The organism is Bacillus sp. ISL-7 (assembly GCF_018613065.1).
The window spans coordinates 1-57,671 of sequence record NZ_JAGGQW010000054.1 but is presented as its reverse complement, the minus strand read 5'-3'; the positions used below and the strand labels follow the sequence as shown (position 1 = coordinate 57,671).

The 57,671-nt window shown below is 36.7% G+C and carries 50 protein-coding genes (1 of these 50 running past the window's edge); 37 read left to right on the top strand and 13 right to left on the bottom strand.

From position 1 onward, the window contains the following. A protein-coding gene (gene nagE / locus J7E66_RS22305) for an N-acetylglucosamine-specific PTS transporter subunit IIBC (protein WP_215003920.1) crosses the window boundary here: on the bottom strand, positions 1–211 show its 5' portion. 1,679 nt of this gene lie to the left of the window's left edge; the window shows 211 of its 1,890 coding nt (coding positions 1–211); it begins with the start codon at positions 209–211; its stop codon lies beyond the left edge, outside the window. A 247-nt stretch (positions 212–458) separates the two neighbouring features. Between nagE and nagA the strand changes: the two genes are divergently transcribed. From nagA to J7E66_RS22280, 5 genes are all read left to right on the top strand, one after another. After that, positions 459–1,658 (top strand): N-acetylglucosamine-6-phosphate deacetylase, encoded by a 1,200-nt coding sequence (nagA, locus tag J7E66_RS22300; protein ID WP_215003918.1) that lies wholly within the window; start codon positions 459–461, stop codon positions 1,656–1,658. Continuing rightward, positions 1,655–2,410 (top strand): glucosamine-6-phosphate deaminase, encoded by a 756-nt coding sequence (gene nagB / locus J7E66_RS22295; protein ID WP_215003916.1) that lies wholly within the window; start codon positions 1,655–1,657, stop codon positions 2,408–2,410. The genes nagA and nagB overlap by 4 nt, the downstream gene beginning before the upstream one ends. A gap of 24 nt (positions 2,411–2,434) precedes the next feature. Further along, positions 2,435–3,157, top strand: a complete 723-nt coding sequence (locus J7E66_RS22290) for a GntR family transcriptional regulator (RefSeq protein WP_215003914.1) — start codon at positions 2,435–2,437, stop codon at positions 3,155–3,157. A gap of 21 nt (positions 3,158–3,178) precedes the next feature. After that, a complete protein-coding gene (locus J7E66_RS22285; RefSeq protein ID WP_215003912.1) occupies positions 3,179–3,916 on the top strand; it encodes an SIS domain-containing protein in 738 nt (245 codons plus the stop codon). Positions 3,917–4,373: 457 nt separating this feature from the next. Next, positions 4,374–5,081: a CAP domain-containing protein gene (locus J7E66_RS22280; RefSeq protein WP_215003942.1), complete on the top strand. Its 708-nt coding sequence runs from the start codon at positions 4,374–4,376 to the stop codon at positions 5,079–5,081. A gap of 43 nt (positions 5,082–5,124) precedes the next feature. On the opposite strand, the gene J7E66_RS22275 is transcribed toward J7E66_RS22280, so the two are convergent. Continuing rightward, positions 5,125–6,171: an ATP-binding protein gene (locus J7E66_RS22275; RefSeq protein WP_308162564.1), complete on the bottom strand. Its 1,047-nt coding sequence runs from the start codon at positions 6,169–6,171 to the stop codon at positions 5,125–5,127. 348 nt (positions 6,172–6,519) lie between these two features. Continuing rightward, the gene (locus J7E66_RS22270) at positions 6,520–8,046 is read right to left on the bottom strand and encodes a diguanylate cyclase domain-containing protein (protein WP_215003909.1); all 1,527 of its coding nucleotides are present in this window, start codon (positions 8,044–8,046) and stop codon (positions 6,520–6,522) included. 485 nt (positions 8,047–8,531) lie between these two features. On the opposite strand from J7E66_RS22270, the gene J7E66_RS22265 reads away from it, so the two are divergent. Both J7E66_RS22265 and J7E66_RS22260 read left to right on the top strand, forming a co-directional pair. Next, the gene (locus J7E66_RS22265; RefSeq protein WP_215003907.1) at positions 8,532–9,941 is read left to right on the top strand and encodes an MFS transporter; all 1,410 of its coding nucleotides are present in this window, start codon (positions 8,532–8,534) and stop codon (positions 9,939–9,941) included. Between the two features lie 379 nt (positions 9,942–10,320). Then, entirely contained in the window at positions 10,321–11,700 is a 1,380-nt protein-coding gene (locus J7E66_RS22260; RefSeq protein ID WP_215003905.1) for a glycoside-pentoside-hexuronide (GPH):cation symporter, read from the top strand. 72 nt (positions 11,701–11,772) lie between these two features. Here the strand turns inward: J7E66_RS22260 and J7E66_RS22255 are convergent, their stop codons facing one another. Next, entirely contained in the window at positions 11,773–12,966 is a 1,194-nt protein-coding gene (locus J7E66_RS22255; protein WP_215003903.1) for an ROK family transcriptional regulator, read from the bottom strand. A gap of 259 nt (positions 12,967–13,225) precedes the next feature. Here J7E66_RS22255 and uxaC point away from each other — a divergent pair, with 259 nt between their 5' ends. The 7 genes from uxaC to J7E66_RS22220 all read left to right on the top strand — a co-directional run bounded on the left by uxaC (position 13,226) and on the right by J7E66_RS22220 (position 21,275). Continuing rightward, the gene (uxaC, locus tag J7E66_RS22250) at positions 13,226–14,629 is read left to right on the top strand and encodes a glucuronate isomerase (RefSeq protein ID WP_215003901.1); all 1,404 of its coding nucleotides are present in this window, start codon (positions 13,226–13,228) and stop codon (positions 14,627–14,629) included. Between the two features lie 73 nt (positions 14,630–14,702). Next, positions 14,703–16,115, top strand: coding sequence for an NADP-dependent phosphogluconate dehydrogenase (gene gndA, locus J7E66_RS22245; RefSeq protein WP_215003899.1), 1,413 nt, complete (start codon positions 14,703–14,705; stop codon positions 16,113–16,115). Between the two features lie 238 nt (positions 16,116–16,353). Beyond that, positions 16,354–17,289 (top strand): AraC family transcriptional regulator, encoded by a 936-nt coding sequence (locus J7E66_RS22240; protein WP_215003897.1) that lies wholly within the window; start codon positions 16,354–16,356, stop codon positions 17,287–17,289. Continuing rightward, entirely contained in the window at positions 17,290–18,177 is an 888-nt protein-coding gene (locus J7E66_RS22235; protein WP_215003895.1) for a sugar phosphate isomerase/epimerase family protein, read from the top strand. Positions 18,178–18,179: 2 nt separating this feature from the next. Further along, complete coding sequence (locus tag J7E66_RS22230; RefSeq protein WP_215003893.1) at positions 18,180–19,340, top strand: Gfo/Idh/MocA family protein; 1,161 nt, start codon at positions 18,180–18,182, stop codon at positions 19,338–19,340. A 67-nt stretch (positions 19,341–19,407) separates the two neighbouring features. After that, positions 19,408–20,412 carry a Gfo/Idh/MocA family protein gene (locus J7E66_RS22225; protein WP_215003891.1) on the top strand — a complete coding sequence of 335 codons (1,005 nt, stop codon included), beginning with the start codon at positions 19,408–19,410 and terminating at the stop codon, positions 20,410–20,412. 2 nt (positions 20,413–20,414) lie between these two features. Further along, on the top strand, positions 20,415–21,275 hold the full coding sequence (locus J7E66_RS22220; RefSeq protein WP_215003889.1) for a sugar phosphate isomerase/epimerase family protein: 861 nt from the start codon (positions 20,415–20,417) through the stop codon (positions 21,273–21,275). Between the two features lie 503 nt (positions 21,276–21,778). Here the strand turns inward: J7E66_RS22220 and J7E66_RS22215 are convergent. Beyond that, positions 21,779–22,960: an ROK family transcriptional regulator gene (locus J7E66_RS22215; RefSeq protein WP_215003887.1), complete on the bottom strand. Its 1,182-nt coding sequence runs from the start codon at positions 22,958–22,960 to the stop codon at positions 21,779–21,781. A 232-nt stretch (positions 22,961–23,192) separates the two neighbouring features. Here J7E66_RS22215 and J7E66_RS22210 point away from each other — a divergent pair, with 232 nt between their 5' ends. The 8 genes from J7E66_RS22210 (at position 23,193) to tkt (ending at position 31,998) form a co-directional block, all read left to right on the top strand. Further along, positions 23,193–24,461, top strand: coding sequence for a nickel pincer cofactor-dependent isomerase, group 22 (locus J7E66_RS22210; protein ID WP_215003885.1), 1,269 nt, complete (start codon positions 23,193–23,195; stop codon positions 24,459–24,461). 22 nt (positions 24,462–24,483) lie between these two features. After that, positions 24,484–25,254 carry an SDR family oxidoreductase gene (locus J7E66_RS22205; RefSeq protein ID WP_215003883.1) on the top strand — a complete coding sequence of 257 codons (771 nt, stop codon included), beginning with the start codon at positions 24,484–24,486 and terminating at the stop codon, positions 25,252–25,254. An 88-nt stretch (positions 25,255–25,342) separates the two neighbouring features. Beyond that, positions 25,343–26,146, top strand: a complete 804-nt coding sequence (larE, locus tag J7E66_RS22200) for an ATP-dependent sacrificial sulfur transferase LarE (RefSeq protein ID WP_215003881.1) — start codon at positions 25,343–25,345, stop codon at positions 26,144–26,146. A 153-nt stretch (positions 26,147–26,299) separates the two neighbouring features. After that, positions 26,300–27,772, top strand: coding sequence for a gluconokinase (locus J7E66_RS22195; RefSeq protein WP_215003879.1), 1,473 nt, complete (start codon positions 26,300–26,302; stop codon positions 27,770–27,772). A gap of 24 nt (positions 27,773–27,796) precedes the next feature. Then, entirely contained in the window at positions 27,797–28,555 is a 759-nt protein-coding gene (gene larB, locus J7E66_RS22190; protein ID WP_215003877.1) for a nickel pincer cofactor biosynthesis protein LarB, read from the top strand. Beyond that, the gene (gene larC / locus J7E66_RS22185) at positions 28,552–29,397 is read left to right on the top strand and encodes a nickel pincer cofactor biosynthesis protein LarC (RefSeq protein ID WP_215003875.1); all 846 of its coding nucleotides are present in this window, start codon (positions 28,552–28,554) and stop codon (positions 29,395–29,397) included. The genes larB and larC overlap by 4 nt, the downstream gene beginning before the upstream one ends. A 46-nt stretch (positions 29,398–29,443) precedes the next feature. Beyond that, the gene (gene larC2, locus J7E66_RS22180; RefSeq protein ID WP_168242344.1) at positions 29,444–29,920 is read left to right on the top strand and encodes a nickel pincer cofactor biosynthesis protein LarC2; all 477 of its coding nucleotides are present in this window, start codon (positions 29,444–29,446) and stop codon (positions 29,918–29,920) included. 65 nt (positions 29,921–29,985) lie between these two features. Beyond that, positions 29,986–31,998, top strand: a complete 2,013-nt coding sequence (gene tkt / locus J7E66_RS22175; RefSeq protein WP_215003873.1) for a transketolase — start codon at positions 29,986–29,988, stop codon at positions 31,996–31,998. 49 nt (positions 31,999–32,047) lie between these two features. Here tkt and J7E66_RS22170 read toward each other — a convergent pair whose 3' ends face one another. The 4 genes from J7E66_RS22170 to J7E66_RS22155 all read right to left on the bottom strand — a co-directional run bounded on the left by J7E66_RS22170 (position 32,048) and on the right by J7E66_RS22155 (position 37,145). Then, positions 32,048–32,326 (bottom strand): hypothetical protein, encoded by a 279-nt coding sequence (locus J7E66_RS22170; RefSeq protein WP_214713303.1) that lies wholly within the window; start codon positions 32,324–32,326, stop codon positions 32,048–32,050. Between the two features lie 10 nt (positions 32,327–32,336). Further along, positions 32,337–33,617, bottom strand: a complete 1,281-nt coding sequence (locus J7E66_RS22165; RefSeq protein ID WP_215003871.1) for an ArsB/NhaD family transporter — start codon at positions 33,615–33,617, stop codon at positions 32,337–32,339. A gap of 155 nt (positions 33,618–33,772) precedes the next feature. After that, on the bottom strand, positions 33,773–34,879 hold the full coding sequence (locus J7E66_RS22160; protein ID WP_215003869.1) for a metallophosphoesterase: 1,107 nt from the start codon (positions 34,877–34,879) through the stop codon (positions 33,773–33,775). A 91-nt stretch (positions 34,880–34,970) separates the two neighbouring features. Next, the gene (locus J7E66_RS22155; protein WP_215003868.1) at positions 34,971–37,145 is read right to left on the bottom strand and encodes an MMPL family transporter; all 2,175 of its coding nucleotides are present in this window, start codon (positions 37,143–37,145) and stop codon (positions 34,971–34,973) included. Positions 37,146–37,429: 284 nt separating this feature from the next. Here J7E66_RS22155 and J7E66_RS22150 point away from each other — a divergent pair, with 284 nt between their 5' ends. The 7 genes from J7E66_RS22150 (at position 37,430) to J7E66_RS22120 (ending at position 43,543) form a co-directional block, all read left to right on the top strand. Continuing rightward, entirely contained in the window at positions 37,430–38,371 is a 942-nt protein-coding gene (locus J7E66_RS22150) for a DNA-binding transcriptional repressor DeoR (protein ID WP_215003866.1), read from the top strand. Positions 38,372–38,499: 128 nt separating this feature from the next. Then, positions 38,500–39,174 (top strand): deoxyribose-phosphate aldolase, encoded by a 675-nt coding sequence (deoC, locus tag J7E66_RS22145; RefSeq protein ID WP_215003864.1) that lies wholly within the window; start codon positions 38,500–38,502, stop codon positions 39,172–39,174. 24 nt (positions 39,175–39,198) lie between these two features. Further along, positions 39,199–39,369, top strand: coding sequence for a DUF1427 family protein (locus J7E66_RS22140; protein WP_215003861.1), 171 nt, complete (start codon positions 39,199–39,201; stop codon positions 39,367–39,369). Between the two features lie 25 nt (positions 39,370–39,394). Continuing rightward, positions 39,395–39,793 carry a cytidine deaminase gene (locus tag J7E66_RS22135; RefSeq protein WP_215003940.1) on the top strand — a complete coding sequence of 133 codons (399 nt, stop codon included), beginning with the start codon at positions 39,395–39,397 and terminating at the stop codon, positions 39,791–39,793. 343 nt (positions 39,794–40,136) lie between these two features. Next, positions 40,137–41,378 (top strand): LOG family protein, encoded by a 1,242-nt coding sequence (locus tag J7E66_RS22130; protein WP_215003859.1) that lies wholly within the window; start codon positions 40,137–40,139, stop codon positions 41,376–41,378. Positions 41,379–41,731: 353 nt separating this feature from the next. Further along, entirely contained in the window at positions 41,732–41,854 is a 123-nt protein-coding gene (locus J7E66_RS22125; protein WP_215003857.1) for a GapA-binding peptide SR1P, read from the top strand. Between the two features lie 678 nt (positions 41,855–42,532). Continuing rightward, complete coding sequence (locus J7E66_RS22120) at positions 42,533–43,543, top strand: sugar ABC transporter substrate-binding protein (RefSeq protein ID WP_215003854.1); 1,011 nt, start codon at positions 42,533–42,535, stop codon at positions 43,541–43,543. A gap of 133 nt (positions 43,544–43,676) precedes the next feature. Here J7E66_RS22120 and J7E66_RS22115 read toward each other — a convergent pair whose 3' ends face one another. From J7E66_RS22115 to J7E66_RS22105, 3 genes are read right to left on the bottom strand one after another with little or no spacing between them, the layout of a single operon-like run. After that, entirely contained in the window at positions 43,677–44,405 is a 729-nt protein-coding gene (locus tag J7E66_RS22115) for an amino acid ABC transporter ATP-binding protein (protein WP_251033081.1), read from the bottom strand. Continuing rightward, positions 44,402–45,046, bottom strand: a complete 645-nt coding sequence (locus J7E66_RS22110) for an amino acid ABC transporter permease (protein ID WP_215003851.1) — start codon at positions 45,044–45,046, stop codon at positions 44,402–44,404. The genes J7E66_RS22115 and J7E66_RS22110 overlap by 4 nt, the downstream gene beginning before the upstream one ends. A 49-nt stretch (positions 45,047–45,095) precedes the next feature. Then, positions 45,096–45,866, bottom strand: coding sequence for a transporter substrate-binding domain-containing protein (locus J7E66_RS22105; protein ID WP_215003849.1), 771 nt, complete (start codon positions 45,864–45,866; stop codon positions 45,096–45,098). Positions 45,867–46,835: 969 nt separating this feature from the next. Here J7E66_RS22105 and J7E66_RS22100 point away from each other — a divergent pair. Both J7E66_RS22100 and J7E66_RS22095 read left to right on the top strand, forming a co-directional pair. Beyond that, positions 46,836–46,970, top strand: a complete 135-nt coding sequence (locus J7E66_RS22100) for a BA3454 family stress response protein (protein WP_215003846.1) — start codon at positions 46,836–46,838, stop codon at positions 46,968–46,970. A 166-nt stretch (positions 46,971–47,136) separates the two neighbouring features. Beyond that, positions 47,137–47,295 carry a hypothetical protein gene (locus J7E66_RS22095; protein WP_215003844.1) on the top strand — a complete coding sequence of 53 codons (159 nt, stop codon included), beginning with the start codon at positions 47,137–47,139 and terminating at the stop codon, positions 47,293–47,295. A gap of 467 nt (positions 47,296–47,762) precedes the next feature. Here J7E66_RS22095 and ystJ read toward each other — a convergent pair whose 3' ends face one another. Then, positions 47,763–49,010: an NADP-dependent malic enzyme gene (gene ystJ, locus J7E66_RS22090; protein WP_215003842.1), complete on the bottom strand. Its 1,248-nt coding sequence runs from the start codon at positions 49,008–49,010 to the stop codon at positions 47,763–47,765. 664 nt (positions 49,011–49,674) lie between these two features. Here ystJ and J7E66_RS22085 point away from each other — a divergent pair. The 6 genes from J7E66_RS22085 (at position 49,675) to J7E66_RS22060 (ending at position 57,382) form a co-directional block, all read left to right on the top strand. After that, positions 49,675–50,187: a DUF3189 family protein gene (locus J7E66_RS22085; RefSeq protein WP_215003840.1), complete on the top strand. Its 513-nt coding sequence runs from the start codon at positions 49,675–49,677 to the stop codon at positions 50,185–50,187. Between the two features lie 13 nt (positions 50,188–50,200). Beyond that, a complete protein-coding gene (gene proC / locus J7E66_RS22080) occupies positions 50,201–51,004 on the top strand; it encodes a pyrroline-5-carboxylate reductase (protein WP_215003838.1) in 804 nt (267 codons plus the stop codon). Positions 51,005–51,250: 246 nt separating this feature from the next. After that, positions 51,251–51,673 carry a response regulator gene (locus J7E66_RS22075; RefSeq protein ID WP_215003836.1) on the top strand — a complete coding sequence of 141 codons (423 nt, stop codon included), beginning with the start codon at positions 51,251–51,253 and terminating at the stop codon, positions 51,671–51,673. 1 nt (position 51,674) lies between these two features. Beyond that, positions 51,675–52,712: a HEAT repeat domain-containing protein gene (locus J7E66_RS22070; protein ID WP_215003834.1), complete on the top strand. Its 1,038-nt coding sequence runs from the start codon at positions 51,675–51,677 to the stop codon at positions 52,710–52,712. A gap of 3 nt (positions 52,713–52,715) precedes the next feature. Further along, positions 52,716–54,128 carry a glycosyltransferase family 2 protein gene (locus J7E66_RS22065; RefSeq protein ID WP_215003831.1) on the top strand — a complete coding sequence of 471 codons (1,413 nt, stop codon included), beginning with the start codon at positions 52,716–52,718 and terminating at the stop codon, positions 54,126–54,128. Further along, on the top strand, positions 54,125–57,382 hold the full coding sequence (locus tag J7E66_RS22060; RefSeq protein ID WP_215003829.1) for a hypothetical protein: 3,258 nt from the start codon (positions 54,125–54,127) through the stop codon (positions 57,380–57,382). The genes J7E66_RS22065 and J7E66_RS22060 overlap by 4 nt, the downstream gene beginning before the upstream one ends. Positions 57,383–57,671 lie beyond the last annotated feature (289 nt).

Here is a 57,671-nt window from a genome sequence, read left to right as displayed (position 1 = left end):
CAGCGGCACCGTTGTTATCCTTTGAAAAACCAATGGCTACTCCTATCGCAAAGATTAATGCTAAGTTTGCAAAAATTGCGTTTCCTGCATTTGCTATAAATGGAATATCTAATAAATCGGGTTGTCCAAACCGAAGCAATAGCCCTGCAGCAGGCAATACTGCTATCGGAAGCATTAATGCTTTACCAATCCGTTGTAAAAATCCTAACATAATAGTCCTCTCCTTTTTAAAAGTCATTCTAGTGAAAGCGCTTTTCCATCAGTAAATATATCACTAAATATTTATAGATGTCTATACCAATTTTTAATCCAATAATAGATATTTAAATTCCTTTACGATAATTGATGACCGAAAGGTGGAAAATTTGAGTAATTCGATTCAATTAAATTGGTATAGACAACTAGAAAAGGGTGATGCTAATATATAGTATAGAAATACCCGAAAGGAAGTAATTTCAATGATTCAAAAAATTAATCATATTTTGCTTAAGCGAATCCAAGTTTATGCAGAAGATATATTAATTGAAAATGGATTTATTAAAATTAATAACGGAAAAATAGTGGAAATCGGATCAATGGAAGAACTTGAAAATGAGAATGAATTTGAAGTTATTGAACTTCCTGGGCACTATAAAGCAATTCCCGGTTTAATCGATGTTCATATTCATGGGGTCAATGGTGCTGATACGATGGACGCCACTAAGGAAGCACTAGACACAATGGTTACAGCTTTACCGAAAGAAGGAACTACGAGTTTTTTAGCCACAACAATGACCCAAGAAGGTAAACAAATTGAAAATGCTTTAATAAATGCAGCGCAATACATTGAAAAGCAGAAACCAAATGGAAAGGCCGAAATACTTGGCCTCCATCTTGAAGGGCCGTTTGTAAACGCAAAAAGAGCAGGGGCACAGCCGATACAGCATATTATTGATCCAGACCTTGCTTTGTTTCAAAAGTGGCAAAATCTTACAAACGGAAATATTAAACTTGTTACACTTGCGCCAGAGCGTCCAGGTGGATTAGAAATGATTCGATATTTAAAGTCAAATGGGATCATTGCATCAATTGGTCACACCGATGCAACCTTTGATGAGGTTGATCAAGCCATTGATGCTGGTGCAAACCACGTAACCCATCTTTTTAATCAAATGAGGGGACTGCATCATCGTGAACCTGGTGTCGTGGGTGCAGCTTTTTTACGAGATGAATTAAAAGCTGAAATTATCGTGGATGGGGTGCATGTTCGTCCGGAAATGGTAAAACTTGCTTTCAAACAAAAGCAAAGTGAAGGGTTAATCTTAATAACCGATTCCATGCGGGCGAAATGTTTGAAAAATGGTAAATATGATCTTGGTGGTCAAGAGGTAACGGTAAGAAATGGAAAAGCAGTCCTTGAGGACGGAACCCTGGCAGGAAGTATTTTAAAATTGGGGCATGCAGTAAAAAATATTATTGCTTACACTAGCTGTCCACTTGAAGACGCCATTGAAATGGCTTCAGTAAATCCAGCAAAGCAGTTGAATATGTATGATCGGAAAGGCAGTATTGCTGTTGGAAAAGATGCAGACATTGTCATTCTAGATGAGCAACTGGAAGTTTATATGACACTTTGCCATGGGGCAATTGCATTTAATAGGGAGGAAAACTCAAAATGAGAATTATCGAAGTAAAAGATTATCAACAAATGAGTAACAGAGCGGCTGAATTTATCATTGAAAAGGTAGTTCAGAATCCAAGTATTAAACTTGGATTAGCAACAGGTGGGACACCAATCGGAACCTATAAAAGTCTAATCGAGGATCACAAAATGAATGGGACGTCTTATCAGAAAGTAACCACATTTAATTTGGATGAGTACACGGGACTATCAGGTGATAATAAGAACAGCTACCGGTATTTTATGAATAACCAACTTTTTAATTATATTGATATGAATAAAGCTAAAACAAATATTCCAAGCGGTATTGCTGCTGATTTTCAAGAAGAATGCAATCGTTATGAAGATTTAATTGCAAAGCATGGCGGCGTTGATTTACAAATTCTCGGAATTGGCAGTAATGGGCATATTGGATTCAATGAACCAGGAACTTCCTTTGGTTCCAAAACGCATATTGTAAAGTTAGCACCTTCAACCATTCAAGCAAATGCAAGATTTTTTAACCGAATTGATGAGGTTCCTACAAATGCGATTACGATGGGGATTGCAACCATTATGAAAAGCAAAGAAATTCTTCTTCTCGTTTCAGGTGAAAAGAAAAAAGAAGCACTGTTTAGACTTTTGAACGGCGAAATTAATGAAAGTTTTCCTGCATCCGTGTTGAAAAATCATCCCTGTGTTACAATTATTGCAGATAAAGCGGCAATAGCAGATCTAAAGATTCACTATAGCGCAAAGGTGCCAATGTAAAGGAAAGGGTGCAGTTGGAGGAAAATGATTAATAAGAATTCTCCCATTCCAATTTATTATCAACTTGAAGGATATATCAAAGAGTTAATTGAAAACGGCGAATTGCGACCTGGTGATTCTCTCCCTCCTGAGAGAGAATATGCGGAGAAATATCAAATTAGCCGGATGACCGTTAGACAGGCCTTTACACAGTTAGTAAATGAGGGCTATTTATATCGTTTGCAAGGAAAAGGAACATTTGTTGCAGAAAGAAAAATCGAACAGCCCCTTCAGGGATTAACAAGCTTCACAGAAGATATGAAGGCAAGAGGATTGGAACCAGGGAGCCAATTAATCCACTTTGAAATTATACCCGCGACAAAACAAATAGCAGGTCAGCTTTTGATTTCAGAATATGGACCCGTTTATGAAATCAAACGGATTCGTATGGCAGATAGTGTCCCAATGGCCTTAGAAACAAATTATATTTCAGCAAATCTCGTTAAAGGACTTACGGAACAAATTGTAAATAAATCCCTATACGCACATATTGAAGGACAGTTAGACTTAAAAATTGATAGCGCTTCTCAGATTATTGAATCATCAGTTGCCAGCCAAAGTGAGGCAAATTATTTAAAGATTAGCAAAGGGTCACCAGTTATGTTAATCCAAAGAAATACTTTTCTTAAAGATACTACCCCGGTTGAATTTGTTAAATCTGTATATCGTGCGGATCGTTACAAGTTTATGATTCAGATGAAACGCTGAAAACAAAGGAGATTATTTATCTTGTTCAATCTTTATTTTTCTAAGCTTAAAGAATTATTAAGCTTAATCGAAAAAGATGAAAATGAAAACCTAAAAAAAGCTGCAAAGAAAGTGGCCAAGTGCATCCAAAAGGATGGGATTGTTCATGTTTTTGGTTGCGGACATTCCCATATGCTTGGGGAAGAACTATTTTACCGAGCTGGTGGACTGGTTCCAATTAATCCAATCCTAATAGAAGATTTAATGCTGCATAAAGGGGCGGTTCGCTCCTCTCAATTAGAAAAAGAAAATGATTTTGCAGAACAATTCATGAAAAATGTTAAGATTCAACCTCAAGATGTTGTTATTGTCGCATCAACCTCTGGCAGGAATCCTGTGCCAATTGATGTGGCCGAGATTGCTAAAAATAAAGGTGCATTTGTCATTAGCGTCACATCGTATGTTTATACAAAAACCGTGAAGTCAAGACATAAAAATGGTAAATATTTGTATCATACGGCTGACCTTTCCATTGATAATCATATTAAAGTGGGTGATGCATTAATGGAGCACGAGTCAATTGGTGTAAACTTTGGTTCAGGTTCAACGGTTGTAGGGACAGCAATTGTTAACGGAATAATGGTTGAAGCCATCCGCATAATGATTGAAAATAATTTTGAACCGCCAATCTTTAAAAGTGGCAATGCAGATGGTGCCGAAGAACATAATCGAGACCTTATTAACAAATATAAAGGCCGAATTCCGATTCTGGAAAATTGACCCTTAAAAACAAGCCGACAGTTTCAATAGTTGGTTTTTTTTTGTGGAAAATTGTTATTATACCCGATTATTAAATACGTTTATTTTCCATCAATACTTTCTTTGAAAAACATTAACACTATAAAGGCAACATGAATTTCAAAAGGAGGTATTTCGATTGATAAAAAAACCAGTTGGGTTACTGTTAACAGCGGTCTTAACAATGGGCCTTGCTGCTTGTAATAACAATGATAATAAAGAGATAAATGATCAAGGGTCAAATCGTATAGGAATGAACACGAATAACAGAAACAATACCCCTTATATGGATGTACGTAATGGGAGAGATGATGGGATCGACCACAATGGTCCTTTAACTGAGGATTATACGAACAATAATAACAGCGAATCTGATTCTGATGTAAATTTTTATAACAATAAACGAAAAAATAAGAAAAATTACAACAACAATGATGATATGATTTCTGCATATCAAACAAATTTGAACAGTAATCAATACCCTCATACAAGGGCGGTATTAATCCAAGATGCAAAGTACCAGTTTATTCGTCTCGATCCTAGACTAGGTAATTTGGCACTCCAACAGATCCAACCTTATATTCAGCAGCAAAGACCGAATGGACAAGCACCAGTCCAACAACAACCGGCACCAATTCAACAACAACCAGCACCAGCACCTATCCAACAACAGCCAGCACCGAAGCAACAACGGCCAGCTCCACCACAAGCCCAACCTGCACCAAAACAGCCATCTACTACACAAAATAATGCACCGGCTACTGGGACAGTTAGTCAATACGTACAACAAGTAATTGACCTAACAAATGCCCAACGCAGTAAAAACGGACTTCCTGCTCTAAAGGCGGACACACAGTTAAACAGTGTTGCACAGAAAAAATCGTTGGATATGCAGCAAAAAAATTATTTTTCACATACAAGCCCTACCTATGGATCACCATTTGACATGATGAGAGATTTTGGCGTGACTTATAAATCTGCAGGTGAAAATATCGCACAAGGACAACGAACGCCACAAGAAGTAGTAACTGCTTGGATGAACAGTGAAGGGCATCGTAGAAATATCTTAAGTTCAAATTTTACTCATATTGGGGTAGGATTTGAAGCGACAGGCAAACATTGGACCCAAATGTTTATTGGTAAATAAAGCGAACAAACCGACAAAAGTTAATCTTCTGTCGGTTTGTTTTTTAAATGATAATATTTTCTTTTTTCATTATCGACGAAATCGTTGGAAATTTAAAATGAAAAGTGGTTCCCATTCCCACTTCACTTTCAGCCCAAACCGTGCCATCCATTGCACGTGCTATGCTGTAAACCACCATCATACCTAAGCCTGTTCCATTTTTTCCTTTTGTAGAATAAAATGGTTCTCCTAATCGCTCTAGTTGTTCTATGTTCATTCCTACACCAGTGTCCTTCACACTAATGGTTACATTGTTTTTACTATACTCCGTTGTGACAGTTAAATAACCTCCATTAGGCATTGCTTCAATCGCATTTTTGAGGACATTCACAAAGCATTGACGGAACTTTTGCCCATCCCCTTTTATAAACCCAATCACTGAAAAGTCTGTGTTAATCTCGACTGAATTTTGATGGGCTAAGGGCTGAAGAATATTAATTATTTGCCGTAATTCACTTTTTACATTTATTTCCTCAAATGACTCAATCGATGGTTTTGCAAAGGTTAAATAATCTTGTATAACCCGTTCAGCCGAAATTAATTCCTCTTTTACAATCGATAAATATTCTTTCCGTTTATGCCTTGAAAGATAATCATCTTGCAGGAGCTGAACAAACCCGCTAGCTGCAGTTAGTGGATTTCGAATCTCATGGGAAATGGCAGCTCCCATTTGTTCAACTGCTTTTAACTTTTCAGCTTTAATCAGCTGCTGCTGCATTTCATTATTTCTTCTGACAAATTCAATCCCATATGAAATGATCCCAATCCCGAGAGAGGGAATGAATAAGAACGCAGTCCACGCATCCAGCCAATAGGAATGAGTATTGGCGAAACTCATCCCGATAACTGTAATAACGCCGAGGATTATTCCCAAACATACTGTAATGAAAATACGGCGTACTGGAATTTGCTTTAAAAACCAAGGATATAATCTCCAGAATATTATCGAGAGAGGTGCATAAAGCATAATGGTTTGAAAAAAGCCTAAATCAAAACCATAGAAACCCCGAATAATAATAATTACTCCTATAAGAATCGGGCCAATTCCCAAATAAAGGGCCCCCAAAACCAAAGGAATAATCCTTAAATCATATCGAACATATGAAATCGGATTGTATGAAAATTGAATACATAACCATAACATGGCAATAAAAAAAATTGTAAGTGAGGGTTTGGATAGGGTGAATTTTTTATAATCGAAAAAAATTAAACAAAAAAACAATAAAACGATATATATTGAGAGGTTTAAGAAAAGATGTTTCGTAATTTCCATTGTCTCACCATCCAAAAAGGGCTGATAGGAAAATTTTACATGTATTTTCCGCATTATACAACAAAATTTGCATAATATTTAGAAAAATATGTTTTGAATTGATAAAAAAAGGAAGGCTTGTATTATTTACAAGCCTTCCATGCTTAAAGGAGAAGATGAAATTGTATTTCTACCTTTTGTCTTAGATAAATATAATGCCGAATCAGCCATTTGAATTAATGCTTGCGGTTTTTCTAAAGTTGTTGGAACCATTGTGGCAAATCCAATACTTAACGTAACAATATCAGCAATGTCAGAACTAATATGAGGAATTTTAAGTAACTTAATTGTCTTCTGAATTTGATAAGCAATTTTCATCCCTTCCTCCATGGTTGTAGAGGGAGAGATGAGAGCAAATTCCTCACCTCCATAACGGCAAAAAGTATAATGAGAGTTAACAGTCATTTGATTGTTAATAGCTTGTGCAATTGATTGTAAGCAAAAGTCTCCAGTTAGATGGCCGTATGTATCATTGTATTTTTTAAAGTAATCAATATCAAACATAATTAATGTGATTGGTGTATGACTTATAGAAGAATTAGCCCATGCTTTATTAAGTGTTTCGTCAAAATATCTTCTGTTGGCGATCCCTGTTAGTCCATCTAAGTAGGATAGTTGATTGAGTAATTGATTTGCCTCTTGTAGTTTTTGTTCGGTAAGTTTTCGATCAGTAATATTTCTTGATACAATAATGACTTTCTTACTTCCATCTTCTTCGAAATGAACGCTTTTTAAAGTAGATTCAATCCAAACATAATCTCCTTTATTCGTACGGTACCTGTAAGTTGATTCAGCCCCACCCTCATGAAGTGCTTTTTTAAACATGTCTTTTGTTTGTACAACATCATCTGGATGAATAAAAACCTCCATTTTTTTTCCGAGAAGTTCAGGATACTCAAAATGAATAATTTCTTTTACAGCGGGTGAAATATAAATATATTCGGCTTTTTCGTTGTGCATTGTAATCATGTCACTTGAATATTCAGCTATGAGGCGAAAACGTTCTTCTGTTTCCTTCAATTTCATGACATTATGCTTTAATTGATTTTGTACTTCGTATGACTTCACCACGAAAACAAAAAAATGATAAGCAAAAAAACCACCAATGAGAGAAATTAAATAATGTATGGTTAAAACACTTTTGAGCATTTGGAAGTTGTCAATTCTGATAATGAAAATGATTGAAACAATTAATAAACCAATCAGATTCATTATGAAAGCCTTTAAAGTTCTGGAATAGTTTAATGTTGCGATTCCACCACAGAGGATGCCTGTTAATACAGCCCCGATTGCTCCCAATAAGGAAGATTCATTCATACCAAAAAGAAGGATTCTTCCTGCTGCAATAAGAACAGCAGCCAATAATGCTGGGATATACCCACCGAAAGTTGCTGCGATCACTATTGCCAAATGGCGTAGATCAGCAATCGTGTTTACGTTAATTTGAATGCTAAACGACATTAAAATATTCCCTAGAACTCCAAAACAAAATCCCCAATATAATTTTAAGGATAGCGGAGAGGAAGGATTAATTGGCTTATCTTTAAATAACACTCCCATAATAGAAAAGGAAGCAATTAATAGTGAGGCATTTGAAACAAAATCTTTTAACATGCATACTCTCCTGGAATAGTGAATAAAGTTCTTAGAGCTATTGTGCAATATTATTTCATAAATTATTTGCATCTTTCCAATTATACTATGAATTAGATATTTATAACAAAGTAAGATTAAAAAAGGCTCCCTTGTGACGTTCTTGAACAGTTAGTGTCAATTTTTTTTTAATTACATCAATATACTACTTCTGACTACAAACTATCTTAAGCACTTAATCACGTAAGAGAAGGGACCTTAATATTTGGAAAATTTTTTTATTAAACGCTTACAAAAAATCTGTTGACTGAGTAAATAGTCGATGATAAGATACAACTATACTAATTAATTAGTTCAATAAACTAATTAAAAGAAATGCACTAATATTTTTTTAATAATCTTTGAAAGGGATTTCAAAGTACTGAAGGTTCAAAAAGTTTTAAGGATTTAAAGGAATAGGTAATCGGGTTAGATTAAAAACTAAATGCATAATGGAGGGGTCAAAAATGAGTCAAACTGCAAAAAAAGCCGCTGTAGTACAAGGTTCTGCAAATGAATTTAGAAAGTTTGGAATGAAAGACAAACTTGGTTATATGTTTGGTGATTGGGGGAACGATTTCTTCTTTGTTCTAGTTGCCGCATTCTTAATGGTTTTTTATACAGATGTCTTTCATATTAATCCTGCAGCAGTCGGTGGATTATTCTTACTTGCCCGTTTGTGGGATGCAGTAGCAGACGTATCATGGGGCCGTTTTATTGATACAAGAAAAGCAGGGAAAAATGGCAAATTCAGGCCTTGGATTTTTAGAATGTCTTTCCCGCTTGTTATTTGTGGTGTTTTAATGTTTGTTCACATTCCAGGAATGTCAGATGGATTTTATCTTGCTTATGCTTACGTAACATATATTATTTGGGGAACACTATATAGTACAGTTAATATTCCTTACGGATCAATGGCTTCAGTTATCACAGGCGATCCTGTTGAACGTACAGCACTATCAAGCTGGAGAACATTAGGTGGAAACTTGGCTGGTTTAATTATTAACGTGGTTGGCCCTATGATTTTGTTTGTTAACAACAAACCAGATGCTAATCGCTTCATATTAGCTGCATTAATTTTCGGTGGACTTGCACTTGCTTGTTATATGGCTTGTTATAAATTATCGGTTGAACGAATTGTAATGGATGAAACAACTAAACCAAAAGTGAATTTGGGACAAACAATGAAAGGTCTTGGAAAAAACAAACCATTAATTTGGTTCCTCATTGCTTCATTATTGTTCTTGGTTTGCTTTATGCTAATTGGTGCAGTAAACGTTTATCTATTTAAAGATTACTTCGGAAATGCGAAAGCACTAAGTATGGTTGGTCTTCTTCAAGCTATTGCAGTATTTGTAGGTATGCCATTTGTTAAACCATTAGTTGCGAAATTTGGTAAAAAAGAAGTGGCTTCTGGTGGTTTATTAATAGCAGCAGTTATATATACGATTTTGTACTTCCTTCCAAATTTAACTGGAACACAATTTATTGGTGTATTAACAATTGGGATGTTTGGTTATGGAATTTTCAACCTTGTCATTTGGGCTTTCGTTACTGACGTTATTGATTATCATGAGTATTTAACTGGTTTACGTGAAGATGGAACCGTTTACTCGATTTATTCAATGGCACGTAAAGTTGGTCAAGCAGTAGCTGGCGGCGTTGGTGGTGCAGCAATCGCAGCTGTTGGTTATAATCCAACTCTTAAAGCACAAACAGCTGATACGCTTCAAGGAATTCATACACTTGGAACTCTAGTACCTGCAATCATACTTGCTGTTGTGTTCCTAATTATTGTATTCTTTTATCCATTAAACAAAAAACGTACAGCGCAACTTACAGCTGATTTAGCTGAAAGGAGAAAAGGCAAACATTAATTCAATATTACCCGAAGGAAGATAGCTAACATCTAGCTATCTTTTTTCATCATGTCTTAAGTGATATTTTAAATTAGGAAAATATCGGCTCCGATTTCATACGAATTGGAGCCTTTTCTGTTATGTTATGAACTCCATTATTGATCTCTGCTGGATAAATGTTTATAAATGGGTAGGACAGGATGATATACGCTTACAAATTATTATTGACGAAATTTGTCGACGGTGGTATTCTATCAATGAAGTTAATTTGTTAGTTTATTAAACAAATTAAAAAAACTTTTTTAAGCGTAATATTCAAACCATATAATCTTTGTAGTTTTGAAAAGGGTTACAGGTAAAACTCATTTAATTAATATAAAAGGAAGAGGGAGACATAATGGAGAATAGTGCCCAAAAAAAATTAACCTTAAAAGAAAAAATCTCCTACGGTTTAGGTGATGTGGGTAACGGATTTATGTTTGATATGGGGCAAATTTTTTTGCTTAAGTTCTATACAGATATTTTAGGAATTTCGGCTTATTGGGGCGGTCTCGTATTTTTAGTATCGAAGATTTTTGATGCATTTGCAGATTCATCAGTAGGTGCTTTTGTGGATAAACGAAAGGTAGGTAAACGAGGCAAGTTCCGGCCGTTCATCTTATTTGGATCGATTCCGCTTGCCATTATGACTATCATTTCTTTCATGGCACCTGACTTTTCAGTTACAGGAAAAATTGTCTTTGCTTTTATAACCTATATGGCCTTTGGGTTGTCGTATTCCATTGTTAATATTCCTTATGGATCACTCGCAGCTTCCATGACCCAAGATTCTGTGGATCGGGCATCTCTTGGATCCTTCAGAGCTATTGGCAGCCAATTTGCAATGCTTATTTCTGGGATGGTTGTTATCCCAATTGTTTTATATTTTCCAGATCAAAAATTAGGATATACCGTGGGAATCGGTTCGATGGCGTTAATTGGGGTCATATTCCATTATATTTGCTATCGTAATACAAATGAAAATGTGATTAGGGTCCCTAAAAAAGAAGAAGAAAAGCTTCCAATGTCAAAACTCTTCAAATTATTGCTAAGTAATAGACCGCTAATTGCTCTATGTTTCGTTTGTTTGTTTATGGTTGCTGGGAGTAACCTACGCACGGCAGTTCAGTTATATTACCTACAATATAATTTAGGAAATCCAGGTCTTATGTCTTTGCTTTCATTTACTAGTATTGGAATCGCTGTCATTGGTTCATTTTTTATTCCAGCACTTGTTAAAAGACTTGGAAAAAAGAAAACATTTATTATCGGTCTTTTTATTGGAGTTGCCGCGGATGTTGCGAACTTTGTTCTACCAGCTAACGTACCAACTTTCCTTATATTACTTACCATTGGAAGCTTAGGTCTTAGCTTTGCACTAGGTTTACCATGGGTAATGGTTGCGGATGCAGTGGATTATCACGAATGGAAAACAGGACAACGGACAGAAGGGATTGTATATTCAAGTTACAGTTTCTTCCGTAAACTAGCACAGGCGTTAGCTGGTTTTATTCCTGGCGTTGCCCTTGGATTAATCGGTTATGTTCCAAATGCAGAGCAAACTGCTGGCGCACTCCTTGGTATAAAAGGGCTAATGTTCCTCGTTCCAGCCGGACTAAACTTAATTGCTGCGGTTATCTTAATTGTTCTGTATAATTTAACAGAGGATCTTTATAAAAAGATTGTTGATGAACTTAAAGAAAAACAAAAGTTGAACGATAGTTTAAAAAGTGCGTAATGAACATCGATAAAAACCCCTTTTAGCACTAGCTAAAAGGGGTTTTTCCTTGAAAGAAGGGGTAATCAAGTTCTAAATGAGTACGCTTCCAATTCGGTTGGATTTTATCTCATAAGGTAAATTTAACATCGGGACATCAAGAAAATGTTTGATAGCAAGTGCACATGCCCCAAGGACACAAGATTCTTTCCCGATAGTAGAGATCATTAATTCCCGGTAATGACTAATTGAAGAATTTAGATTTCCACTAATTTTATCGAGAGAGTCCGGATACATACGCAGCAGTTCACTATCAAGCACGAGTACGTCTGGATTATACATGTTAATCATATTATTCAATCCAATGGAAAGATAGAAAAGGAATTGTTCCATCAATTCGTGCACTTCCACATCGCCTTCATTAAGCCACTTTTGAATATGTTCGTAAGTTAGATTCTTTATTTGTCGTTTTTCAGATAAATGTTCAAAAATGACCGATTCCGAAGCATATTTTTCCCAGCAACCCTTATTTCCACAATTGCACGGTTTTCCTTGTGGAACAACAATCATATGACCTATTTCACCAGCATATCCGTCATTCCCTCGGAAAAACTCATTGTTCATCATCATACCTAGGCCGATCCCAGAATAGAGGGTCGCACATAACAAGTTGTCTGTTTCATGGTGCGCAAAAACCCTTTCGGCAAAAGAACTTAGATTTGCATTATTTTCAAGGTAGATAGACGTATCAAATTCTCTTTCTAAATCACGCTTGAGATTAATATCATGCCAATTAAATCGTGGAACATAGTGGATCTCTTCGTCTTTTGTGACCAGACCATGGATGGCAATAACAATTCCTACAATACCATAGCGGCTCGTAATGCAATCTGCTTTGAACTTTTTGATTTGTTGAATTAAAAGATGAAGTATCTCTGCATAATTAGAAGTATTTATTTCGATAATATTAGATGAAACAGGACAGCCAAGAAGGTCTGATAATGTAAATGATATTTGACCATAATCAAGGTCAATACCAAGTGCATAGCCAACTTGTCCGTTCAATGAGAGCATAATCGGCTTTCTTCCAACCGAAAAATGCTCAAGCTGTGTCTCTATAATAAGCCCTTCTTCTAATAAGTCTGCAACTTGTGCTGAGATGGTTGCTCTTGTTAAGTTAGTGGCTTTGGATAGATCTGCTCTCGAAATCATTCCTTCTTTAACAATTTCTCTAAGGATTAAAGAGCGATTAATTTTTTTTATATATGCCGCATCACCCGTAACCATTTTTATCCTCCATTTCGTGCATTCCTTTGTTTATATTCTTATTATATCAGTTCTTTCATTAAAAGGTCGTTATTATTCTATTAATTCCTAAATAGTTAATTGACTAAACATATTAAACATGATAAATTAGGAATGTAATTAATTTGTTTAATAAACAAATTAAAAGAGAATGATCTGATAACAAATACTTATATATTTCTGTAAGGGGTTACAGATGTGCATTTACCGTATGAATTTCTATCTAAAGGAGAGGTATTCGATGAAAAAATTTATGGATCAACACTTTTTGTTAAATACAGATACTGCAGTTAAACTGTATGAAAATGCCGCAGCATCTTCACCAATTTTTGATTTTCACTGTCACTTAGATCCAAAGGAAGTTTGGGAAAATAAGTCTTACGAAAATATTACTCAAATCTGGCTTGGTGGGGACCATTATAAATGGCGAACAATGCGCATGCATGGTATCGGAGAGCAATACATTACTGGAGATGCGGGTGATTGGGAAAAATTCTCAGCATGGGCAGAGACAGTTCCACATTTAATTGGAAACCCAGTATACCATTGGACGCACTTAGAATTAAAAATGGTCTTTGGTATTGATAAAGTATTAAGTCCTGAGACAGCTCGTGAAATTTGGGAAGAATGTAATGAAAAGTTACAGACGCCTGAATTCAGTGCAAGAGCTTTAATTGAGAGATCAAATGTAAAGTTTATCGGAACAACGGATGATCCAATCTCTACATTAGAATTCCATCAATTACTGAAAAATGATGAGACCTTTAAAACAATTATTGCTCCAACATTCCGTCCGGATGGTGCGCTTTTTATTGAACGTCCAACTTTCAAAAGCTGGATTGAAAAATTGGCGGATGTGTCAGGTATAAAAACGGATTCCTTAGATGGATTTTTAACAGCTTTGAAACAAAGAGTAGAGTATTTTCATGAAAATGGGGGCCGTGCCTCAGACCATGATATTCAAAAAATGGAATATGTAGAAACAACCAAACAAGAGGTTGAAGCGATTTTCAATAAACGTATTAGCGGTGAACAACTTACAAATGATGAAATGATTGCCTATCGTATTTTCCTCTTAAAAGAACTTGGAAAAATGTATGCAGAAAAGCAGTGGGTCATGCAGCTTCACATGGGAGCAATGCGAAACAACAACACAAGGATGAAGGAATTGCTTGGAACAGATGTAGGGTTTGACTCCGTTGGAGAAGCTAATATGGCTGAGGGGTTATCCCGATTCCTTGATGCCCTTGATCAGGAAAATGCACTTCCTAGAACTGTATTATTTAACTTGAACCAAAAAGATAATGTAGTCTTAGCTGGAATGATGGGTAACTTCTATGAAGAAGGGATTCAAGGAAAAGTTCAATTAGGCTCTGGCTGGTGGTTTTTAGACCATATCGATGGTATGGAGAGACAAATGAAGGATTTTGCAAATGTCGGATTACTCAGTCACTTTATCGGCATGCTGACAGACTCTCGCAGTTTTCTATCCTATGCACGTCATGATTACTTCCGCCGAATTCTATGTAACCTCCTTGGCGAATGGGTTGAAAAAGGGTTAGCGCCGAATGACATGAAGCAAATGGAGCAAATGGTAAAGAATATTTGTTTTGATAATGCCGAAAAATATTTTTTAAGACGCTAAAAAGCACTTTTTAATTGTATTAATGAAAGAAATATGGTTATCTAAGTAGTATTAATAATGAAAGAGGGATAGTATGTCTAAACAACAAATTGGTGTAGTTGGTTTAGCTGTTATGGGTAAAAACCTTGCCCTAAATATCGAAAGCCGTGGTTATTCTGTCGCTGTATTTAATCGTTCATACGATAAAACAGAAGAGTTTTTAAAGAATGAAGCAGAGGGAAAAAACTTTGAAGGTGCACGTACTGTTGAAGAATTCGTTAATTCTTTAGAAAAGCCTCGCAAAATTTTATTAATGGTTAAAGCTGGTACTGCAACAGATGCAACCATCGACTCTTTAAAGCCATTTCTTGAAGAAGGCGATATTCTAATTGATGGTGGGAATACATTCTTCCAAGATACAATCAGACGTAATAAGGAACTACAGACAGCAGGATTCCATTTCATCGGAACTGGCGTTTCAGGTGGAGAAGAAGGCGCATTAAAAGGTCCTTCTATCATGCCAGGCGGTAAAGAAGAGGCTTATAACCTTGTTAAACCAATCTTAGAAGCCATTTCTGCAAAAGTAGAGGGCGATCCTTGCTGTACGTATATTGGTCCAAATGGTGCTGGTCACTATGTGAAAATGGTTCATAACGGAATTGAATATGGAGATATGCAGTTAATCTGTGAAGCTTATTTTATTTTGAAAAATGTCCTTGGTTTAGATGCAAAAGAGCTTCATAAGGTCTTTGCTGAATGGAATAAAGGCGAATTAGACAGCTATTTGATTGAAATTACGGCTGATATCTTTACAAAAGTGGATGAAGAAACTGGTAAACCAATGGTTGACTTAATCCTCGATACAGCTGGTCAAAAGGGTACTGGTAAATGGACAAGCCAAAATGCTTTAGACTTAGGTGTTCCACTTCCAATTATCACTGAATCTGTATTTGCCCGCTTTATTTCAGCAATGAAGGATGAGCGTGTTAAGGCAAGTCAGGTTCTTAATGGACCAGAAGTTAAGGCGTTTGAAGGCAATAAAGAAGAATTAATCGAAGCAGTTCGTAAAGCATTATATATGAGTAAAATTGTTTCTTATGCACAAGGTTTTGCACAAATGCGTGCTGCCTCTGAAGAATACGATTGGAATCTTCAATACGGTAATATCGCGATGATTTTCCGCGGAGGCTGTATCATTCGTGCACAATTCTTACAAAAGATTAAAGATGCGTATGATCGCGACCCTGAATTAAGAAACTTATTGTTAGATCCATACTTCAAAGAAATTGTTGAAAACTATCAACAGCCATTACGTCAAGTACTTGCTGTGGCAATTGAGCGTGGTATTCCTGTACCGTCATTCGCTAGCGCGATTGCCTATTATGACAGCTACCGTACAGAAACTTTACCAGCTAATCTGTTACAAGCACAACGTGATTACTTTGGTGCTCACACCTATCAACGTGTTGATAAAGAAGGAGTATTCCATACACACTGGATGGAATAAGCAGTTTGATTTGGACCACTTTCAAAAGAGACAAAACTAGCTCAACAGGGGCTGGTTTTGTCTCTTTTTTTTATAGTCGGTTGTCTAAAATTCATTATGAAAAAGCAACGTGAGTCAAAAACCAACTATTTTTTAAGCAGTTTTAGAGAATGATTTTGGTTTCTAAGTGCAATATAATAATAGTATGTTCAGTTAACAAATTAATTTGTTAACGCTTACCTATAAGGGTGTGAGAGTAATGGATGAGTGGAATACATCTCCGAACCAAAAGAAAATAATGGATGAATGGATAAACGCATTCTACCGAGCACAAGGTATGGAGTCCAACATATTTAATTTTCACTCACATCAAGAATATGAGATCTATTTTTTTCATTCGGGTGATTGTAAGTATTTAATTAATAATAGGATTTATGAATTACAGCCTGGTGATATCATTCTTTTGGATGGTATGACATTGCATAAACCGAACCCGAGGACCGGCAGCACATATACAAGGAGTATGCTTCATTTTTCACCTACGTGGCTGCAAGAGTTATTGACAGCTCTTGGAATCCCAAATTTGTTAGATCCTTTTAAAAAACTTAACAATTGTTTGCTGCGAACACGATATGATGAAGCGGGACAATTTGTTGATGGACGGATAAAGGAAATCGCCGCATCGTTGGAACAGATTAATGAAGAAATGCAACGAACCGGTAAGAAAAATGAACTATTAGAAGCCGAAGTGAAACTTGAGTTAGTTCAATTATTGATAGGAATTTTTAAAATGAGTCAAAAAGAGTTATCTCAAGTAACAAGTAAAAAGACTGAAAAGGAACATCATGCAGAGGCCATTGCGTCTTGGATTAATGAACACTATAGCGAAAAAATAAGTTTAGATCGAGTGGCTGCAGAGTTGAATCTGAGTAAGTATTATGCTTCGCATGTGTTTAAGGAAGTCACTGGCTTTACGGTAATGGAATATGTGATGGGATGCCGGCTCAATCAGGTGAAATATTTGTTGGAAATGGAGCCTGATCGAACGCTAACAGAGGTGTCACGGGTAACTGGCTTTGAGAGTGTGGCCCATTTTAGTCGGTATTTTAAGGAGAAGGTGGGCACCACACCGTCACGTTATCGTAAAAATAAAATTACTAGCAACATTACTGTGAAAAAGGGGGAACAGTCCTAAATGAATAAAGACTTAATGATCTCAGGCTTTTCAGATGAAATCTCTTCTGATTTTGATACTCAGCTTGAAGTTGTCTCAAATCTTGGTATGCATTATCTTTCTTTACGCGGTATTGATGGGAAAAATATTGGTGATTATACTGTTGATGAGATTAAAGAAAATGTACAACCACGGCTTCAAAAGGCAGGTATCGGTGTTTCTTCAATAGGGTCGCCTATTGGCAAGGTGTTCATTAACGATGAAGATGGATTTGCCAATCAAAAGATCATGTTGGACACGCTTTGTCAAATTTCCAACCTATTAAATTGTCAATATATCCGTATATTTAGCTTTTATATTCCTAAGGGCGACAATGCCGACCAATACCGTGAGGAAGTCGTTAGTAAGCTTAAGGAATATGCGGCCATTGCAGAAAAATACGATGTGATTTTGCTGCATGAAAATGAAAAGGATATCTTTGGTGATATCGCGAGACGCTGTCATGAGATTTTAACAGAAGTAGATTCTCCTAACTTTAAAGGGATTTTTGACTTTGCTAATTTCGTACAGTGCGGTGAGGACACACAAGAGTGTTACGATCTCTTAAAAGATGAGATTGTTTATATACACATTAAGGATGCTGTAACATCAGATAGTCAAAACGTTGTCTGTGGAACTGGCGAAGGTAAAATACCTGAGCTATTAGCTCAATTTATTAAGAGCGGCTACAAAGGCTTTTTAACTCTTGAGCCACACCTCGTTCTCTTTGATTCACTAAAGGATTTAGAACTTGAGGATGCAACTAAGATTATAAAAGACAACAAGGGGCTGGATGGTGCCGGCGGCTACAAGCTTCAATATGAAGCACTTTTAGAAATTCTTAAAACAATTGAAAGCGAGGAGAAGTAATAATGGAACAAGTTAGATTAGGGATTATTGGTTTAGGTGCCGAAGGCGGTATGTACGCTAATTTCATTTCTGAAGGCAAAGTTAAAAACATGGTGATTGGTGCGATTTGTGATAATGATCCTGCTAAAAAACAAGTAGCGCAAGAGAAGTATCCTGGTGTTCCTTTCTACGACAATTATATCGATATGATGGAAAGCGGTGACGTTAATTCGGTCGTTACAACTGTTCCGCATTATCTCCATCCTGAAATGGGAATCGAAGCACTAAAACGAAACCTCCATGCATTAGTGGAAAAACCAGCTGGTGTTTATACAAAACAAGTTAAAGAGTTAAACGACTTTGCAGCAACAAAGCCTGAAGTTAAGTTTGCCATCTTCTTTAACCAGCGTACAAATCCACTTTATAAAAAAGTAAAAGAAATTATTGATAATGGTGAGATTGGCAGCATTCGCAGTACCAACTGGATTATTACTACTTGGTGGAGACCTCAAGGGTACTACAATCAAAGTGAATGGAGAGCAACTTGGGGCGGAGAAGGCGGAGGTGTCCTTGTAAACCAAGCGCCACACCAAATTGACTTGCTTCAATGGATTTGCGGCATGCCGAAAAAGGTTTATGCAAAAGTAAACTTTGGCTCTCAAAGAGATATTGTTGTTGAAGACGATGTGACAGCAGTATTTGATTATGGAAATGGTGCTACTGGTGTATTTGTAACTCGTACACACGATGTAGTGGGGACTGACCGTCTAGAAATCCTGGGCGATAAAGGAAAAATTGTGGTAGACGATAGTAAGAAAGTAACCATCAAGCGCCTGAAGAAATCTGAAAATGAAATGAGCAATTCCATGGATATGTCAGATGTTATGAAGCTGTTTATGGGCGGCGGTGCAGGTGATATTTTCACTGAGGAAGTACTTGATTTTGGCAATGTTTGGGGCGAACAGCACATTGCTGTATTAGATGACTTTGCTTCTGCGATTGTAGAAGGTACTCCATTATTAGCACCTGGCAGCGACGGCATTAATGGTGTTAGACTTGCAAATGCTATGCACCTGTCAGCCTGGTTAGGCAAGGAAGTGGAAATACCATTTGATGAAGATTTATTCCTAGAAGAATTAAATAAACGGATTGCAGAAGAAGGTAAATATCCGGTTAGAAAGTAATCAAACACATGAAACGAACTCATCGCTAATACAGCTTTGAGTTCGTTTCAAAAAAGGGGAGAAGCTCATGCTAAAAGTAGCAGTAATAGGGCTTGGAGATATTTCAAAAATTCATATTCCAGCTATACAAGCGAACCCAAATGCTGAGTTAGTCGCAGTTTGTGATCTTGATGAATCATTAAAAGATAACGTACCTGGGGTAAATTTTTATCGAGATTATCACGAGATGCTTGAAAAAGAAAACCTTGATGTTGTCCATAATTGCCTGCCTCACTATCTACACTATCCTATAACAAAAGCTTGTGTAGAAAAGGGTGTTCATGTTTTTCAAGAAAAGCCGTTGGGCTTGAACACGGAAGAGGGACAGGCACTCGTAAAACTAGAGGAAGATCACCGTGATGTTAAAATCGGTGTGTGTTTACAAAACCGTTATAATGAGTCGTTTGAAATGCTTATGGAGATTGTCAAAGGCGGCGAATATGGCAAGGTCACAGGAGTTAAAGGATTGGTGGCTTGGTATAGACCAAAAGCTTATTATGATGTGAAACCTTGGCGTGGAAAAATGGCGTATGCCGGGGGCGGTTCCATGATCAATCAATCCCTTCATACACTGGATTTAATCCAGCTAGTCGGCGGAAAAATAGAATCAATAAGAGGTTCAGTGGACCAATTATTGGATTACGGGATTGAAGTGGAAGATACTGCTTCCGCACATATACTCTTCGAAAACGGTGCAAGAGGATTATTTTTTTCAACCAATGCCAATCCAGAGAACTCCAGTGTAGAGCTTGAAGTATATCTTGAAAAGGGTAAATTCATCATTAAAGACAGCATTCTCACAAGAATAAATGAAGAGGGAAAAAAGGAAGAATTGGTAGAAGATGCTAAGCTGCCTGGCTCAAAATTCTATTATGGTGCCAGCCATGCGAAAACGATCAATCAATTCTATAACTGTATTTTACAGGGTACTCATGATTATGTTCATGCAAAGGATGCGGTCGTATCTATTCAAATGATTGATGCCATTCGACTTTCTTCAGAGACAAAACAAAGTATTAAGATGGAGGGATAACCATGAAAAAAGGTAAAATCGGGGTACAAATGATGATGCTTAAAGGCAAAGTGGAAGAACTAGGTGCTTATGAAACAATGAGAAAAGTTAGTGAGCTTGGATATCACGCTGTTGAAGTATCTCAAATACCTATGACTCCAGAAAACGTAGCGGAATTAAAAAGGGCGAGTGTAGATTTTGATATCAAGATTGCGGCTCTTTCTGCCGCTGTAGAGCCAATGTTGCCTGGAATGCCTGGCGAAACATTGACAAGTGATTTTGAAAAAATAGTTAATGATTGTAAGACACTTGATTGTAATTTCTTACGTATTGGTATGCTTCCGTTAACATGTATGGGCCATAAAGATAAAATCATGGAATTTATTGAAAAGGCAGAAGTAATGGCTCACAGATTAGCTGAGCATGGAATTGAATTGTATTACCATACTCATCATTTAGAATTTCAAAAATATGATGGTGAATATTTGTTAGACATTATTAAAAATAACACCACTAAGCTTGGATTTGAATTAGATGTTCACTGGATTCAAAGAGCAGGCGAAAATCCTGTGGAGTTTGTTAAGGAATATACAGGTCGTATTTCACTCTTACATTTGAAGGATTATCGAATTGGACAAATGGATTTAAGTGAAGTTGACTTCAAAGATATGGCTAAATTCTTTGACAAATTCACGAATACGATTGAATTTGCAGAACTCGGTGAAGGAAACCTTGATATCAAAGCGATTACTGAAGCCGGTCTTGAAAGCGGTGCACAATATTTCTTGGTAGAACAAGATGATACGTATGGTCGCGATCCATTTGAATGTCTAGAAATTTCAGCTAATCACCTGAGAAAACTAGGATTTGGCGAATGGTTTTAAGATTAAAATGACCGTAAAAAGATATGAAGTAAATTGGGTGTCAGGCACTATGGTGTCAGGCACTTTCTTTTTTTTTAAAGGCTGTGTTATAGGACATTGTTGATTTTATAGCCAAGTTGATTGGAGCGGAACTCAACAGCCAAGTTTACAAGCAAAAAAAAACCAAATCACATTTTATTTACGTGAATTGGTTCTGATAGGTTCAGATAGATGAAATGGAATGTATTCACCATGTTTTTCAATTTGTTTAACTAGTAAATTAATTAGATATTTCATTACAATTCCTCCTAGTAATTTGATACTCTTATTATCATTAATTATCAAAATTTAAACAAACTCACTGAAAACGGAAACAAACGCGATGAAAACGGGAACATTGGTTATGAAAGTGTTCACATCATCTTTTTTCTTATAATTACGCTGATTTTCTCGCTATTTCATCATTCCAAATGAAAAAGAAAAAGCCCTCTGGAATGAAGGCTTATAGTTACTTTTTGCTTATTCTATTTATCGAGAAAGTTCTCCTCACACAAAGTTAAACAAAGCTCTGAAACCCCTAAAAAGTTTTGAATGGTCAAAGCACAAGCACCCATGATACATGCCCTTTTTCCAAATTCTGAGATCAACAATTCCGAATAATGGCTAATAGAAGAAGAGAGATGGGCTTTAATTTCTTCAGCTGCATTAGGATATAAACGAAGGATTTCACTATTTACCACTAAGATTTCAGGATTATAAAGGTTAATTAAATTATTTAATCCAATAGAAAGATACATAATAAATCGATCTATCTCTTTTAGGAAAACAGGGTCATGTTCATTGATCCGATTTTGAAAATCTTCAAGGTTGAAAGCTATTCCTTTTTGATTTTCAGCAAATTGGGTAATAAAACTCAATTCGGAAGCGTATTGTTCCCAGCATCCCAAATTTCCGCAACGGCAGGGGAGTCCATTTGGAACGACAATCATATGCCCAATCTCACCTGCGTAACCGTGGAATCCTTTGAATAATCCGCCATTGATAATAAATCCAAGACCAATTCCAGAATACAAACTGACAGATAATAGGTTGTTACTTTGGTGGTGTTTATACACTTTTTCTGCAATGGAGCATAAGTTGGCATTATTTTCGATGTAAACATTGACTCCTATTTCATTTTCTAAGTCTTTTTTTAAGGTTTTGTTTCGCCAACCGTGTTGAGGGACAAAATCAATTATTTCATCTTTATTCACAATTCCATGTATTCCAATGGTAATACCAACAAGACCGTAACGAGTATGGGAGGATTTAAATTTATAAGAAGTAATCTGTTCTATTAATAACTTAAGAATGACATCATATTCAGATACTTGCATTTCAATTATATCTGTCTGAATAGAAGTACCAATTAAATCTGATATGGTAAAAGTAATTGAATTTTTATCTAGGTCAATTCCCAGGGCAAAACCTGCCTCTCGGTTAACTGAGAGCATGATTGGCCTTCTCCCCAAACTTTTGTGTTCCTGTTGTGTTTCAATAATTAATTCTTTGTCCAATAAATCTGATACCTGTACAGAGATCGTTGCTTTATTTAATCCTGTAATTTTTGCAAGCTCTGCTCTAGATATCATTTTATGCTCAACAATTTTACTTAAGATTAAAGACTTGTTCATTTTTTTGATAAATGCTGCATCTCCTGTGAGCATAAAGAACCTCCTTGCATTTTTAAAAGGAAATAACTTATTAATATTGACGTAATTTAGTCATAATGATATTATACAGGTAATTAGTTTGTTTGGTAAACAAATTAATAAATAATACTTTTTTTAGTTTCTTTTGTAAGGGATTACAGGGGGATTTCATTATAGCCTCATCAATACATGGAATGTAATTGAATGAGGAAAACTTTAATAGGTAAAAAAAAGGAGTGATACAAACATGGGTATCCTACAAGAATTATTAAAAGATATTCCAGTTCCTAAAATGGCAAAGGTTAAAGTTCACTTTGATAACACAAAGATTGATGACCTTGGTACTACGCTGAAGGAACAATTACAGCATGTACATATTCAGAAAAAAGTCCAGCCTGGGATGGAAATTGCGGTTGCTGTTGGCAGCCGCGGACTTGATCGCCTCGTTGAAATTACTGAGGTAACAGTCAAGTTTCTTAAAGATTTAGGAGCTAAACCTTTCATTGTACCAAGCATGGGGAGTCACGGGGGGGCGACTGCAGAGGGTCAACGCGAAGTTTTAGCGCATCTTGGTGTAACCGAAGAAAGTGTCGGTTGCGAGATTCGATCTTCAATGGATGTAGTAAAGATTAGTGAGCTGCCGAATGGATTACCAGTTTATGTGGATAAATTTGCTTCTGAAGCGGACGGAATCGTTGTTATTAATCGTGTGAAACCACACACAGCTTTTCGTGGACCAGTAGAAAGTGGAATTATGAAGATGATTAGCATTGGATTAGGAAAGCAAAAAGGGGCAGAGGCCTGTCATCAAATGGGATTTAAATATATGGCAGAAAATGTCCCAGCCATGGCAAAGATCATCATGGAAGAGACCCCCATACTTTTCGGAGTTGCAACAGTTGAAAATGCATTTGATAAAGTTGCAATTATTGATGTACTTACTCCAGAAGAGATTATTAATAGAGAACATGAACTTCAAAAACAAGCAAAAGAATTATTACCAAAGCTTTTCTTTGATCAATTGGATGTCCTTGTAATTGATGAAATAGGTAAAAATATTAGTGGGGATGGTATGGATCCGAATATTACGGGCCGTTATCCAACACCATATGCATCTGGTGGACCCGAAGTTAACAAAATGGCGGTGCTCGATGTAACACATCAATCAGAGGGGAATGCCAATGGCGTAGGAACGGCTGATTTTACAACACAACGGCTAATAGACAAGATGGACAAAGAAGGAACTTATGCAAATGGTTTAACTTCAACCGTTGTTGCTCCTACAAAAATTGCTACGACATTACCAAACGATAAACAAGCGATCCAAGCGGCTATTAAAACATGCAATATTCTAGATTTTAGAAACGTCAAATTAGTCCGCATTAAAAATACATTAGTGTTAAGTGAAATTGAAGTATCTGAGCCTTTACTTGAATATGTAAAACAGCATCCAAATATGGAACTAAGTTCAGATCTTTATGATATTCCTTTTAATGAAAATGGAAATTTATTTTAACAGAACAAAGGAGAGAAGAATGATGTCAAATTTATTTGATTTAAGTGGAAAAGTTGCAGTCGCAATTGGTGGAAATGGTGTGTTGGGTTCAGCAATGGCAAAAGGCTTGGCTTCTCAAGGGGCAAAAGTTGCGATTGTAGGACGTAATCTTGAAAAAGCTGAGGAAGTTGTCAAGGAGATTGAAGAGACCGGCGGGGAAGCAAAGGCGTTTTCTGCAGATGTTAGTTCAAAGAATTCTTTAGTTAACGTTGCGAATGAAATTGAACAATGGTCCGGTGGCTGGGACATTCTTTTAAATGCACCAGGTACAAATAGTGCTACACCATTTTTTGAACTTGGTATGGACGAATGGGACAAAATTATGGATATAAATTTAAAAGGAATTGTGTTAACCTGCCAGATTTTTGCGAAGAAAATGATTGAGCAGGATAGAAAAGGAAGCATCATTAATATCTCATCCGTTTCCTCAACAACACCACTTTCAAGAGTGTTTACTTATTCCGTATCAAAAGCAGGCCTTAACAGCGTTACCCAGTTTCTAGCACGTGAATTTGCTCCAAATGGGATTCGTGTTAATGCAATTATTCCAGGATTTTTCCCTGCTGAACAAAACCGAAAAATTTTAGATAAAGAACGCATTGAATCAATCATGCGACATACCCCAATGAATCGTTTTGGTGAGGCGGAAGAGTTACAAGGTGCTACTGTCTGGCTTGCCTCTGAGAAAGCGTCAAGTTTCGTAACAGGAACCCTCGTTCGTGTTGATGGCGGCTTTGGCAGCATGACTATATAATCCAAGGTACACATAAATCTACAGCTCAATAAATAAATTAACAATGGCGGACTTTAAATTGGATGAGGGATAGGGGGAGAAAAGGACCATGCTAACAGAGAAATACGAAAAATTAACGTCTATTCTCCGAGAAATGGAATCCGTGGTTGTAGCATTTTCAGGAGGAGTGGACAGTACATTTCTATTAAAGGCTGCTGTGAACGCATTGGGTGCTGAACAGGTTCTCGCCATTACAGCAGACTCTGAAAGCTACCCTTCTAGTGAGCTTGAAGAGGCAAAAGTACTTGCAAATCAAATTGGTGTCAGGCACCAAGTGATTGAAACATCTGAACTCGCAATCCCAGGATACGCGGAAAACAATAAAAATCGTTGCTATTTTTGTAAAAGCAGTTTATTTGAACACATAATTCCAGTTATGGAAGAAAAGGGCTTTCAAAATGTAGTTTATGGTGTCATTGCTGATGATATGAATGAATTCCGACCAGGTATGCAAGCCGCTAAAGAAAAGGGGATACGCGGTCCACTCCTAGAAGCTAATCTTTTTAAACAGGAGATCAGAGAACTCTCTCGGGAATTTAGTTTGCCGACATGGGATAAACCATCTTTAGCTTGTCTTTCTTCAAGAATTGCCTACGGTGAATATATTACAAAAGAAAAGCTGACGAAGGTTGAAAAAGCCGAAGCTTATTTAAAAACATTCAATATCCATCAGGTACGGGTCCGAACACATCAGGATATTGCAAGGATCGAAGTAGAACCTAATGATATGAAGGAGATTCTTGAAAATCATGACTCGATCGTGAAAGCTCTTCAAGGCTATGGCTACAAATATATCACGTTAGATTTAATTGGATATCAGAGTGGAAGCATGAATAAGGTGTTATCTGAATAGCTTTCTGCTCGGCAAATTAGCTTAGGAGTGTACACTGAAAAAATGGCTTTGGATCATCCAAAGCCTCTTATTTTAACGATAATATAAAATAGCAATAAAGGATCAAAATAAACTCCAATATTACTTATTGTTATGTGAAAAGGAAGAGGAAGTATGTCAAGAGAAGTTGTAATTGGACTTGATATCGGAACTACAAGTGTTAAAGCATGCGTATTTGACTTAAAAGGTAAATTAATTGCAGAAGCCGAGAGAATGAACACATTCACTTATCCACAGCAAGGATGGGTAGAACAAGACCCCATTGAGATTGAACAATCAGCTGTAAAAGCAATCAAAGAGGCGATCCAAAAAGCTGGTATTGAGAAAAATGAATTAATTTCAATCGGGTTTTCAGCTGCAATGCATTCACTGATTTGTGTAGATGAGAATGGCTGTCCAATATCTCCGGCCTTAATTTGGGCTGATGGAAGAAGTTATCTACAAGCAGAATCAGTGATAGAAACAATGGGTAACGAGGTTTATTCAAACACAGGAACACCGGTTCATCCAATGACACCATTCGTTAAGTTGTTATGGATGAAAGAAACAAAATATGAACCCTACCTCCAAGCAAAGTACTTTATGTCGATTAAAGAGTATTTACTACAATGCTGGTTTAATCAGCGGGTTATTGATTATTCGATGGCATCTGCGACGGGTTTATTTAACCCTGCCACACATACTTGGAATCAAACATTATTATCTCTAACGGATATTCATGATGGTCAGCTTTCAAGAATTGTCCCTCCAACTGAGATATTAACAGGGATTAATCCACAAATTGCGGAAGAAATGGGAATTGACCCGGAACTTCCTTTTGTGATTGGTGCTGCCGATGGCCAATTGGCTAACTTGGGAATTGGAGCGATTCTCCCTGGTGAAGTTGCGGTTTCAGTAGGTACTAGCGGGGCCATCAGACAAATTACAAAAGGCGTTAAGATAAGTGAAAATCAAGAAACCTTTTGTTATTCCTTTACTGAAGATTTTTCTATCATTGGAGGTCCAACCAATAATGGCGGGATTGCCTTACAATGGTTAAAAGACCTTTTGAACGACCAAAGAGACTTCTCCGAATTCCTTGCCGATGCAGAAAAGGTTCCGCTTGGCGCAGACGGAATCATCTTTCACCCTTATTTAAATGGCGAAAGAGCGCCGATTTGGAATCAACGGGCAAAAGGGAATTTCTTTGGATTATCTGTAACACATAAAAGAGAACATTTTATCCGAGCTGTTCTAGAAGGAATCACTTTTAACCTCTTTCAAATTGGCAAGGCATTAGAGAGGTTAGCTGGGAAACATCAAAAGATATATGCTAACGGTGGTTTATCCAGGTCACCATTGTGGCTGCAAATGATGGCAGATGTATTCGATGCGGAAATTTATGTGCCTGAGAGCTATCACAGTGCAGCATGGGGAGCAGCTTGGACAGCTTTAGTGGCTACTGGTAAAGTAAATTCATTTGAAGAGATTAAAAAGAATATTCCAATGGGTAAAGCAATCGTTCCTATTAAGGAAAATAGTGAAAAATATAGAATTATATATGAGAACTATGAAAAATTGGCAAGTGGAATGGCAAAACATTTTTGAAGTGTATATTAAGGGGGAGAACGAATGCTTGAAGAAATTTTAGAGCAGGTTCAAAGAGGTACCCTAAGTGTTAAAGAAGCTAAAGAGCAATTAGCAACATTTGAAAATTTGGGATTTGCTAAAGTGGACCATCATCGTAAGAAACGTCAAGGATTCCCAGAGGTCGTGTACGGAGAAGGGAAGACGACTGAACAAATCGTTTCAATTATTCAAGTGTTACGAGCTCGAAACAACCAAGTACTTGTCACACGTATTTCCAAAGAAAAGGCAGAAATTGTCCAACGTTCTTGCCCTGATTTTATCTACAAAGAAGAAGCACACATTCTTTTTTGGAAAGAGGACCATGCGAATGAGGCGGATCCACAAGGGTATATTGCTGTGATTTGTGCAGGAACCTCGGATTTAAGGGTTGCAGAAGAAGCTGCAGTGACGGCTGAAGTATTAGGAAGCAAGGTCCATCGTATCTATGATGTCGGTGTTGCTGGAATTCATCGCCTGTTAAGCCATGCTGAGGAAATTCAAAATGCCACGGTTTCCGTTGTAGTTGCAGGTATGGAAGGGGCACTTCCAAGCGTAGTGGGCGGACTTGTATCACATCCTGTAATTGCAGTCCCAACAAGTATTGGGTATGGGGCAAATTTTAATGGACTCTCTGCCTTGTTAACCATGTTAAATTCATGTGCTTCCGGGATTAGTGTCGTGAATATTGATAATGGGTTTGGCGGGGGATATAACGCAGTATTAATTGATCAGCTTGCACAAAAAGGGGCCAGAAAAAATTGAAAACACTTTATTTTGATTGTTTTTCAGGTATCAGCGGAGATATGGTCATTGGAGCCCTTATCGATGCCGGAGCAGATCCCAATCGGTTAGTAGAAGAATTAAAAAAACTTCATATTGATGATGAGTATAAGTTGACATGGACAAAGTTAGTAAAGAATGGGATTACAAGTACCAAATTTGACGTGGTGTTATTGAATAATTCTCATGACCATACACACGACCATGACCATGACCATGACCACGAGCACGAGCATGACCATGACCATGACCACAATCATGATCATAACCACCATCATCACAGTCATAGCCACGAACATGAGCACCATCATCATGAGCACCGTGCATATAAGGATATTGTTGGATTAATTGAGAGTGCTGGTTTTGCTGAGCCAGTGAAAGAAATGTCTTTAAAAATTTTTAAAAGAATCGGTGAAGCAGAAGGACATATCCATGGAATTCCACTAGAGAAGGTCCATTTTCATGAAGTAGGGGCAGTAGATTCGATTATTGACATTATCGGAGCTGCTATCTTAATTCATCAATTAGAAATAGACGTAATCAAGTCATCACCCATCCCAGTAGGAACTGGACGTATCCATATTGACCATGGTATTTATCCTGTCCCTGCACCGGCCACTCTTGAAATTTTGAAAGGTGTACCAATTGAACAATCGGACATTCGCTTCGAGCTCACTACTCCAACGGGGGCAGCGATTGTCGCTGTACTGGCAGAAGAATATTGCCCCATACCATCCATGAAGGTTACATCCATTGGTTATGGTGCTGGAACGAAGACCTTTATAAACCATCCCAATGTGCTCCGTGTCATCATTGGGGAATAGAAAAGTAGCTTTTAAATCCTTTTTATGAAAGAAAGGAAATGATTTAATGGTCTCTCATCATCCTCCCAGCAATGAGCATCTTGATGATCAGATGGTCAAAATGGAAGTTAATCTCGATGATATTCCTGGAGAATGGCTAGGCTATGTGATGGACTTGCTGTTTGAGGCTGGCGCTAATGATGTCTTCTATACCCCGATTTATATGAAAAAAAATAGACCAGGCGTATTGCTTCAATTGCTTTGCTCGATGAAACATATAAATACAATGAAGGAAATTCTTTTTAAGGAAACCACCACACTAGGAATACGCTATTATCCGTTAACAGTACACCGGTTAGAAAGAATGTTTAGGAAGGTTACAACTGAGTGGGGTGAAGTGACAGTAAAAGAAGGAATTTATGAGGGACATGTTGTGCAAAGAGCTCCGGAGTTTGAGGAATGCAAAAGCATTGCACAACTACATAACATTCCCTTGAAAAAGGTTTACGAAATGGTTTGGAAGGCTTTGGGTAATGAAAACTAAGCCTTTCAAACTGCTCTATAACAAGGTTGATATACAATATTAATAGATTTGGAGTGTAATAGCACATGACAACATTACTTAATGAAACAAAGCTTGATCAATTAGCCATAAATACGATTCGTACTTTATCGATTGATGGGATCGAAAAGGCCAACTCCGGTCATCCCGGCATGCCAATGGGTTCAGCCCCAATGGCTTATACGCTTTGGGCAAAAGAAATGAATCATAACCCAGTGAATCCTAAATGGTTTAACAGAGACAGGTTTGTTTTATCAGCAGGTCATGGATCAATGCTTCTATATAGTTTATTACATTTATTCGGTTACGACGTAACCATTGACGATTTGAAAAACTTCCGTCAATGGGGAAGCAGAACTCCTGGTCACCCTGAATTTGGTCATACTCCTGGGATAGAAGCAACTACAGGGCCATTAGGACAAGGGGTTGCTATGGCTGTGGGGATGGCAATGGCGGAAAGACATCTTGCAGCTACATACAATCAAGAGGGATATACAATAGTTAATCATTATACTTATGGTATTTGTGGAGATGGTGATTTAATGGAAGGTGTATCTGCTGAAGCAGCATCCCTGGCAGGTCATCTTAAACTTGGAAGACTAATTGTTATGTATGATTCAAATGACATTTCATTAGACGGAGATTTGCATTTATCCTTCTCTGAAAGTGTGGAGGATAGATTTAAAGCCTATGGATGGCAAGTGATTCGTGTAGAAGATGGAAATGATACTGATGCTATTCAAAAAGCATTACAAGAAGCAAAAACAGAGTTGAATCGCCCTACTTTAATTGAGGTTAAAACCGTTATCGGTTATGGTTCTCCAAATAAAGCTGGTAAGTCTGCTTCCCATGGGTCTCCACTTGGGAAAGAAGAAATTAAGTTAACAAAAGCTGCATATAATTGGGACAATGAAGAGCCATTTTTCGTTCCCGAAGAAGTAAAAGAGCATTTCAAGCAATTTACGCTAGATGGCCAACTCAAAGAAAATGCATGGAATGAATTATATGCGAGTTATAAGAAGGAATACGCAGAGCTTGCTAAGCAATTTGAAGCCGCGATCATTGGAGAGCTTCCGGCAAATTGGGAAGAAGCATTACCTGTTTTTACAGAAGGAGAAAAAATCGCAACTCGCGTATCATCGGGGAAAACACTAAATGCGGCAGCCAACGTTGTCCCACATTTTATCGGGGGGTCTGCTGATTTAGCAGGATCGAACAAGACACTTATTACATCTGAAAAGAATTACTATATTGATAGCTATGCAGGTCGCAATATTTGGTTCGGAGTTCGTGAATTCGCAATGGGTGCCGCACTAAATGGGATGGCTCTTCATGGCGGCGTTAAAGTATATGGTTCTACTTTCTTCGTATTCTCTGATTACTTACGTCCAGCAATTCGTCTAGCTGCCTTAATGAAGCTTCCTGTTACTTATGTGTTTACACATGATAGCATCGCTGTAGGTGAAGACGGACCTACACATGAACCAGTTGAACAGCTAGCAGCATTACGTGCAATGCCGGGAATTTCCATTCTTCGCCCCGCGGATGCGAAGGAGACTGTTGCCGCTTGGAGATTAGCAATGGAAAGCACAGATACGCCAACAGCCCTTGTTTTAACACGTCAGGACTTACTGACATTAGCGCTTTCACAACAAACGGTTTATGAAGGTGTTAAAAAAGGTGCATATGTTGTTTCAGAAGCAAACGGCAATGCTAGCGGTTTATTGCTTGCAACAGGATCCGAAGTGTCCTTAGCGATGGCAGCTCAAAAAGAGCTTGAAAGTGAAGGGATTTTTGTATCAGTTGTAAGTATGCCAAGCTGGGATCGTTTTGAGAAACAATCGCTTGAATATAAAGAATCAATCCTTCCTAAAAATATTAAAGCACGTCTTGCTATTGAAATGGGTTCGTCAATTGGATGGAGAGAATATATGGGGGACAATGGCAGCGTCATTGCCATCAATCAGTTCGGGGCATCTGCGCCTGAGAGTATATTACTTGAGAAGTATGGTTTCACAGTTGAAAATGTCGTTAAATGCTTTAAGGAGCTTAAAAATTAAGACGTTAAACGATAATAGAAATGGCTGCCAGATGGATGGCAGCCATTTTTTAGATCCATTTAATCTCTTTCACTATTTGTTGTCTAAACAACTGGATAATAAATTCATTATAAAAGTCTTTTCTAACGATTATTTGAAACCTATTATTCGGGTGTATATAAAAATGGATATCAGTTAGGATATTATTTGAATCAAAATACCCACGAATTTCTTCGATTTTTTTCTTCCATTTATTTTCAACAAAAGTAAGGGTGAATTCAAAATCATCGCCGTTAGCAGTTTCCTTTAAGTCGAGAAGCTGTTCGTTATATTTATACTCCACTTTCATCATACTCCCCCTAAATTAAATATCTTAGATAAATGTATACAGTACAGATTATGATCGATAAAATCATTAATGGGAAGGAAATTAACAAGAATTTACCAAAAGTAATCGGATGCCCTTCCTTCGCTGCTAGCCCGGCGACAATCACATTGGCACTTGCACCAATTAATGTACCGTTTCCGCCAAGACATGCCCCTAACGATAGACTCCACCAAAGTGGCTCTAAATTATTTATTCCTAGTTCTCCCATATCTTTAATCATAGGAATCATTGTAGCGACAAACGGGATATTATCAATAAAGGCAGATGCGATGGCGCTTACCCAGAGAATTAATATCGATGTAGAAGTAACATCACCCCCGGTAAGGTGTACAGAGTAATCTGCTAATAACGAAATCACCCCTGTTTCTATCAAACCTGATACCAATACGAACAGTCCAATAAAGAAGAAAATAGTTGTCCATTCTACTTTTGAAAATGCTTTATCTAAATATTTTTCCCCTGTTAAGAGAAGAAGCAGAAAGGCACCGGCCAATGCGACAGTTGCTGATTCAATGTGAAGCAGTTGATGCAGGAAGAATCCGACAATCGTCAGCAAAAGGGCAATTAATGATTTGATTAATAACTTTTTATCCGTTATTTCTTCCTTTTCATCCAGGTCCATTAGATTGGCTTTTAATTCTTCTGATGTTCGAAGCTGTTTCCGATAAATGAATGCTAATATTCCAATATTAACGAATAGGATAAAGAATGATATGGCTGTAAGATTATTAATAAATGCCATAAAGGTAAGTTCCTTCACGGCGCTACCTAGCATAATATTCGGAGGGTCACCAATCAGTGTGGATGTTCCTCCAATATTTGATGCGATAATTTCCGTTATTAAAAAGGGAATCGGATTTACTCGAAGCTGTCTTGTAATACTGAATGTAACTGGAACCATTAAAAGTACCGTTGTCACATTATCTAAAAACGCAGAACCCAATGCAGTTATGGTACCGAGCGCCAGCAAGATTTTTAAAGGATCCCCTTTCACTTTTTTAGCAGCCCAAATAGCTATGTATTTGAACAGACCAGTCTCAGAAGTAATAGCAACGATGATCATCATACCGGTTAGCAATCCGAGTGTATTAAAATCGATATGATGAAGTGCCTTTTCCTGCCCAACAATTCCCAGTAATACCATCATAATTCCGCCTGTCATGGCAATGATCGTGCGATGGATCTTTTCTGTGACAATAAAGGCATATGTAATTAAAAATACACCAATTGCGATTAGTGCTTGAGTTGACATGTAGCGACCTCTTCTCCCAAATATTTTATCCAGTACAATAGTAAAAAATGACAAAAAGGAGCCTGTTTGACAGACTCCCCCTAATAAAAACACCAATTATATTCTACATTATTTTATAAAATTATACTTTGGATGTAAAGAAAATCTTTTAACTATTAAAGCCCCAATTTTTTAATAAAATCTACCGTTTCCTGGTGCTCAGGTTTAACTAACTTATATAGTCCTTTATCCTTCCTTACAAGAGGAGTTCCTGACTCATCAGCAATGGGTCTTGTTAAAGATGTCCCTTTTACTACCCTCCACGTACTATTGATTTTTTGGATTCTGAGATCAATAATCCCAAGTCTGCTTCCAAAAGCCCCTGCCATTACAACAGGCTTTCCATTTATTTGCCCCATTTTTATGTTGGTATTGGGAGAATTTTCATAAACAGGTCCTGGAAAGACACTATGTGAATGTCCAGCTAACACGGCATCAATTCCAGGGATTTTTGTTAAATAATAGACAGCATTTTCTGATTCAGCATTATATGGCTCGTAGCTGATTCCTGTATGGGCAAGGGCGACAATGATATCCGCTCCTTTAGACTTCATGATTGGTATAAATTCTTTCGCTGTATCAACAATCGGTTTTGCAGTAATCTTCCCTTCAAGATTCGCCTTATCCCATTTCATTATTTGTGTTGGCATAAATGAGATGACCCCAATCTTTAGTTCATGTTTTCTTCCTGTTTGGTCAACCACATTCCTTTTTAAAATAACATAGGGGGTAAAATAGGGTTTATTCTTTTTAACAGAGAAAACATTTGCATTGATGACTGGCATCTTGGCACCCTTTATGGCGGCATTTAAGAAATCTAGTCCATAATTAAATTCGTGATTACCAATGGCAATCGCATCATAGTCCAAAAAATTAAAGGCACGATAAACTGGATGTATTTTTCCCCTATGAATTCCCCGAATTCTAGCTAAATACTCTCCAAGGGGATTTCCCTTAAGGTGATCCCCATCATCAAACAATAAAGAATTTTGGACTTCATTCCTTGCAGTACGGATAAGTGTTGCAGTCTTTACAAGTCCAATTCGGTTGTCTGCTTTTGTTTGATAATAATCATAATTGATTAAAGATGCATGCAAATCGGTTGTTTCTAGGATACGTAAATCAACTACTCCTTGTTGATTTGGCGTACTCTCTGCAATAGACAAAAAGGAAGTTTGCGAAAGACATATAAGAAAAAGGATAAGAAGAGTTTTTTTATGCAAATAGAATACCTCCTTCAGAATCTGGCTTTAAAGGTATTCTTAGTATTCATACTTCTAATTGAATTATGATTCTTTTTGACAATCAAGGAAATTAGGCTGGCTTTTTACTTGATCTATGTAGTCTTTTATTTTTTTTGCCAAAAAACCACCAGTTCCAATCACCAAGCAGCTTCATCAAGGCTGGCACCAAGACCATTCTTACAATCGTCGCATCAATGAAAATTGCTATGGCAATTCCCACCCCTAATTGCTTAACTGGCATAACCCCAGTAAAAGCAAACGCACCAGTAACGACAATCATAATGGCAGCGGCTGAGGTAATAATTTTACTGGTATAAGTCAAACCAGAAATTGTAGCCTCACTATTATCTCCTGTTTTTAAATAGAATTCCTGTATTCTCGAGATAAGAAATACTTCGTAATCCATTGAAAGACCAAAAACAAGTGTAAAAACAAACACAGGTAAAATTAAGGCAATATCAACTGGTGTGATTCCTAAATGACCTTTCTGGAAAATCCAGACAACAATTCCGAAGGTGCAGCCCAGGCTTAACACATTCATAAGGATGGCTTTCAATGGAATAAGAATTGAGCGGAAAGCTGCCATTAATATTACAAACGTAGAAATGACAATCAATAAGAATCCATAGGGAGCTTTTTGGAATATTTCTGAAAAAATTTCTTGCTCAAATTTTATGGGTCCGCCAAATGAAGCTTTTAAGCCTAAATCTTTATTCGACCAATCAGCTACCCATTGTCTTGCTTTAGAAGAATGTTCGCCTGTTTTTAAATACACCTCTATAAGCAGTTTATTATCTCTAATATAGTAATCATAAATAGGAGCCATCTTGGCATTTTTTCCAATGGTGAGGACTTGATAAAGTTGGTCCACATCCTGTAATCCTGTGGCTGAAAATGGTGAGTTTATAGAATTTACGAGCTTGTCGTTATCAAGTTTTTTTATCACTTCACTTACTTTTTCAAGATTGTTTTTTTCAATAATGCTGCCTTTTGTTTCTAGGATCATCGTCACTTTTTTCTCATCGCGCTGTTCTTTTGGTACGAAGTGATCCTTAAATACTTCCATGGCAGTTCGTGACGGGTAATTTGGCGGCAGAGATTCAGTACCAGGAATTGCTAAAACCATTTGTTTAAGAGGTATCAATCCTGCCAAAAGAATAACAAGGGCTGCAACTGTCATAAGAATAGGGCGCCTCATCACAATTTTAGCAAATCGGTACCATATGCTTGTTTTCTCGTCTGCCATGGGCAGTATACTTAATTTGTTGATCTTGGTTCCCAATATGGCAAGCAATGCAGGAAGAAAGGTTAATGCACAAACAGCAGAAATTAACACTACGGTCATCCCGCCTAGCGCAACATTTTGAAATATATCAATTTTGATAAACCAAAGAGCCGATAAGCCAATAAAAACACAAAGGCCAGAAAAGATGATGGATCGTCCCGCGGTTGATACTGTTATTTCAAGTGCAGACTGAATGGATTTGGTTTTTAGTTCTTCTTTATATCGATTGATAAACAATAAAGCAAAATCAATACTTAGTGCCAACCCGATCATTGGAACAATATTTAATATAAAAATGGTTAAATCAGCACCATAACTAAAAAAGTAAACGGTTCCCATTGTACATAATATCGAAACAACACCGATAACAATCGGAAGAGAGGCAGCAACAAGACCTCCGAACGCTAGGATAAGAACGATTAAGGCAATCGGCAAACCGATCATTTCCGCTTTTGCTAAATCTTCCTGACTCGCAGTATTTAGGTCTTGAACAATAATGGGTTCACCAGTCATTGTGACCTTTAAGCCCTTTTTATTTTCAAGTACATCTTTTAATTGGTTAATTTCTTTTCCAAGACTCTCCGCTTTCTTGTTAAAAGTAAGAAGTCCATAGGCATAATTATCCTTTACCATCCCGTCCTGCTCGAATGGAAGAATCATTTGTTGCCTATCATGAATAGCCGTTATTTTATCAAATATGTCTTGAATGAACTTCCTGAAATTCTCATCACTAACCGATTTATCTTTTTCGAACACAAGGATAATGGAAGATTTAGAATGTCCAAATTCTTGTTCGAGGAGTTTACGTGTATGATTGTATTCGCCTTTATACTCAAAACCATTTCCGCTAAGAACTGTCGGTAATTTTAATGCAAAAAATCCTAATAATAGGATCACTAAAATCCAAAATACCAGTACCCATTTACGTTTAAGGTATATATATCCGCCTAATTTCTGCAATGTATCGCCTCCTTAAAAGGAATCATTTTCCTTATTTCAGTATACAGAAGAACTGATGATTAGCGGATGACTTTTACATGTCTTTTTGTATTGTCAACAACTCAGATAAATATCTTAATAAATGTTCCCCATATTAGAAGATGAAAATTCACCGTCCTATTAAAGCCCACTTTTAAATATATTGAAATTAAATTCAAAATGTTGTTTACAAATGTAAACTATGAATGAAATCATTTGTTTTTTTTGTTACAATTAAGAAAATATTAAAACATAGGGTGATAGCAGTGGATCGTGAAAAATTAGCGAAAGTCATTGAAGCAGCAAAGTTATATTATCTATTGGATTATAATCAAAATGAAATTGCCAAGAAGCTCGGAGTTTCCCGCCCTACTGTATCCCGTCTATTACAGCAGGCGAAAAGTGATGGTATTGTCCAAATCAATATTTTGGATCCTACAGAAGATGTTGAGAATCTTGCGATGCAGCTTGAACAAAAGTTCAACCTTAAAAAGGCGGTTGTCGCTTCGATTCCACAATATGAAGATCACATCATAAAGAATTATCTGGGTGAAAAAGCTGCCGTTTATCTTGATGAAATTGTCAAGGATGACGACATAATTGGGGTGACTTGGGGAACAACTTTATACCATGTTGCGGTTGAACTCAAGCAGAAATTTGTAAAAGGGGTAAAGGTTGTTCAATTAAAGGGCGGTGTTAGCCACGCTGAAACAAATACGTATGCATCGGAGATTTTATATCTTTTTGGCAAGGCCTTTCATACAACCCCCCATAACCTACCGCTTCCTGCAATTGTCGATCATGTCGTTGTAAAACAGGCAATGGAGGCTGATCGTCATATTCGAAAAATCCTCGAGCTAGGAAGTCAGGCCAATATTGCTCTCTTTACGATTGGTCCAATTAAAACCGACTCTTTATTATTTCAGCTAGGTTATTTTACAGAAAGTGACTTGAAGTCTCTTTATGGAAAGGCAGTCGGTGATATTTGCTCGCGTTTTTTTGATGAATCTGGAGAAGTATGCAACGAGAGCCTAAATGAAAGGACACTGGGAGTAAATCTTAATGAATTAAAGAAAAAGGACCATTCCATTCTTGTAGCCGGAGGTCCGAATAAAATTGAGGGAATATACGGAGCATTAAAAGGCGGGTACGCCAATGTGCTCGTAACGGATCAATATACAGCACAATTCTTGCTTGATAAGAATTAAAAAAATCATTTTTTACATTTGTTCATAAATGTATTTACAAATGTTCAATGTGTTTGATATAGTTACATTGTGATAAATGCCATAAAATCTTTATATAAATTTACAGGGAACAGGGAGGAAGATTGGTTATGACTCAAAATGTTGTTAGGATGATTGATCATACATTATTAAAAGCAGATGCAACAAAAGAAGAAATTGGTAAATTGGTTGAAGAAGCGAAAAAATATTTATTTGCATCGGTATGTGTAAATCCTACTTGGGTAAATTTTGCAGCTAAAATGCTTGCAGATACCCCAGAAGTAAAAGTATGTACAGTCATTGGTTTCCCGCTTGGGGCAACTACATCAGAAACAAAAGCATTTGAAACAAAAAATGCCATTGAAAACGGTGCAAATGAGATAGATATGGTGATTAACGTCGCTGCGCTTAAAGATAAGCAGGATGATTTGGTTGAAAGAGATATCGCTGCAGTTGTGGGTGCTGCAAAGGGAAAAGCATTGGTAAAGGTAATCATCGAAACTTGCTTGTTAACTAAAGAAGAAAAAATAAGAGCATGTGAAATTTCTGTAAAAGCTGGGGCAGACTATGTAAAAACTTCTACTGGTTTTTCAACAGGCGGTGCAACAGTCGAGGATATTCGCTTAATGCGTCAAACAGTCGGACCTGAAATTGGCGTAAAGGCTTCTGGTGGGGTTCGCAGTCGTGAAGATGCAATTGCAATGGTAGAAGCTGGAGCAACTCGCATTGGTGCAAGTTCTGGTGTTTCAATCAGTAAAGGTGAGCAATCTTTAAGCAATTACTAAAAATACTATTGTGAGGTTCATTTGATGAGAGACGTAATAATGGCATTAATTGCCGGATTAATAGTTGGTATGTTGTTTAAATTTTTAAAGCTTCCGTTACCTGCACCTCCAGTATTTTCGGCTGTCGTTGGTGTTTTCGGGGTGTACTTTGGCGGCGTCCTGATTGAATGGATTACAAAAATAGTTCAGCATTAAATTTCCTTGGCGGAGTGTGAACATGATGGAAAAAAACGACTTAATCGTTGAAGCGAATAAAGCGAGAGAGTTTGCTTATGCACCATATTCAAAATTCAAAGTTGGTGCAGCCCTATTATCAAAAGATGGTCAAGTTTATCATGGTTGTAACATTGAAAATGCTGCATACAGCATGACGAACTGTGCTGAACGAACTGCTTTATTTAAGGCATACTCTGAGGGTGTCACACAATTTGATTCGCTCGTTGTTGTAGCGGATACTGAGGGGCCAGTTTCACCTTGTGGGGCTTGCCGTCAGGTAATTTCAGAACTTTGTGATGCAGAAATGGAAGTAGTGCTAACAAACTTAAAGGGTGATATTTTAAAACTCAAAGTAAAAGACTTACTTCCAGGAGCATTTTCACCTAAGGATTTAAATAAATAAATAAAAGAAGTTTATCCTTTTCTGATAAACTTCTCAGACTATCGAAAAACTTTCGATAGTCTTTTATTTTATTCTCTTTCGTTAAAATTAATTCAAAGAGTTAAATTGTTAAAAAATATTAACAAGAAACCTCGTGTTTTCTATCTACTTAAGGCGTTTGGAATTGAAGGGAAACGTCTCTCCAGGTCTCATATATTCTATACTTTCAATTTGTGCCCAATACTGAATAATAATAAAAAGCTTAGTTAAACTAACAAAAGGAAAATACTGGACAAATCCAATGTGACATGCAAGCCCTTAATCCGTAAAAGAAATGAATTGAGTAAAGGAAGGTTGTTCCTAGATGAATGAAATTGAATTGTATGGCACGATCTTTTATGACCCCGCTACAAACCAATGGAAGGGATCAGGTACGGGGTGGTGGATTGAGAAGACGGATGAGAATGTGGCAAAGATTACGTTTGAGGAGCCAATTACATTTGATCCGAGGTTACCATCAAAAACAAATAACTATAGTCTTTCCATCAGTAATATCAATGAAAATGGTGATGTGGATACCTATAATGTAGACGAAGACGGCTTTATTATGATTTGGAAGGATTATTCAAATGAAACTTGCATGGCTTCCTTTCATGTGGTCGGAACCAAAGTCTGCTTTGTACCGAATGACAGGGCTCTCGTTACGGAAGAAAGCGTGGCTGACATCTATGCAGCAGAGCTTTTATTTAGCTATGAAGCAAAGTATGGAGTTATTACACTGATGGGTTCCGGAACTATATCATGCAAAAAAATCGCAGAGGAAAAGTTAGATATCCTAAGTACCCATGAAAAGAAAATTAAGGATCAGCTGGAGAATCAAGAGGACTCATTCTGCAGGAAGCTGCTTCAGCACAAATTGGACATGACAAAGCTCAGGATGGACCGCCATAAAAGAATCATCGAAAAAAGTACAAAGTATTGGGATTCTGCTTTTAAGTTCGGGGAGTTATGGGGACATTATTCTGCAAATCAACAGGAAAAGGCACTAGGCGGATGTTATGTACCACTTTGTACAGGCGGAGGCCCTGGAATCATGCGGGCAGCAGCCCAAGGAGCAAGAAACCAGGATGCCCATGTCATTGGGATTGACTGTCAATTTGGTATTGACAACTTTTTCAATTTAAAGGATACATACTCTGTCACCTCGAATCAGCGGCTAAGAATGAATAATTTCTCAATCAGGGAGGGTGTTCTCATTAATTATTCCCATGTCATCCTGTTCTGGCCTGGAGGATTTGGTACGGCATGGGAAGTTTACGAAACCCTATCAAAAATTCAAACCAATCACCTTCGAAGACATCGAACCAAGGCCATTTTTGTCCATGCTGAGTATTGGCAGCCCCTTTTCAATTGTATCAACCATATGCGTGAGCATGGTGCCATTAACAGCTATGGGGACCGTATTAAGATACCTGGTATAGACGATCAATTACCAGATGAGGCCTATCTTGCAGAAGTCGCCAATGGTCCGGAGGAAGCCTTCGAAAAAGCACGTGCGTTTGTCGAAGAGCTATATCGAAAAAATCAATTAACATTAAAGGCATAGATTCCAAAAAGCTTCATTTACTAATTATGAATAAAGTAGGGAAGCCTCGAGAAAGGTTTCCCTACTTTAATCAATTCCCTATATATTGTAGCAGGCGAAACCCAGGTAGGTTCTTCACTTTTCTTAAAAGTCATTCTTTAAGAATGATAGCAGCAATTGCCTAACTTAATTTTTGCCGATTAACATTGGGTCTTCCACATTTACGACATTATCTCTTTAAATGTGTTATACAATTTATTATTGACAAACAAAATGTGACATACTATTATAATATTAACAAATAAAAAACGCTTACATTTTAAGAAATTAGAATTGTCTATCTTATAAAATTCAAACAAAAGGGAGTTTTTCTAATGGGAACTATCATTTGCCAAATTTGCAATAACACAATTGATCATTTTGAGAATGAGAAAGTATCAACTTTGTACGGACAATGCACTTGCTGTGATAAAAAACAAAAGAAGACTTCTAAATAATTCAAGGATAAATCAATACTATAAAAGCCGTTCTCAAATGTTGAGAACGGCTTTTATAGTTAATAAATCATCAAATATATGGTATTTTTTCTCAGGATAATAACCAAATATTTAACTAAAAAAGAAACAAAACCCCTTTTTCTTCAGATAACTTTTTGAAAAAGGGGTTTGTCTACACTCTGAACCCATCAGATTTATCTGATGGGCTTTTAATTGCTGAGAATAAGTATTATGCAACTAGAAATATTCATTATCTTAAATAACTTCTTTTTTTCATTCCGATCATAGACCTTTTCTGGAGTAATAAATGTTTAAAATCGCCAATCGGGTTCCATTAAAGGGCCATATTTCTTGAATAAGAGAAGGAATTATTAGAAAGTGAAACGAAGCTCTAAGTTGTTCAATTAATGGCAGGATTGTGGAGGAACAAATTTGAATAAATTCTTCATTTCAGTAAGGGGAGCAAGTGGAAGAAGTGTCTTGTTTAGGCTTTTTGGATATTATCGGTTTAACCAACAATTTCAACTTGTTTTGTATTTTTCCGTAGGATTATGTAGTTCTTATTATAAATTAAACCTAAAGTATTATTAAAGGGAATGTGAAAGCGCTTAATATTTAAATTTCTGGTTTATAGTTTATGACACGTATAAAATCCCGATCGTCCATGGAGGGAGAATATTGAAAAAAAGGATCGTTTCATTAGTATGTTTTACAGTTTTAATAAGCTTTATCGTTCATTTTTTGAAAGAAGATGAGAAGCTTAAAGTGGTAGTTGTTGCGAAAAGTTTAGACTTAGAGTATTGGAGAATTTTTGAATCAGGAGCTAAAAAAGCGTTTAATGATTTTGATATAGATGGTCAAGTGATTGCACCTGATTCTATCTATCCTATTAGAAATGAAGCTAATATATTGAAAAAAGTTTTAAGACAACATCCGGATGCACTGATCGTGACTCCCATGCACCCCTCCGTTACCATTCCAGTATTGATGGAATATAAGAAAAATAACATTCCCGTATTATTTGCTGGTAGAGACGCTGACTGGAAAGACAAAGTCACTTATATAGGAACGGATCACTTTAAATTGGGCATAATGGCAGGAGAGCTGCTAGGATCCATGCTGCAGCCAGGGGATCAAGTATTAATTATTCATGGAACTTTAAAAGATTATGCTGAGGTGGAGCGGTTAAAGGGAGCGAAGGAGGTTTTAGGAAAAGCCGGAATCGAGATTGCCACAGAACAGTTAGGAGAAGATCGATTTGGAAAGACAATATCTGTAATAGAAAATATTTTGAAGAATCATCCAGATATCCAAGGTGTATTTGCTACTGACGATTTAATTGCCCTAAATGTATTAAAAACAGCAGAAAAAGAAGGTTTGATAATTCCTATAGTTGGAGCGGATGGCATTACAGAAATGTTGGAAGCTGTTGATGCAGGAAAACTGAGCGCTACAGTGACGCAGAATCCTTATGATATGGGGTATTTAAGCGTAAAACAAGCAATAAAAGCAGTTAAGGGGGAATATGTCCCAAAAAGGATTGATAGCGGGGTTGATATTTTAACCCAAGACAGCGCAAAAGACAGATTAGCGTTTCTAAACAATAGATTATATAGCAGAATTGAGAAATTCAAACATTTTTTATATGAACTGTACAAGAAGTTAAAGGGTGATACATATTATACATGATAATATGCATCACCCTTTATTTTTTATGACTTTTTACGAATTAGGTCTAGATAACTGATGCAACCTTTTAAAAGTTGAATCGGAGAATAGTCTTGACGGTTCTCATTTTATTGAAGTAGCTACTACTATTATTTTATAGTACCTTACTTAAGAAAGCTTTAGTTCGCTCATGCTGAGGTTTACCAAATAACTCGTTTGGCTTATTTTCTTCTACAATATATCCTCCATCCATGAAAATAACACGGTCTCCAACTTCACGAGCGAAGCCCATTTCATGGGTAACAACGACCATGGTCATCCCTTCTTTAGCTAGTTGCTTCATTACCTCTAAAACATCTCCGACCATTTCAGGGTCAAGTGCCGATGTGGGCTCGTCAAAAAGCATGATTTTTGGATTCATTGCAAGTGCCCTTGCAATGGCAACCCGTTGTTTTTGTCCTCCGGATAGTTCTCCCGGATAACTGTTTGCTTTTTCTCGCAGTCCTACTTTATCAAGTAATTCAAGCGCTATTTTTTCCGCTTCGGCTTTCTCCATTCTGTGAATTTTAATAGGGCCCATCGTGATATTTTCTAAAACCGTTTTATGTGGGAATAAATTAAATTGTTGAAATACCATCCCAACTTCTTGCCTAACTTTGTTTATATTGATCTTCGGGTTAGTAATATCATGTCCATTAATGACAACCTCTCCGCCTGAAATTTCCTCCAGGCGAGTTAAGCACCGGAGAAATGTACTCTTACCAGATCCAGATGGACCTATTACACAAACAACCTCTTTTTCTTGTATTTCTGCGTTAATGTCTTTTAATACTTCTATGTTTCCAAAAGATTTTCTTAAGTTTTTAACAGAAATAATACTCATCGAAGCTGAATTCTCCTTTCGACGAAATTAGCAAGCACGGTTAATAAATAAATAACGATAAAGTAAATGACTCCTACTGTCAGCCAAATCTTGAATGCTTCAAAGGTTGCCGAAGCTTGAATTTGTCCTTGCTGCGTTAAGTCTGCTATTCCAATAACGGATAACAGAGAAGTATCTTTTAAGCTAATAATAGACTGGTTTGTAATAGTAGGAAGCATTCTTCTAAATGCCTGAGGAAGCACTACATATCTCATCGTTTGTGCACTTGTAAAACCGATAGATCTTGCTGCTTCTGTTTGCCCTTTATCAATGGATTGAATTCCTGCTCTTATGATCTCTGCAAAATATGCCCCTGTATTGATAGCAACGGTGATTATTCCCGCTGTTGTACTATTTAAAGAAATCAACTGGAATGAATTTATACCAAAATAAATAAAAAACAATTGAACAATAAAAGGTGTTCCTCGAATCGCATCAACATACACCTTTGCCACCCAATTCAGGATCTTGATTGGTGAAAGTCTTAACAAAGCAACTACTAAACCAATTAAAAATCCTAAAATAATAGCGATAACAAAGATATAAAGTGTGACTTGAAGTCCTTTTAATAACATAGGTAAAGCTGCAGCAATTATGTCCATCCTTTTCATCCCCTTTCAAAAAGAAAGCGCGCCTTATAATCTTGTTTTTTTATTCACCAAGATAAGATTTTACGATTTTATCATATGTTCCATCTTTTTTAAGCTCTTCTATACCTTTGTTAATTTTTTTCAAAAGATCCTGGTTTTGTCCTTTTAATACAGCAATTCCATATTGGTCTCCATTTAAACGGTCACCCACGATTTTTAAACCAAGGTCTTTTTGGGCAATTGCGTAAGAGATTACAGGATAATCTTCAATAAGTGCATCTGCATTTCCGTTTGCTACTTCCTGGAACATTGCAGGACTATCGTTAAATTGAACAACTTTTATTCCTAGTTTAGCAGCATTATCCTGTGCATATTTTGCACCAGTTGTCCCTTTTTTTACTGCTACAGTTTTTCCTTTAAGGTCATCCGCTGATTTAATATTAGAATTATCATTTTTTACAATGACTGTTAATCCTGCATCGAAATAAGGTGTTGAAAAATCTACAATTTTCTTTCGTTCATCCGTAATACTCATTCCTGCAATAGCAACGTCCAACTGATTAGCTTGCATGGCAGGGATAATTCCGCCGAAATCCATTGGAGAAAGTTCGATTTTAAAACCTTGGTTTTTTGCAATGGCATTGATTAAATCGATATCGATACCTTTATACTGATCTCCTTCTTTAAATTCAAACGGAGGATAAGTGGTATCTACACCAACTTTATACACCTTATCATTGTTTTCTTTGTCGCCTTCTGTCTCTTTACTGCCACAAGCTGCGATAAAGATGGTAAGGATTAAAAATAACATAAAAAAACCTAATTTCTTCATTTAATCCACTCCTAAATTTTTAATTATTCTTTTTATTTGAATATAAAGCGTTTACATTTTTTAAATATAGGATTTTTTGAAGGTTGCCCTTCGGATTCGATAAGAGGTGCGGACTCTCCATTTAATTGTGTACCACTCCTTTCATGGCCGCATACGTATTTGTTAAAGCAGTAGATGAATAAAGTTCATCAGAAAGCAATTCTTGAAAGGGACTTGATGGGCACCGGCAATGGTTAATGAAACGAGACTGTAATCAATTCTACTGATAACCTCATCACAGGTAGGTTTAGAAATTAGAAACTTACAAATATTGTTAAGTGCTTACATTTCTTCTCTCTAAACGTAGTTTTAATTTATAATAGGAACTACATAATCATACAGAAAACTACAAAAATCTACAGAAATAATTTTAAATTTTCAAAAAAGTAAGTCTATTTTACAAATTTTGGTGTATATACGAATACAGTTCATAGAATCTGCCGAGAGAATTAATTATCTAAATGATTTAATACTTGAAAAGAAGGGGGAAAAGGTGGCGATAACTTCAAAGACTTACCAATCTGTATTAATAAATAAGTAAGAAATCCATCTTATCAAAGGTGGCTTTTTTACTTTAGGGAAATTTAGTTTGAAGGATAGTCGGCCTTTTTTAGTTTTTATATTTCGACATTTTTCTGCATTCTAAGAAGTGTAACAAAATACATAAGAGATTAGAATCATAAAAAGTTTGTTGATTTTATTGACTTTGCCAGTCATTACCGTTGCTAGTGAGTATAATAATTTTTGTTAAGTTCAGAATTTGTCAAATCTTGACCTTTTTTTTAGCTTTAATCACTTTCATTTTATTTGTAAAATAAAAAAAAGTTAAAAAACATTTATAGGGATAACTAAATGAAATTGGATTTATAAGAGAAGTGGAATGAACAAAGAGTGAGAATTATTAGAATTATATAAAGGAGATAGAACAAAATGTATAAGTATACAATCTATGTAACACATAAAGGTAAAGTTTATCAAACCAACGTAATAGCTGCCAAAAATCAAACAGAACATGAAGTTTATCGTATAGCAAAAGAACAAGTTATGAAACAATGGGCAAATTAAATACGGGATCCTGGGATTAAAAGGATTTCGAATGGAACTTCCACTTGAGGAATATATTTTGGATAGCTTCCTTTACTTGAATATCCCGCTGCCAATAGCGGCTTTGAAGGATTTTATGAAGAATATTAATTATATATAAATTATAATAAGAGGAGATGGTGGGTTTATGAAGAATACTAATAACCTTACTATAGAGGAGTTGGAAAGACGTATTGCTCATTTTGAGGATCGTCTTACGGATTTTATTATTACCGAGGAACAAAGAGAGTTAATCAAAGAAAGGTTAAGGGAACTAAAGAACGCTAAAGAGTGCAAGGCTTCCTAAACTTTTTAAATAAAATAATACATATAAATTAAAGAGCATTATCTTTTTAAGATAGATGCTCTTTTTTGTAACCGCATTTTATTAACCTAGTCTATACCTCTCACCGACACCAAGGGAATACAACATAGTTGACATTATGTTGCAAAATTCCAATTGGAAGGTATTGTCATGGTAAATATTTTTGTGTGGTTCGCGGGGGAAGCCATCATTTTAGACTTCCGGCAGCTTGGAAGCATAGTCATCCTTTTACAATCCCCTCTTCAACAATCTGGCCCTTTTAATGGAATAACATGACTGGCGTTTTTAAACAACTTTATTGTCATTCAACATTAAGGCTAATTAACATGATACTGATTTTAAGAAGCAAAAAAGCCTGATCCTAATTGGATTCAGGCTTTTTACCTGTTCGTCAATATGTACCCTTACGAATAATATGAGATCTTAGTTGATCGTTAATTAGGACTGGATTATACTAAAGCAGGTCGTTTTTCATCTGCCAACGCTAATAAGCGCTCTTTCACTTTTTCCGCATTAACAAGCTTTTGCGAAACACCTGTTTCCATTGCTGCGTTAGCAACGGCTTCTGCTACATGAGCCGCCACTCTACGGTCAAATGGATCTGGAATCACATAATTAGCGTGAAGATCTTCATCTGCAATTAATCCGGCAATCGCATAAACGGCTGCCAGTTTCATTTCTTCGTTGATTTCTTTGGCGAAAACGTCCAAAGCACCGCGGAAAATACCAGGGAATGCTAATACGTTATTGACCTGATTTGGAAAATCAGAACGACCTGTTCCGACGACGAGTGCTCCAGCTTCAATTGCAATTTCAGGCATGATTTCAGGCACCGGATTTGCCATAGCAAAAATGATTGAACTATGATTCATTGAACGAACCATTTCTTTCGTGACGACACCTGGGGCCGATACTCCCACAAACACATCTGCTCCCACAAGAGCATCTGCCAATGTACCTTGTTTTTTTTCTTTATTGGTGATACGAGCCATTTCCTCTTTAAATGGATTCATTCCGAACGGGCGTCCTTCATAAATGATTCCTTTTGTATCACATAAAATGACGTCTTTTACACCCATATGCAGCAGTAACTTGACAATCGCCACGCCGGCAGATCCGGCACCGTTTGCGACAACGCGAATCTCTTCTAACCTTTTGTTTGCTAGTTTCAAAGCATTGATTAACCCAGCCGCTGTTACAATTGCTGTACCGTGCTGATCATCATGGAAAACTGGAATATTACAAATCTTTCGTAGCCGATCTTCAATTTCAAAGCATTGTGGTGCTGCGATGTCTTCTAAGTTCACTCCGCCAAAAGTCGGTTCCAATAATTTAACGACCTCCACAATCTTGTCCGGATCTGTTGTATCTAAGCAAATCGGGAATGCATCCACATCTGCAAACGATTTGAATAACAATGCTTTACCTTCCATGACCGGCATGGCAGCTTTCGGGCCGATATTCCCAAGACCGAGTACGGCTGTTCCATCTGAAACAACGGCAACAAGATTCCCCTTCATGGTGTATTCATACGCTTTGCTTTCATCTTCATAAATTTCCAAGCATGGATCCGCTACACCTGGAGAATAAGCGAGACTTAAATCTTTCGCATTACGTACTGGAACTTTTGAATGAACACCAAGCTTTCCTCTATTTTCCTTGTGCATCTTTAATGCTTCTTCACGTAAAGTTGACATACAATGTCTCTCCTTTTGTTTAATTTAATAGATATTTGTTTTAGTAAACAAAGAGTTAAAAAATTCTCAGACCTCTTGGTAAAGATCTTAAACAGTAGCTAAGCAACATAATGATCATTAAAGTAAACAACCTCGGAAAGAATCCCGTTAATTCCGGATAAATCTTATTGAGCGCTTTCATATTTGTTCTAAAAAAGGATAATTTTAATTTATAATAAGAACTACTAAAAACTACAAAAACTCACCAAAAAATAAGAATTTAAAAAAATGATTGTTTTAATACCAGTTAGTTCTTTGGGTTTAAGGACGGGAATTGATAATTCATTTGTAATAATCATAAAAACCACGAAATACATTCCAGGATAAAATGCCAGTCAATGAAATCTAAAACAGAATGGAAATCGATATGTTTTGGAAAAAAGTTTTCTGTAAAACCTTCTCTTATCACGCTCATTCGATGGGTAATGGAGCGGAAATCAACAGCCCAGTTAGCAGGGACAATCAATTAATAAAAATCGGATTTTGAATCAGACAAAATGAAAAATTGCCGAGAAAATGAACCTTTTCTCCACAATCTGAGAAGTTTATCCTTTTGTGACTGTAACAAGAATTGGCAGTTGCATATTTGTGCATAATAAACATAGTAAAAATAAAGGATGATACCATGATTTATATCTATAACGATTTTGGCGGGACACATACAACTTCTATAGCAGCGGCCTATCATTTAAAACGATTACCACAATCTGAACGGAAACTTACGAAAGAAGAAATATTAAATGTGAAATATTTTAATAAATTAACAAAAGACGATTTTGGGAAAATTATTTTCCATGGGATCGATGAAGATGGACATTCTGTATACACTATTGGACGGAAAAGGAACAAATATGTGGTTCCTGCATTAAAAGAAATGTGTTTATTGCTGCAAGAGAAGTTTAAATTTGATGAGAAAATTGTCTTCTCCAATACTTCACCAACGGTGCCTTTTGCAATGTCTATGGGGGGATTTTTCTCAAGAGGTTTAAAAATTGATTTTATCGGGGTGCCGTTATTAGTTATTGGTGCAAAACAATGCTGTGATAATATATATAGGTTGGTTGAAAATACAAAAGAAATAGGGAGAACTACGTACGCAGAAAATATAATCGTACTGGAGAATGAAATGTATAAATAGGTGGGGAGTTAACATGAAGAAAAAAATAGGTTTTATTGGAGCTGGAAAAATGGCTCAGGCTATGATAGGGGGAATTGTAAATTCACAAATGATTCCAAAAGAAAACATCATGGCTAGTGCGAATACAGAAAAAACGATTGAAATAATTGAACGAACATACGGTATTATTACTTCATTAAATAATAGGGACGTTGCTAGGTTTGCAGACGTACTCATACTTGCTGTTAAACCCGACCTCTATGACACTGTCATAAAAGAAATAAATAATGATATAAAGGAGTCTGTAATCATTGTAACGATTGCAGCCGGAATTACATTAATAGATATTGAACAGTCGTTTGGATTCCAAGTAAAGGTTGTTCGAACAATGCCTAATACTCCTTCTGTGGTCGGAGAAGGAATGAGTGCAATTTGTGCAAATGAATATCTCTCCGAAAACGAGTTAAATGAGATCGAGAGTGTGTTCCACACCTTTAGTAAAACCGAACGTCTAGATGAAAAACTAATGGATGCCGTACCTGCAATCAGTGGTTCCTCACCAGCATATGTTTATATGCTAATAGAAGCTATGGCAGATGGAGGAGTAAGGCAGGGAATACCTAGGGATCAGGCTTATCGACTAGCTGCTCAAGCCGTACTGGGTGCAGCAAAAATGGTTCTTGAGACTGGAAAACATCCAGGTGAACTTAAGGATAATGTATGTACCCCAGGCGGTGCAACGATTGAAGCAGTTGTTACCCTTGAGGAAAAGCAATTTAGAGGATCGATATTGGCAGCAATGGACAGCTGCACAAATAAAGTAAAAAATCTTATATAAGCAGCAATTTCGGGATCCAATTTGATGGATCCCTTTTTTCTACATTCAAAATCAGGGGAATTCGACGAAAATTAGTATTTTTCGACACTTTCTGTATTTTACGCGTGACACATGGTTTTATTAATAATAAACTTTAGATTCATTCAAACTGTTAGAAAAAAAGGGAATAGTAAAAGCAATGAATCAAATACCGCGAAGGTCTGTTCATCATAAGGAAATGATCTTCAATCAGGGAGTAGAGCGTTTATGGGCTTAATTAATGAAATTACGAAAAAAACCTTGTTCATTTCGGTTATTGATGATGATGCGATTATTCGAACAATACTAATGAGAATACTCAAGGTAATGGATTTTAATCATTACGAACTGAACCTTGAAGCATTTGATAATGGTCTACAATTTTTTGAATCCAAGCGCTTAGCGGAAAAAGGAGATCATTTTTTAATACTAGATGGTGTCATGCCTGTCATGGATGGAATAGAAATCCTCCAGAAAGTAAAAAAAATAGAAAATAGAAGAAATATTCATGTCCTTATGTTGACAGGGAGAAAAAGTGAAACGGACATTGAACGTGCATTAAAGCTTGGAGCAGATGATTATATGACCAAGCCTTTTAGTATTAAAGAACTTCAATCTAGGATAGAACGGTTAATCAAAGGGATGAAATAGAATGCTGAGAAATGAGTTATTTTTCCTAACAATTCTAACGATAACCATTTTAGGGTTATTAATGGTTTTACTAATATACTTAACGATAAGAAAAGCAATAGATATTAAAAACAGAAAGGCGATTGAACAATATATAGAAAATTATCAATCCATCCTTTTCACGATGCTTATGGAGGGAGGATATTCTAGGGGAATGATTCCTAAATCAGTTCTTGAACGGAAAGCCACCGAAAAACTGCTAAGCATGTATAGTAAAGTTTTAGAGGGCGAGGATGAAAAGAAACGTTTATCAGAATTAGCATCCATGTATTTAGCGGAGTATTATCGTAAGCAGCTTAAAAGCAAAAAGTGGAGTCAACGGATGAATACCCTCTATCATATTGAGGATTTCAAACTAAGCCTACTTATCGATGATATACATAAGCTATCCCAGAAAAAACGAATTTCCCATGAAGAACTTATTCATACCTTGAGAATCCTAGCTTTATTTCAATATGAAAATTTATTTGAAATGCTGACAATCCACTACAATTCTTTATCTGAATTCGAGTATCGTAATATCTTAATGCGCCTCGAGCAACAACAATTTGAACAGTTTATTCTACATTTTCATAAAAGCAGCCCACCATTACAAAAAGCAATTCTTGATGTAATTTCGATGAAAAAAGAGATTAATTATCTATCTTTTCTTGAAAATATTTTTTCTACCTATAAAGGGGAAATCAAGCTGAGAGCCTTAAAGGCATTAACGGAAATTGGTTATGTAAAAAATTCAGATCCCTATTTAGAACTTTTATATTCCACCAAGTGGGAAGAAAGAATGGTAGCCGCTAAACTTGTGGGTTCATTAAAAGAAGTAAAAGGTATATCGAGATTGATTGAACTTTTACATGATCAAACATGGTGGGTTCGATCGCAGGCCGGCCAAGCAATCTGTCAATTTCCAAATGGGCACGAGATTTTGCGTGAAGTATTTGAAACATCAAAGGATGCATTTGCCAAGGACATGGCTTGGGAATGGCTTCATAAAGGGGTATAAATAATGATAATTTTACACTGGGGAGATGTTGTAACTGCTTTTGCTTGGTTTATTTCAGTTTATATGGTAATTGTCATTTCTTTCTACTCCGTTATTTTGGTTATTTCCTTTTTCCAGCTTCGGAAGGAATACCAACTAGACAGAGTTCAAGCTTATGAAGATTACTCGGATGAATTTTATACCAAACCTGTTTCAATTATCGTACCTGCATACAATGAAGAAGCAGGTATTGTTCAGAGTGTACGCTCATTATTAAGTGTTAATTATCCTACATTTGAAGTGGTTGTGGTGAACGATGGGTCAACTGACCATACGCTTGAAAAAGTGATTGAACACTATGGTATGAAGGAAATAAAAAAAGTGGTTAGAAAACAGGTGGAAACAAAACCAATTGGCAGGATTTATCAGTCAGACGTTTTATCAAATTTGTTTCTTATTGACAAGGAAAACGGGGGAAAAGCGGATGCGCTTAATGTCGGTCTTAACTTTTCCCATTACCCTTATTTTTGCTCTTTAGATGGCGACTCAGTTCTTGAGCCAGATGCCTTTTTAAAGGTGATGAAGCCTATAATAGATTCAAATGAAGAAGTTGTTGCCTCAGGTGGGAGTGTTCGAATCGCGAATGGCTGCCAAATCATAAACGGACATATTCAAAAAATCGGGTTATCCAATAAACCATTGGTCGTAATGCAAATCATCGAATATTTACGAGCTTTTTTGATGGGGAGAATTGGCTTAAGCCGTCACAATCTTTTATTAATTATTTCTGGGGCGTTTGGTGTCTTTTCCAAGCACTGGGTGATTGCTGCAGGTGGTTATAAAACAGATACGGTTGGGGAAGATATGGAATTAGTCGTGAGAATCCATAGACTCTTAAAAGAAAAGAATACAAAGAAAAAGATTGTGTATGTTCCTGACCCTGTTTGTTGGACTGAGGTTCCTGAAGACATTAACTTCTTACGAAGGCAGAGGAGACGCTGGCATAGAGGACTATTTGAAAGTTTATGGACTCATAGAAAGATAACATTTAATCCAAAATACGGATCGATTGGTCTTATATCTTTTCCATACTTCTGGATTGTTGAATTTTTGGGTCCAGTTATTGAATTATTAGGATATCTTTTTATGATCCTTTGTTTATTTTTGGGCGGGATCTATGTTGAATTTTCTATTTTGTTATTTCTTCTTTCCTGTTTATATGGGTCTATTTTTTCTATGACTGCTGTTCTTTTTGAAGAATGGAGCTTAACAAGGTATCCTAAAGTAACAGATATCATCAAGCTATTTTTATACTCTTTAACTGAAACTATATGGTACAGGCCTATGACTGTACTCTGGCGATGTGAGGGAATATGGCAAATGATAATCGGGGATAGAAGTTGGGGAGAAATGAAGAGAAAAGGTGTTTCCGAATGAAAAAACCCATCAATTTAATCATTTATACAATTCTATTTTTTATTATTTTGACATGCCCTTTTTGGTTATGGCAAATTCAGCCTGTGAAAAAATTAAACGTATTAATTGTCGACAAGACTGTGCCAAATCCTTCCTACAGAGAACATAAGGGGCTTGTTTGGATATTAAACAATGCTAAATATTATAAAAATGGACAAAGACCTTATTCGGTGATCGATGACTATAAGGGGTTTGAACCAAAAGAAGGACAGAAATATACGATTGCCCCCCTTCCTAAGGACTTAAAAAAATATGATGTTTTCTATTTAACAGACCAATACGGGGTTTATAAAGAAGAGTTTTTCGGACAGAATCTGTCGGGAAAAAGGTCCGAAAAAATATACGGCGGACTTAAACCAAGCGAAGTCAATCTAATTGAAAAAGCACTTATCCAGTCAAAAGGAAAAACATTAATAGCTGAATTTAATACCTTTGCGAGCCCTACATCAGAAACCGCCAAAGCTGAGATTTCTAATTTACTAAATGTAGAATGGTCTGGCTGGATTGGACGATTTTTTTCGGACCTTAAAAGTACGGAAGTACCTGAATGGGTAAAGGAGAATTATGAGGAACAAAACAAGAAATGGTCCTTTACTGGTGAAGGGTTCGTTTTTGTCAGTAAAAATAATTATGTAGTTGTCATAGGGGAAAAGGATGTTCATGATGAGGGGCTTCTTTTTCAATTAACAGATAAAGGAAAGAAACATTTTACACGTGATATTCATGGGAGGTATACCTATTGGTTCGATATTATTGATGCTAAAGATAAGGATGAAATAATAGCAGCTTATCAGCTGCCAATATCAAAGAAAGCAAAGGAAACGCTTAAAAAATATGGGATCCCAACCCATTTTCCTGCAGTTATTTATCACGAAAATGCTAAGTATTCCTCCTATTATTTCTCAGGAGATTATGCAGACGAATCCGAGGTTCCTGAAATTTACCAAACAAAGGGCCTGGATACATGGAAAAGGAATGTTGGAGCAAAGAATTCTTTTTATTGGAAATCATACGTTCCAATGATGAAGGACATCTTAGAAAATGGATTGCACCACATTGCAAATCAAGAAAAAGTAGAAGTGGCAGACCGTGATGGAATAAAGTCAAATAGCCAAACAGGAGATTCCTATATACAGGTTCAAAAGAATGGAAAATGGGAGAATTTGTTAATCAAGGGCGTGAACATGGGGATTGGAAAGCCAGGATATTTTCCTGGGGAGACGGCAATTACCAAGGAAGAATACTTCCGATGGTTTAAAGAAATTGGCGCAATGAATGCCAATGCCATCAGAATTTATACTCTTCACCCGCCACAATTTTATGAAGCCTTTTATGAATATAACCAAATTGCTAAAAAGCCGCTCTTCCTATTTCACGGTACATGGGTTAATGAGGAAAATCTCATCCAAACCCAAGACGCTTTTGCCAAAGTTAATCTAGAGGATGCGAAGCTGGAAATTAAAAATATGATAGATATAATCCATGGAAAGGCTAAGCTTCCTATGCGGTCTGGTCATGCTTCTGGAGTTTATAAATATGACATTTCAAAATATGTCCTCGGAATAATTGTCGGCACAGAATGGGATCCTGCTATGGTTATGAACACAAATGAAAAGCATTCAGCTATCGGTCAATTTACAGGGGATTACTTTAAATCGGAAAGAGCAAATCCCTTTGAAGTCTGGCTGGCTGGTTTAATGGACTATGCCGCTGATTATGAAGCCGATAAATACATGTGGCAGCATTCGATGAGTTTTACTAACTGGTTAACCACAGATATGTTAAAGCATCCTGCTGAACCTCTTGAGAATGAGGACATGGTTTCGGTTAATCCCAATCATATTATAGCGTCCAAGTTGTTTTCTTCAGGTTTATTTGCATCCTACCATATATATCCATACTATCCTGACTTTCTAAACTTTGAAGAATCGTACCTTAATTATGTTGATAAGACTGGGAAGAAAAACAATTATGCCGGCTATCTGAATGAACTGCGTGCTGCCCATCAAATGCCAGTACTTGTTGCTGAATTTGGTGTGCCAGCTTCTAGAGGCTTAACCCATAAGAACGCTTATGGGATGAACCAAGGGTTTCATTCGGAAGAGGAACAAGGGAATATTAATAATTATCTATATCAATCGATTGTTTCAGAAGGCTATATGGGCGGGCTTGTCTTCGCCTGGCAGGATGAATGGTTTAAACGGACATGGAACACGATGGATTTTGATAACCCAGACCGAAGACCATACTGGAATAACATGCAAACAAATGAACAGCATTTTGGTTTAAAAGGTTTTGAACCAGTAAAAAAGGAACAAGAAATCATTGTTGACGGTGTCTCTAAGGATTGGGACTTAGCTGGAGTTAGGAATAGTTATCTTACAAAAGATAAGAAAGATACTTTAAAGGAAGTTCGGTTTTCTTCGGATCATGGGTATTTGTATTTTCTTCTAAAATATATTCGTCCCGTTGATTTTGGTAACCAAGGAACTTTCCTATTACTCGATACCATCAATAAGCAAGGGCAAACTAATATACCATTAGCAGGTAAGAGTTTTATTAAAACAGACTATGGAATTGATTTTTTAATAAAACTTACAGGAACTAATAATTCCAGAATCATGGTTGATAGCTATTATGATACATTCTATTATCAATATGCTCAGCTTTTGAAGATGATTGAGGAGCAGCCATATGCTAAACAAAAGGATAATGGAGTGTTTCATCCCATTAGACTTGCTCTTTTTAAGAAATCAACTATTCCGTCCACAAAAACAATTATTCCATTTGAGAGCTACGAGACGGGAAAACTGAAGTTTGGGAATGCGAATCCAAAAAGTAAAGAATTCGATTCATTAACGGATATAAGTATAAGTAATGATTTGAAGGTTATTGAAGGTAGAATTCCATGGCAGCTATTAAATGTGAAAGACCCTAGTTTAAGAGAAGTAATGGGAAATGTGTGGGAAAGTGGTTTGGCAAGCAGCATTGAAACAAGCGGAATTAGGGTGGCTATTGTGACAACAGAGAATGGGAAGGCCCAGCAGACATTACCTAATATAACTAATAATCAGCTGCATCAAACCGATTCATTTTTCTACAGTTGGAAAAAGTGGGAGGAGCCAGCCTTTTATGAACGGTTGAAAAAATCTTATGGAATCATGAAAGAGGCCTTTCGAACGACGGAAATTAAGGATGGGAAGAATACAAATTAAAACGCTGGCTCAGAACCAGCGTTTTTTTAAAATTCCTTATTTTAATGGCTGTGTTAAAAATTATTGTTGATTTTTCTAACCCTGTTGATTGGATTGGAAGGCACGAGACTCCTGCGGGACTAGCAGGTCAGGGTGAGACCCCACAGGCGCGAATGCGAGGGCACTGAAAAACTTACGTTTTTATTTTTTATGGTTGAACAAAAGACAAAAAAAGCAACTTTCTTCCGAAATAGAAGATAAAGTTGCTTGTTCCCCTTGGCTATTCTTATTCCTTTTCATTTAGAAGCTT

Coding starts and splice junctions, on each gene's coding strand:
- nagA (WP_215003918.1), top strand. CDS start 459: ATGATTCAAAAAATTAATCATATTTTGCTTAAGCGAATCCAAGTTTAT.
- nagB (WP_215003916.1), top strand. CDS start 1,655: ATGAGAATTATCGAAGTAAAAGATTATCAACAAATGAGTAACAGAGCG.
- J7E66_RS22290 (WP_215003914.1), top strand. CDS start 2,435: ATGATTAATAAGAATTCTCCCATTCCAATTTATTATCAACTTGAAGGA.
- J7E66_RS22280 (WP_215003942.1), top strand. CDS start 4,374: ATGATTTCTGCATATCAAACAAATTTGAACAGTAATCAATACCCTCAT.
- J7E66_RS22270 (WP_215003909.1), bottom strand. CDS start 8,046: ATGTTAAAAGATTTTGTTTCAAATGCCTCACTATTAATTGCTTCCTTT.
- J7E66_RS22265 (WP_215003907.1), top strand. CDS start 8,532: ATGAGTCAAACTGCAAAAAAAGCCGCTGTAGTACAAGGTTCTGCAAAT.
- J7E66_RS22260 (WP_215003905.1), top strand. CDS start 10,321: ATGGAGAATAGTGCCCAAAAAAAATTAACCTTAAAAGAAAAAATCTCC.
- J7E66_RS22255 (WP_215003903.1), bottom strand. CDS start 12,966: ATGGTTACGGGTGATGCGGCATATATAAAAAAAATTAATCGCTCTTTA.
- uxaC (WP_215003901.1), top strand. CDS start 13,226: ATGAAAAAATTTATGGATCAACACTTTTTGTTAAATACAGATACTGCA.
- gndA (WP_215003899.1), top strand. CDS start 14,703: ATGTCTAAACAACAAATTGGTGTAGTTGGTTTAGCTGTTATGGGTAAA.
- J7E66_RS22240 (WP_215003897.1), top strand. CDS start 16,354: ATGGATGAGTGGAATACATCTCCGAACCAAAAGAAAATAATGGATGAA.
- J7E66_RS22235 (WP_215003895.1), top strand. CDS start 17,290: ATGAATAAAGACTTAATGATCTCAGGCTTTTCAGATGAAATCTCTTCT.
- J7E66_RS22230 (WP_215003893.1), top strand. CDS start 18,180: ATGGAACAAGTTAGATTAGGGATTATTGGTTTAGGTGCCGAAGGCGGT.
- J7E66_RS22225 (WP_215003891.1), top strand. CDS start 19,408: ATGCTAAAAGTAGCAGTAATAGGGCTTGGAGATATTTCAAAAATTCAT.
- J7E66_RS22220 (WP_215003889.1), top strand. CDS start 20,415: ATGAAAAAAGGTAAAATCGGGGTACAAATGATGATGCTTAAAGGCAAA.
- J7E66_RS22215 (WP_215003887.1), bottom strand. CDS start 22,960: ATGCTCACAGGAGATGCAGCATTTATCAAAAAAATGAACAAGTCTTTA.
- J7E66_RS22210 (WP_215003885.1), top strand. CDS start 23,193: ATGGGTATCCTACAAGAATTATTAAAAGATATTCCAGTTCCTAAAATG.
- J7E66_RS22205 (WP_215003883.1), top strand. CDS start 24,484: ATGTCAAATTTATTTGATTTAAGTGGAAAAGTTGCAGTCGCAATTGGT.
- larE (WP_215003881.1), top strand. CDS start 25,343: ATGCTAACAGAGAAATACGAAAAATTAACGTCTATTCTCCGAGAAATG.
- J7E66_RS22195 (WP_215003879.1), top strand. CDS start 26,300: ATGTCAAGAGAAGTTGTAATTGGACTTGATATCGGAACTACAAGTGTT.
- larB (WP_215003877.1), top strand. CDS start 27,797: ATGCTTGAAGAAATTTTAGAGCAGGTTCAAAGAGGTACCCTAAGTGTT.
- larC2 (WP_168242344.1), top strand. CDS start 29,444: ATGGTCTCTCATCATCCTCCCAGCAATGAGCATCTTGATGATCAGATG.
- tkt (WP_215003873.1), top strand. CDS start 29,986: ATGACAACATTACTTAATGAAACAAAGCTTGATCAATTAGCCATAAAT.
- J7E66_RS22170 (WP_214713303.1), bottom strand. CDS start 32,326: ATGAAAGTGGAGTATAAATATAACGAACAGCTTCTCGACTTAAAGGAA.
- J7E66_RS22165 (WP_215003871.1), bottom strand. CDS start 33,617: ATGTCAACTCAAGCACTAATCGCAATTGGTGTATTTTTAATTACATAT.
- deoC (WP_215003864.1), top strand. CDS start 38,500: ATGACTCAAAATGTTGTTAGGATGATTGATCATACATTATTAAAAGCA.
- J7E66_RS22140 (WP_215003861.1), top strand. CDS start 39,199: ATGAGAGACGTAATAATGGCATTAATTGCCGGATTAATAGTTGGTATG.
- J7E66_RS22135 (WP_215003940.1), top strand. CDS start 39,395: ATGGAAAAAAACGACTTAATCGTTGAAGCGAATAAAGCGAGAGAGTTT.
- J7E66_RS22130 (WP_215003859.1), top strand. CDS start 40,137: ATGAATGAAATTGAATTGTATGGCACGATCTTTTATGACCCCGCTACA.
- J7E66_RS22125 (WP_215003857.1), top strand. CDS start 41,732: ATGGGAACTATCATTTGCCAAATTTGCAATAACACAATTGATCATTTT.
- J7E66_RS22115 (WP_251033081.1), bottom strand. CDS start 44,405: ATGAGTATTATTTCTGTTAAAAACTTAAGAAAATCTTTTGGAAACATA.
- J7E66_RS22110 (WP_215003851.1), bottom strand. CDS start 45,046: ATGGACATAATTGCTGCAGCTTTACCTATGTTATTAAAAGGACTTCAA.
- J7E66_RS22105 (WP_215003849.1), bottom strand. CDS start 45,866: ATGAAGAAATTAGGTTTTTTTATGTTATTTTTAATCCTTACCATCTTT.
- J7E66_RS22100 (WP_215003846.1), top strand. CDS start 46,836: ATGTATAAGTATACAATCTATGTAACACATAAAGGTAAAGTTTATCAA.
- J7E66_RS22095 (WP_215003844.1), top strand. CDS start 47,137: ATGAAGAATACTAATAACCTTACTATAGAGGAGTTGGAAAGACGTATT.
- ystJ (WP_215003842.1), bottom strand. CDS start 49,010: ATGTCAACTTTACGTGAAGAAGCATTAAAGATGCACAAGGAAAATAGA.
- J7E66_RS22085 (WP_215003840.1), top strand. CDS start 49,675: ATGATTTATATCTATAACGATTTTGGCGGGACACATACAACTTCTATA.
- proC (WP_215003838.1), top strand. CDS start 50,201: ATGAAGAAAAAAATAGGTTTTATTGGAGCTGGAAAAATGGCTCAGGCT.
- J7E66_RS22075 (WP_215003836.1), top strand. CDS start 51,251: ATGGGCTTAATTAATGAAATTACGAAAAAAACCTTGTTCATTTCGGTT.
- J7E66_RS22070 (WP_215003834.1), top strand. CDS start 51,675: ATGCTGAGAAATGAGTTATTTTTCCTAACAATTCTAACGATAACCATT.
- J7E66_RS22065 (WP_215003831.1), top strand. CDS start 52,716: ATGATAATTTTACACTGGGGAGATGTTGTAACTGCTTTTGCTTGGTTT.
- J7E66_RS22060 (WP_215003829.1), top strand. CDS start 54,125: ATGAAAAAACCCATCAATTTAATCATTTATACAATTCTATTTTTTATT.